This is a genomic window from Legionella dresdenensis, assembly GCF_042649825.1.
In the GTDB taxonomy this organism is placed as follows: domain Bacteria; phylum Pseudomonadota; class Gammaproteobacteria; order Legionellales; family Legionellaceae; genus Legionella_C; species Legionella_C dresdenensis.
In genome coordinates, this window is record NZ_JBHSAB010000002.1 from 56,971 (window position 1) to 107,136 (window position 50,166).

A 50,166-nucleotide genomic window follows, 5' to 3' on the forward strand; every position below is an offset into this window, starting at 1 on the left:
TGGCCCGGATTTTCTATGGCTATCCGCAGGGAAATCCGGCTGATTTTCTGAATTACTGGATACATAAAAAAGGTTATCCATTCCTGGCATTGTCTTATCCCTCTGATAATCAGGTGTTTAACCGGATTTACCCGGCTTTTACTATTTCCCAGTGGGGCGAGCAAATCGCCGCGATTGCGAAAAAAATTATTGATGAAAACAAACTGACTAATAAAATTATTATTGCCGGTTGGAGTATGGGCGGAGCTGTTGAACAGACTGTGAGTCAGGCTGCGCAAAAGCAAGGGTTAGAAATCGAATTGTTTATTGGCCTCTCCGCCGTACCGCCGTTGCCGTATGTGATGCAATCTGGCGCTTTTGATGTCAATACAAAGCGGATTAATAATCTAGCTGATCGCAGTAAACTCTTCCCATTATGTTTTGAAATGTTGACCGAGCAGAGCAAAGATAACGGTCATGCTATTGTGTCTTATGACATTTACCGCAGCCAGTTCACTGGTAACATTCCAGCTGCGTTAGCTGCAGAAGGGTATTGGTTTAAGCAGGGCCAGATTCGTAAAAATATTCCATTGGTGATAGAGGACAGCGGGATTTTTGATTTTGCGACAACACCATGGATTGCTTTGATTGTTGACGATTCGCCAACAACCGCCAAAATCAGTCTGATTGATCCGTATGCCTGGAGTTTTCTGCGTGCTGAAATGATAAATAAAAATTATTTGCAGAAAATCGAACCGTCAAAATTAGCGCCAGCCCAATGGCAACAGTTAAGAACTCTGGTTAACAACCTGCCGGATTATCTGAAAATCACTGTACACGGGAATCACTTTTTCTTCGTAGGCGAAAAAGGGGCGAAAGCAACAGCAGACGCCATTGAAACCCTGTCAGGCAGAGTCCGGGCGGTTAAACAGCAATTGGAGAAATTGTAATGGTTCCAGGTTCGTGTGCTTCTTTAGGTATAAAAGGTTTTAATTTGAACATAAAGATGTTATTATGATCTGGTTGTAATAGATTATGGTATATTAAATGAAAATTGAAAAAATTGAAGTGCCGCGCAAGTGGTTATTTGAAAAGACTTTTATGCAAGCTTATAAAAACCCTGATTTTGCTAATGGACAGGATAAGCGTGTTACCGTAGGTGAGCTTGACATGTTTGCCTTCAATGAAAATTCAAATGAAATGACACCTGTCTTTTTTACCCGTTATAACGATGGCGACAGCAAAACCCACTTTGTTTCATTAGCGCCTGCGATTGAAATGCTCTATATTAGCAGAGAGCAGGACAATACCTTTTATTTCCCTAATGAAGATGAGCTTGCCGCCGCAGATGATGTAATTACTGTTTGGAAATATAGTAACGAAAATGTGAACGAGGACCGGGCCGTATTGTTTGAAACTGAAGAGCAAGCGGTTGAGTTTGATAAAATTTATACTAAAAAACTTAATGATTCCAAGCCAGATGCCGCTCCTGTGGTTGATTCTCAAGAAACGTCTGAACAGGATTCTTTGGATATGTATTTTGAATCAGAACATTATTCAAAACCCATCTCTATTTATATTAGTCAGCAGACCAGGAAAATTTTTAGAAAAGAACGTTCAAATTTCAACCACCCTCAAAAAAAGTTTATAACGTGCGATACGATAGCTTCTGTCCAATCTATCATGAATTTTAGATCGCCGGATCGCACTGACTGGTTGAAAGTAACTTTTCCCAGTGGAATATCTAAAGAGGATATTGATAACTACTTTCCCAAAACATGTCAAACATATGCGATATATATGAATCGGGCTCAGGATGGCTATAAATACCCTCAAAAACCAGATTTTTTCAGCTCATTATTTGGTTGTGCATCCCGCCAGGAAAGAGATGAGCCTGAACAAATAACAGCGGCTAAAATGCAGTCTGGCCAGAGCTCATCTATCTAATAACACTGTAGGTTGGGATGCACTTCGTTTAACCCAACCTACAGCCCAGTCTTTCCAACGCCCGCTTAACCCCTGCGCCATACTCCTTATCGACCTGCTCAAACAATTTCAATTGCCTTTCGATAATAAATTTTGGTACACCAGCCATGCTGGCAGCAATGTTTGAATAGAGTCTTGCTTTTTGATCATCATTAAAAATATGAAATAATTTAGCAGGTTGGCTGAACTCATCATTACCCTGATGACGATCATAGCGATCAGCCTCGCCTTCTAATGGCAATGGCGGTTCGGCAAAAGCTGGATTTTCAACCGGGCCTGAAAAGCTGTTAGGTTCATAATAGGCATCGCTATAAGCAGTATTATTATCATAAAACCGCATGGCGCCGTCTTTGTGATAATGGTGAACCGGGCACTTGGGCGCGTTAACCGGCAGGGCTTCATAATGCGTGCCGATGCGGTAGCGGTGTGCGTCTGCATAGGCAAATATTCTTCCCTGAAGCATTTTATCCGGTGAAAAACCAATACCAGGAATAATATTGGAAGGAGAAAGCGCGAGTTGTTCGATTTCAGCGAAATAATTTTCCGGATTACGGTTAAGTTCCATAATGCCTGCTTCAATCAGCGGGAACTGTGCATGGGGCCAGACCTTAGTCAGATCAAATGGATTGTGCTGGAATGTTTTAGCCTGCTCATTGGTCATTACCTGAATGCAGAAACGCCATTTTGGATAATCGCCGGAAGCAATAGCCTGGAAGAGATCTTCCTGAGTAGATTCACGAGAGCGTCCAATTACCGTTGCAGCCTCTTCATTAGTCCAGTGTTTATGGCCTTGTAAGGTCTTGAAATGAAATTTTACCCAGACGCGCTCATTTTTAGCATTAATCATACTGAAAGTATGTGAGCCGAAGCCATCCATAAAGCGGACAGATTGCGGTAATCCGCGGTCAGAGAACAATATTGTCACCTGATGAAGGCTTTCAGGTGATAAGGACCAGAAATCCCACATGGCAGTCGGCGAGCGGAGATTAGTCTGAGGATGACGTTTTTGCGTATGGATAAAATCAGGAAATTTATAGGGATCGCGCACAAAAAACACCGGCGTATTATTGCCGACAAGATCCCAATTGCCTTCATTAGTATAAAATTTTACTGCAAAGCCGCGTACGTCACGTTCTGCATCAGCCGCACCTGACTCACCGGCTACAGTAGAAAAGCGGGCAATCAATTCAGTTTTCTTACCAACCTGCGTAAACAAATCCGCCTTGGTATAAGCCGTAATATCATGGGTTACAGTCAGAGTGCCATAAGCGCCCCATCCTTTAGCATGTACAACGCGCTCAGGTATGCGCTCGCGGTTTTGGTGAGCCAGTTTTTCGATTAACTGGTAGTCCTGTAGCAGAACAGGCCCTCTGGGGCCGGCAGTTAACGAATTTTGGTTATCGGCAATTGGATTGCCGGCAGTTGTGGTTAATTGCAATTTATCTGCCACAGCTAACTCCTTGTCATTTTATAACAATCTTCCGCCAGCTATGGTAACGGTAAATCAAAAATTAAACAATCAATTCGCCCTACAGCCTGAGCCTATAAAAATCAAATAACAAAATTGGTATATAATTTATTCATAATATACAAATAAAGGTCTTTTTATGGCGAAAAGGAAACCCCGGGCTCTGCAAAAGGGTCATTTGCACATGAAAGGTTCGCTTGGGCCTAAAACTTCTGGTCATGAAGTGGATTTCACTACCTATACCAATGACGGGGATTCCTATACGCCATGGATAACCAAACTAAACAAGCATGAAGGCGAACAAGGCGTTGACGCATCTATTCTGGAAGTCGCTTTCAGCGAAGTTGCCCTGCTTTTTATTAAACCGGGCTTGACGCCGCCGGCACGCATTGTTGTTGATGAGCAAAACGACAATTCAGTTACTGGCGTGGCCTCTGAAAACTTTAATGTCCAAATTAAAAAACAACTGGATCAAGGCCAGAAAGGCTATGCTTTTTCAAACGATTGGGAATATACCCCAATCAAAACCGAAATATCTCAGGCAGATATAGATGCTGAACGCGACAAAATGAATGCAGACGGATCGGTCAGTGATAAGGCGATAGAAGCCAGATTACAGTTAAAAGAAGCCGGAAAGGGCGTGCGGTTCCTGGATGGCCTGCCGGCAGGTTTTTTCGCGGATTTGTTACAAAAACACAATGAGCGGGAAATTCACATCGATATGGAGTCTCTTGCCTCTGTTCTGGCCAGCTCCTATTTTTTGGAAGAGGACGATTTACATAAAGGTAATATTGGGTTTTATGTGACTGAAGATGCAAAAGGGGTAAAGAATTTTACTTTCTTTAAAATCGATCACGATTTGATGTTAACCGACAGTATTATGTCGCAAAAAGACATGAGGCTGGCCAATATTTTTTATAATGACGATTCTTTCAAAATCTCGACTCGTGATTTGGATGGTTTTCCTGATCTGAAAGACTCAGGTAATCACTATTGGCCGACTGAAAAACGTATACTGGTCGCCGGCAGTAAAGCGTATACCAGCAAAGAAGAGCGAGAAGCATTTATCAACCTTAAACACGATCCTGAATTTATCAAGGCTAAATGGCAGAGTTTTTTAAAATGCAGCATCGTACCACTAGATTTGGTTGAAAAATCGCTAGTCTCCCATCTTGATCCTAATGATGATAAAGAAAAAATTAATATGGTACGGAACTCAATCTGGGAAAGGGTTGGGGAGTTAAAAGCGCGCATGTTGGAGTCAGAGCAATTCAAACAGTATCTTGCTACAGATGGGCCGGAGATGTTTAACGCAATTAAAGAAGAAGTCGTGACATATCTTGAGCAGTCCGGGATAGCAAAGGAGCAGCAAGATGAAATTCTTGCCCAGATGGTAGAGGGCTATACTAATATCTTTGAATGCGCCAATACCGAGGATATTACTCCTTTCAAAAAAGCAGTTTTGCTGGATTGTTACCGCTTTTCCAGTGACGGAAAATCCCATTATAAGCCGTCTGATGACGAGGTTTTCTGGATGAAGGAAAAACTGGAACGGGCAAATCAAAAACAGGATGAAAAAAATAGCTATAAATATGCCTGTGTTGTAACTGATATGGCGTCTACTTCAGATAAAAAAATCGATATCAGCCAGGCGCTGGCTATTAAACAAGCGTATTTAAAGCCGGAATCGATTAAAACCCTGAAAGATTTTGAAGCGGCAGCAGATAAAATAAGGGCTACAAATTTACCGCTGAAACAGCAAAAAAATGAAATTATAGCGTTATTAAAACAAGCAAAAGGCAATATGGCTGAACCAGAACTTAAAGCCTTAAAACAACAGCTTCAACAAAAGATGCCAGACTCGCCGTCGCTTAAATTTGTCAATCAACTGCGCAGCGAAATGTGGCTGGTGAGAAAAATTCGCGGAACTTACGGTAAAACGGCCACTGCATCGATGATGATAAAAGAGATTGATAGCCAACTCAGCAAAAACTACGCTGCTTCCGCCAAAAGTATCAAAAATCAGATCACCGAGGGTAGAATACAGGACGAGAAAACTAAGCAGCCCGCAAATACTGAAGAAGTAAAGGTTTCTCCGAAAAGATAGATTGGAATGTAAGTTCCTACCCGTTCGGCCTGAGGAAAATGCGGAGCATTTGTCTCGAAGGCCTGGCACCGTACCACAGGCTTCGAGACAGCGCTAAAGCGTTTCCTCAGCTCGAACGTTTAGTGAAAGTTAATTAAGCAACACGCCTTAAGCTGCCCGGCGTATTTTATTGGTAAGGTAAGCCTGTTTTTGAGCATCATCAAGCGATTTTAATTCTTTAATTTTTAAAGTAATTTCATGCCTGATGGTGTCGCGGTACTCTTCCAGATCGCTGTCGCTTAATTCGATAGCACTAAGTTTTGGCAAATTGAATGCATAATTAATATTTTTAACCAAATCGCGGTATTGCTCTGGAATCTGATAGTAACCTTGTGGGTTTAATACTTCTTTCAGGGTACTTTGGGCGGTTTCAAAATCTTTTGCTCTGGCAATTTTCAAATTTCCCAGGACAATACGTATTAGAGTGAGGCTATCTTGGCGGACGCTTGCTGGAATTGACATAGTGTTTTCTCCCGTGGTTTCGTATACAGCATAGATAAGAAAACCGGGATTTGCAAATAAATTGACCAAATTGCTTAAAATATTTCTAATTGTGCTGTGCTGACTGTACTTGATCAAAGCACGGATTAGCCGCCAGGGTCGGCATGATTGCCAAGGCATTTTTATAACATATTTTTGCCCGGATATCTTCACTGATATCAGCTTTATCTATCCAGTTAGCGGCATATACGCAATCCTCATAGGGATAATCAGCGGAAAACAGCACATGATTATCACCCAGGCTTTGCAGAGAGCACTTCAACGGCGCATCGTCGCACTGACCAGAGGTTGTGATATAGAGATTGCGTTTCAGGTAATCCGAGGGCTGCATTTTCAGCGGCCGTTTCCCGCAGATTAATTGGGAACGGCTATCAAGCCGCCACAGTTCAAATGGCAGCATTTCGCCCATATGGCCAAGAATAATCTTTAATTGCGGGAAGCGGTCAAAAACACCGGCGTAGATCAGACGCAAAAAATGAGAAGACGTTTCGCAATTCCACTCCCACGTTGCCTTTAATAATTCATCGCAACCCTCAAAGACATGGGGTTTGATATAAGCATCAGTCGGATGAAGGTACAACGGAACATTCAATGCCTGCATCCGCTCCCAAAACATATCATATTGCGGGGCATCCAGATAAACGCCATTGGTATGACCGTTTACCATTGCACCGGCAAAGCCGAGTTCAGTGACCGTGCGCTCCAATTCATCAGCGGCGGCTTCTGCAGATTGCATGGCCAAATGGGCAAATCCCCCGAAGCGGTCAGGGTTTCTTGCAATCTCGCCTGCCAGAATATCATTTGACTCCTGGGCCAGCCGAATAGCGGTTTTAGTATCGGCTTCTGCTTGCACGCCCGGCCCTGATAAACCAAGAACAGCAAAATCTATCCCTGATTCATCCATTATTGCCAGCCGTAATTGATGAAAATCGCTAAGCCGCGATACCAGCTCTTTTCGCTTTTGATCGGAAACTTTGGGCATATACCTGATACAGTAATCCAGTAAGCCGGGATTCACAAAATGCTCTTCAAGTGCGATTTTCATGGAATTATTTTTTTAGCGTTTTTATATGATTTAGCACAAGTTTCTCTGATTTGCCAGTAAGTAAGGCGTGTTGGGTAAACCCAACACTCAACTAAATAAATAGAGAGTAGCCTTGATGCAGCGAAGCGTAATCAAGGTTTCTATCACGTGTTTAGCGCCTATGCCTTGTAAGTTCAGAGCGGGTAATCCCTTTCCTTTAAAGGCTTTTTGCAAACACGCATGAAGTCATCCTGACGCTCCCAGATACCATCCCTGGCATCTGAGGGACCTTGATTACGCTACGCTGCATCAAGGCTACATCCTGGATAGTATCAATTTATGCTTTTACTTGCTCCAGCCAGGCCGCAATTTGCCCCCGTAATATCGCTAAACTGACAATGCCATTTTTCAAAACCTGATTATGAAACTGGCGGATATCGAAGCGCTCGCCTAATTGGTCTTTTGCTGTCTGGCGTAATTTTTGTATTTCATTTTTACCCAGCAAATACGCAGTGGCCTGGCCAGGCATCATAATATAGCGATCCACCTCGCCTTGAATAATATTGTCATCAAGTGCCGTATGCAGCTTTAAATACTCTACCGCCTGATCCCGGCTCCAGTGAAACGCATGAATACCTGTGTCAACCACTAAACGGGCTGCCCTTAACGATTCATTGGATAGCATCCCCAGACGGGAAATATCATCTTGATATAATTCCATTTCATCAGCCAGACGCTCGACATACAAAGCCCAACCTTCGCCAAATCCTGCATTAAACAAATAGCGATTGATCGTCGGGAGGGATTTGTTTTCATAAACCAGAGCAATCTGGAAATGGTGTCCTGGTATTAATTCATGGAATAAAGTCGCCTCCTGATCAATACGGCTTTTACTAGCCGGCTCATAAGTATTGATATAAAAAATACCTGGCTCAGTGCCTTCGTCATTGGGCGGATGATACTCACCAGATGCGCCTGTTCTGGCCCGATAGGCTGGATAGGCTCTAATTGTTCCTTCGGTTTTTGGCATGATATCAAACCAGTCGTGAATTTTGGCCTTGGCCCTTTCCAGGGCGGCAAAATTATAATCCAGAATATCCTGTTCAGTTGAAAAATAATTCTGTGATTCATTGTTTGCCCGTTTAAAGATCGTTGTTATCTCAGCAGTGCCATATTTTCTCAGGCCAATTTCTGCAATTTCCGCAGAGAGTTTTTGTATTGCCTGCAAGCCCAGCTCATGAATTTCACGGGCTGTAAAATCCAGGGTAGTCTGCTGCTTTAATTGAGCCTGATAGCATTTTGTACCGGCTGGTATGGCCGAAACGCCTATCTCTTCCCGGGCATGAACAAGATAGTCATTTTTAAGATAATCAGTATATTTTTTCAGAGAAGGGTTAATAACAGTGTTGATTAAATCTGTAACTTCCGCCTTAAATTGTTCATCGCCATCGCGGCGGGCAAAATCAAAATAGGGCGACTCTTCAACCGGACTGCCTAAGATTATTGTAATTTGCTTTAAGACGCGTTCAACCGCAGGTTTAGGCGCAGTATACCCACGCTTGACGCCTGATTTTAAATTATTAATTTGATTATCAACATAGTTACCGAAAGTCCGCCAGCGCGTTAACGCCATCTTCCGATATTCCGGCGTTCCAACCGGTTGTTTTTCAGCGACGCCGGCCATTTGATTATGCCAGCCAAATGCCGGATTAATATCCCATAATTCCACATGACAAATCCGGCTCGCTTTTTGCGCTTCCAGCGTTTCTTTTAACAGTAAGTAGGTAGTATATTGCGGCGTATCTTTTAATTCCTTTTCATCCAGCGCATTGAGCTGCATCAAAAAATTATCTTCCTGTTGCAACCAGCGGGCATGTCCTTCCAGGGATACATCCGTAAATCGATCTTGCGCCACATCCGATTTTCCCCAAAAAAGTCCCAATTCGGGGGAATAATCAAACAAGCTTTGTTCATAAGCATTGGCCAGCTCAGAAAATGACAACATATTTTTCTCTCTATCAGGGAGGTTAGTTGAACCAAACAACTTTAAGTTGAATAGCAGAATTACAGCACCGCATGAAACGGTTAGAAATTTTCTTTTCGAATACATAAGCAGTCTCCCGAATGACCGAATACTTAACTTAATGACAGTGAGGCTACGCTGCTTATTTTAATTTAGCAATAGGTTTACAATAAGGTACTATAGGCATGTTGCGTTTTAATACAGGCAGAATATGAATCTCTTGGACAAAGTAGTTAAATTGGAAAACGAAGCGGCAGCTTTTGGCTTTTGCTGGGAAAATGCAGAACAAATCATGGCGCAAATCCAAAGTGAGTTTTTTGAGATAAAAGAACACATCGACCAACCAATACCTCAAATTAATCAGGAAGAATTGCAAGCGGAAATAGGCGACTTGCTGCATGCCGTCTTTTCATTATGCGTTTTTTGCAAATTTAGCCCTTCAGAGACTTTATCCCAGACGCTTAATAAATTTGAACGCCGCTTGAATGCAGTCAAGGCCATTGCCCAGGAGCAAGGATACACCGATTTAAATGGCCATCCTTTTGAGAAGCTAATGGTGGTGTGGGATCAGGCTAAAACCAGAGTCGGATAGCGGCTCGGAAGTAAATAGCTTAAAAAAATGCAGGTTGGGTCGTTCTGACTCAACATTTCCTTATTTTTAGTGTATAATATATGTCCATTTTAAAGCCCATGACAAAAATTTATTATGCCCAAAAGCTTTCAAAACTTTCAAAACTACCAGATTACGTTTGTTAATAATCCTGAGACAGGTCCTGAATTCATAGTTAAAGAGTTATTTGGTCAGGAAATTTCTACACCCTATTTTATTCTTGACTCGTTTGCAAAGGATAGCCTCGATGAAATTTCAAATCTGGATAGCAATGAGCAGGTTATTTATCTTAACACTTATATTGAAGAACAATTTGCTCAAATAACCCGCTATGGTGTTCAGGTAGAAAAAGTATCGGGAATTACTATTGTCAGATTTGGTCAATACGGTCTTGCTGGCGGCTCGCCAAGGGCAATTAGCTTCGTTTTATCTGCAATCGGGTTGGGAGCGGGTATATATCTTAGCTCTATAGGATTTGTTCCTGTCGGAGGTGGACTTATAAGCGGTGCGTTAGCTGGTTTTATGAAGGCGTGGGAGCAAAAGAAGGAATCCTTTGATGCAACATTGTGTGCAAAAAAAGCGTTAGTAGGGTTTATTGGCAATTTTTTATCTGGCGGTATCTTCTCTTATGTTGATGATGGCCTGATAGGCGCAATGCTCGCTGGCGCAATCAGCCGTGCCAGTACACTGGTGTTAGACGCTGCAATCACGAAAGAAAAAATGCCTACAATACAGAAGGTTGTAGAAAAAGCGTTATATGGTGCGATATTCGGCGGAATGAGTAGTGTTGCCGCTAATAAGGCGGCTGAATATTCAGAAGCGGTAATTGCGCCATTGATTGAAGAGGGTAAAGGATTAATCGCTAAAGTGCTCAGTCAGGGCGTTACAGGCGCTATCGCCAGTGCGGCCAGCTCTTTGGTAAACACCGTATGTGATAACGCTATCGAAAAACGCCCGCTTACTGATAACCTTGTTTTCAATCTTTTAACCGCTGCAGGGATCGGCGGTTCGATTGCTTCTTTAAAAGCTATATATGCCATTCTTGAAATACTGACCAAATTAGCCCTGCTTGAGATTAAACGCCTTCAAGCGAGTCTGGCGATTAAAGAAGAATTTAATTCAAAAATGGCAACGACAATTGTCATAGATGCACAGAATAAGGCCGGGGAGGGCAATCGCACAGCAATGGCAGATGCACTTACTCACCAAATGGCACGCATGAGATGGGGAGAGGAAGGCGCAACAAGTCCTGAAACTCAAGCGGCTCGTGATCTTATGCATATGACTTTTATGATCGATCAGGGAAGTAAAAATGTAGATGCGCACTATGGCCGCCTTTGCCGCTCGGTTTCAAGATTTATGGAAGAAATCAGGGGAGCGTGGGTTTCCGCAGAGCTTTTGGACAGATTTGAAAATAATGAAAGTCAAACCCCGCGAGTCAAGACGTTATTAAATAGTACGACCAGAGAATCCATTTGGACTCAGGTTTTCATAGAAATAGTGGATAGAAATTTTGCAAAAAACGGATACAAACCACTTACTCCAGCACAACAACAGGCGTTAACGACAGAATTGCATCGTATTGCGCATAATGTGCGCACTAAAAAACAGCCCGAGGAGTTTGTAAAAACGGCCAGGGTAATAACCAAGGAAAATTACGAGCCGAAGGAAGAGGATAACGCCATTCAGTCTTTTTATGACGCGGCAGCAGAAGCACAAGCACTCGCCGAGGGGCGATTTAAGAATGCATCTCCGAATGAAATCTATGAATTTCCAAGAAATTCTTCTGCATTAACCAAAATGATTAAATCGGTCTGGAATAGCTTAAAAAACATGGGCGCCGGCGTTGGCGCTAATACCAATGGCGAAAGCGCTACGGTTACTGCAGGACCTGCCAAACAACCGGATTTATTTAACGTTTATACCTACAAACCTAACTCACAAAAACCCGCCCCTCGACAGGCTGGAAACAAGGAAAGGCCAGTTCAAACTATACCAATGGAAGTGGAACCGGAAGTTAAAAATCTCTCTGCGCCTGTTGCTGGTGTGGATTATAGTAATATCGCCAGCATATTGACGTCTGCTCAAGGCGAAAAGCCGCAAGCGAGCTCAACACCAGAAGCTGGTTCTATAAGCACCGGAAAAAGAAGAATTTCTACCAAAAAAAGCGTGGTTATCAAGGGCCGCGATGGAAGAAACAGGCACCATGATTCTGAAACTGGGAAGTTTGTTCCAGCTCCCGGCAAGCGTATGCGGACGAGCCAGACTTCGAATACTTTTTCCGGATCTGTTTCAGTACAGGAAAGCGGTCATTCTGTAAGCACCGAGGCTGTGAAGGAATTGATTGCGCCGCGCCCTGTTAGTGGAAAATCTGATATAACAGTGGGCCTTACGCACAAGTCAGAGGCCTCCGCCTCTTTAAAGCAAGAAGGGCTAAAATTTCCTAAATTAACTGCTGGAGCAAGTTCTGAAGTACAAATTTTAAATGGCGAAAATATGAAGGTCAGCGCTTCAACTGCAACTCTGGGGATTGAAGTAAGCCCGAATAACATTTCGGTAGGCGCGCGATTCTCCCTTTTTAGCGCGAGTAAACAATTTGAGCTGGCGCCCAAGTGTGATGAATCCGGGTGTACGCAAACGACTGTTACTGTCACTGGCAATCTTGGCAGCATTGGTTTTAAAGGCGGTATAGGTAAGCAGAATTTAAAAAATGGCGCTACGAAAACACAAATTGAGGCCGGAGCTGGGGGAGGACTATTGGGTGTAACCGCTCATGTCGAAATCACCCATACGGAAGCACAGCCGAAAATTGAACCTCCTGTTATGCCAGTAAAAATGTAGGCTGGGTCGTGACCCAGCATTCTGCCTCTCTAAGTACCTGGCAATTGTTTGTTTTTTAATCAAATTATGATATATTATTTTCATTTGCACAAATTGAGGTAGATATGGTTACAGTTGTACTATCGAGTATTTTGGATCATAAGTTTTTATTACAATTTTCTACAAAAGAGCAAAGGGATCAATTCCAAAAGGAATTGCAACAAAGGCTTCTTGAGAAATTTAAGCAAAGAGAAGTTGTGCATTGTGATAGAGCAGTCTCCGTTTCATGCCTGGATAATCAAGAAAATGAAGTGACAATTTCTGTTAATAACACGGGAATTTTATCACCCATGCGTGTTTTGTGTTTTGTTTTAACTGGTAACGATTGTGCACTCGAAAGGAAAACAACTGGATACAATCAATGGAATGAAGAAAAAGAAATTTTAGTTCAGTTAATTTCAGAGAGCGGAGGCTTATATAAATTTCATTTAACCTTATCATATCCTCCTTATCCTGATGAGGCATTCGTTTGTTTAAATGAAAAATTTGAAAAACAATTAGAAAGGCTATTAGCTGAAAAACCGAATATAGAAGTTGAATTAATAAATTCAAAAATTATTACTCCAAATTTCTTAAGAACTATTTCTAAATTAAAGCAGTTAACAAACACTGTCGCTGAGTTAAATAATGAGCATGAGAAACTTTATCACGAAAATTTAAGTTTGGAGCAGAGAGTTGATGTTCTTTCTGATAAATTAGCTGATACAAGAAGGGAACTGCAAATTTATAAGAAAGCTCAGCCAAATCTTATTAACCTAAGAGCAGCCAGCATAATTCAAAATTTCTTCCAAAAAAATAGCGAGAAAATACAAGCAAGAAAACAAAATAGAATTCTGGAAACAAAAGTAATTTTAGCCCAGTTATTAAGTTTGGATTTGCGGCAAAATAATGGTCAGTGCTTTCATGAGATCACTGCAATTTTGACAAATGCTCAGCAAATAGAATTATTACATTTGCCAAAACTGAAAAATGCACTAAAAGAACTTCAAGAGGGTGCATTAAAATTCGCTAATTTAATGGAGTCTCTTAACCAGGGTAGATATAATTTTTCTTACCAGGATCAAAGTCCCATGCAATTAGGTTAGATAAATGGAGAAATTTTATATCTAACTGATTTCAATTAAAATCGATGAGCCGTTGATGAAGCCTGATCTATTCAGTAACTGATAAGCTTCTTCCGATGTTTGCGGCTTTGTTGAATAAATAGAGGTAGCCTTGATGAAGCGAAGCGTAATCAAGGTATCTATCTCGTTTAAGCATTCATGCCTTGCAAGTTCAGAGCAGGTAAGCCCTTTCCTTTAAAGCCTTTTTGCAAACACGCATGAAGTCATCCTGACGCTCCCAGATGCCATCCCTGGCATCTGAGGGTTTGCAAAAAGGCTTTAAAGGAAAGGGCTTACTGGAGAAATTGGTAATTGTTCTTACTCCGATTATAACGCATGGGTAAAATTTAACCCTTCTTCCCACAGGCTTTGAAAAATAGTGCTTTATTCAACAAAGCCGGTGTTTGCCGAGTGAAAGGCTTTTTGAATTGAGCATAGATTTTTCAATTTCACTTCGATCTGCCCCCTCTCCCGCGATAGGAGCTTTGCTAGTATGGTGATGCCTTTCGTGGGAGAGGGTTGGGGAGAGGGAATGCCACCGATGGTCATTGATGATGAAGCGTGTCATTTTTTGTTCCGTTTTTTTCACTGACAAACATTCCATTAATAGTTAAGAGAACTTACCGGAGAATTACTAACTTCTATCCTGCTTAATTAAACAGCTATTTTTAAGTTTTAATAATAAAAACAATTCTTCACCAAAATTTTCATGAAAACCCTTAACTACACTTTCACGAGTTAGAATATTTTCCGACCATTTTCTTAATTTAGGATAGTTTTCCAACAGATGTACATCATACTGCTGTGAAAGCATATCAAATCTTTTAAATAATGGAGCGTATGCGATATCAACCATACTAAAATCCTTTCCATTGAAGAATGGTTGAAGACTAATTTCATTTTCTAAAATAGCAAGTTTCTTATCAACAATGGTGCGTTGCTGTTCAAAAGAGATATCATCTGTTGCAAGAGTCATTTTATATGCATCGAAAATCAAAGTGCTACCCCATTCAATCCAGGATTTATTATAGGCACGTTTAACAGGATCAGAAGGATATAATTTTGAAGTTGAAATTTCATCCAAAAATTCATTAATAACTGATGATTCAAAGATAAGCGTATCATTAACTTTCAACAGAGGAACTTTACCAAGAGGAGATAATTTCAAAAACCAATCAGGTTTATTGCGTATATCCACATAAATTCGTTCACAAGGAATATTGTTTTCATTTATCACTATATTAGTACGCTCTACAAATGGGCATATACGAAAACTATATAATGTTAGATGCATTTAATACCTTATCGTCAACTGAAACATTTCACGATGGTAAATTTCTCAACATTATAAACGTTACAAGGCTATTTCCAATCTATTTTCCAGTTTTGCTGATAAGCTACGCATTTAATTTGAGATTTTTGGAGCACGAATGGAAACGATTGAATCGATTAAATCAGCACACCTTAAAAAAAGCCTGGCATTAATCAAGGCCGAGAAAGCCAACGTAATTTTTGATATTGTGTTTGGTGTGCCCGCTGCTCAAGTCCTGCTGGTTGCTCATGAACTCAATTTTGGACACTAGAGCAATGTCAATTTTTAATTCGAAAAAGCTATGAATCCTTAAACCCGCAAGGGCGCATACTGATTCATGAAATGTTATTTAATAATACAAAAACCGGCCCTTTGGGAGTGGCTGCTTATAATATTATGATGTTACTTTGGACTCAGGGCGGGCAACAATTTTCCAGAAAAGAATTGACAACTTTATTACAAGACATTGGATTCACCGATGTTCAGGTTTTACCAACTGGTTTTGGTGAATGGAGTTTAATAACGGGTACCAAACCAAGCGCCTGATAGTACGGACATAATCATTTTTCCAAAGAGGTTCCACAGGAGAACAACATCAGATGTTTATTCAGAGCAAAATGGGCTGTTAATGACGCCCATCGATATAATCTTGCCAAAGATCATAAAATACCATTTCTTTTGAAGCTGACTGTTGCAGAGCTTGATTTTAAACGACCCGCTGTAGAAAGGTCCGTGATGTCATCACTGAGATTGGCGCTCCTGATTACAGGATTAATGTTCTGACGCCCTGGTATTTCAATTCTCTTAGCCAGTTACTTGAACCCGAGATCATCACGGATATATACAAGATAGTAAAATTTATAATTTTTGTCAAATATGTTCAATTGATTCCTCTAAAAAACATCACCAGTAAACAACCATCAAAAAATGTATTTTTTGCATTAAATTATTTTAAACCATATAATCACATTTCGTCCATAACTTGAGCACATTGGTAATGCCTGGCGAAAGCGAAATTGATAATTCCTCTTCAGTTCTTTTCCAAATACCACCAGAGACATATGTAGACCATATGCCTTTAGATTTAGAGACTATTCAAAAGTTAACTCTAACTAGTAAGGGGTTTTCCTTTTTTAGAAGAAATCAAGCACATTCTCTAGGAGAAGTATATGCTTTAATGAATTGTTTTGTTACAGGAGATTATGATAGAGCCGAACTCATTGTAAAAGAAATACCTGATGTAATATTTAAGTCAGTGAATTATCTTTTTAGTATCTCTATTAATTTAGCAAACAATGTTAAAGAGGATGATAAAAGCAGCAACGATAAAATACGGCCTTATCCTTGTCACTATACTAGTTGTCAATATACTAGCCCATTAAAATATGCAGTAGAAACCAATAATGCTCGTATGCAGGCTATTTTTCTTAAATATTTTCAAAACAGTCCAGAAAGAAAAGAAATTTTTGAAAATTGTAAGAAAAATTATCAAACATTAGATATCTATCTGTTACTCGAACGAGTAGCTAACGCGGATTACGCGGAAGCAGAAAAATTAGCAAAATTGAACCCTGATTTAATGTTTCAACATGTTCCCTACGACAGAAATAGCCACCAAACTATTGCTTCCTTACCCGAAGAGGTTAATGTCGAACCAGTATATAGTCCTACTTCTCCAGAATACATTAGTCCCTTAAAACTAGCTTTTAAAAACTATGATAGTTACATGTGGGCGATGTTTTTAGAATTGGTTAAAGATCACCCCGATCAATTAGAATTATTTAAACAACAAAAAGAAGAACAGAAAGAACATTACAACATTGAGCCCCTATTAAAAGCCTATGATAACTACTTATCTACTTATAATAAATACAAGGCAAAGTATCACGCTGGTACAGAAATAGAAAAAACAGAAATAAGTAATATGTTTATCTTCTTATTTAATAAAGTAGGCGAAGAGCAAAAGAAAATGCCTCGTCATATGTTATTAGAAATATTTCGTCCTAGTCTTCCAACTCGTAGTTTACCGCCAGCAGATTCCCCCATTATTTTTTCACCAGTATTTGTCTGGGATAAAGAACATGACTTTAGTATAAATAAAGATAATCGTCCGCCGCTTCAATATATAGGTTATCTGGAGGATGAAGAATGTTATGCCGATGTGGAGAGTTATCTTTATTCTCTTGGAAAAGAAACGACTATTGTTCGAGGTGATCACGTACTAGGCGCCAGAATATGTGTCTGGGCGGGCAGCCTGGTAAAAATGGATCGTGATAATTTCTCAAGATTGTACAATACTAGAGTTCAAGAGCTTATAGATCAATTATCATGTGCTCTGGAAAAAAATATGAGCTCGCTTTCCTTGTAACTCGAATGAAAATTAAACCAGAATTATGGATGGGTTCTGGTTTACGCCGCCCTAAACTGTGCGTCCCTCTCTATTGAGACAAAAAACATCAACCAAAGCATTTTTAAAACTCGTTTTTTTCATCAAGGTCATGCCAACCTTTTTTGCAACACGCTTCGAAGCATCGTTTTGATGGTGAATAATCGAAATCAGCGTAGGAATCGCAAGTGTGTTAAAAGCGTAATCCCTGACATAACATTTAGTGAGTCTGCCGGGATTATTTTAATCTGAGATAAATAGTATTAACAAAATTATTTATGTGCTAAATACTATATATCACAGGTTATGCCAGGATGACTAAATGACAAATGAAAATACAATGATGTATGCACAGGTTGTGCGTGCTTTTGGGCCAGCTGCTCAAGCATTTGGGCTGGAGCAGGTGCCTATCCCTAAAGTGAACGAGAAGCAGATGCTCATTCGTGTGCTGGCTTCCAGTGTCAACCCTGTTGATTGCAAGTTACGCAGTGGGATTTACCCTGCTGCAATGCCAGAGATGCCGGCCATTTTACATAGCGATGTGGTTGGCGAGGTAGTACAATGTGGTTCGGCAGTACAGCAGTTTGCTTTAGGTGATATAGTTTATGGTTGTGCCGGCGGTTTTAAAGGCACGCAAGGTGCTATTGCCGAATATATGCTGGTTGATCCGGCATTGATGGCTTTAAAACCTGAAAATCTGACCGTCATTGAAAGCGCTTCTTTGCCTTTGGTTGGCATTACAGCCTGGTTAGCTTTATTCGATAAGGCAAATATTCAGCCGGGGCAGAAGGTACTTATTCATGCCGCATCAGGCGGTGTAGGCTCTATTGCCTTACAATTGGCATTATGGAAAGGAGCACAAACCTACGTGACTGCTTCTGATGAAAAGAAGGCGGCCTTTGCACAGGAAAGAGGGGCTATTATCATTAATTATAAAACCACTTCCGTAGCAGAGTATGTTCAACAACATACCGATGGGAAAGGGTTTGATGTTGTTTTTGATACCGTAGGCGGGAAAAATCTGGATGCCTCCTTAGAAGCACTTAAAGAATCTGGTGTTATTTGTGCCATTGTAGCTTGTGCAGAGGCTGATTTACGGCCATTGCATCGTAAGAGCGGAACCCTGCATTATATATTTATGCCCAATACAATTATGAATTTAGATGCTGCCGAAGCTCGCAAGCATTATGGCGATATTCTTTCTAATATTGCAGAATTGGCTGAACAAGGAGTGATCAAACCTTTAGTAGGGGCAACTGTTCGTTTCAGTGAGGTTGCCAAAGCGCATGAGTTACAGGAACAGCAACAAGTGATCGGTAAAATTGTTTTAGAACAAGATCTGCAAACTGCTGTTCTTGATTAACTCTGCATAGTTTTCTGTAGCACGCTGTTTGATTTGCGGAGCACTTTATTAAAAGCCCAAGTTGCTAATCTTACTTAGAAAATAAGCAACAAAGGGCACTTGTAAGTCCTAATTGGGGAAATTCAAAAACCAGTCATCTTAAGCATACTTATTTAACTGAAAATTCATGGCGAACAGCATGTTCTTTAATCAAATTTTCAAATTCTGTAGTTGCTTTTCCTAATACACCATTTTTCAAAATTTTTAATTCTTCATCAGTAAAGCTAATTTTGGGATTCTCAATAGCAGATAGTAGTTTTTCAGCCGCCATTTTCTTCTGAGCAACAGAATACCCTTTGAATGGTCCAAATTTGCGTAAATAAGCAATATGGCCACGCTCCTCTCCCGTGCGATAAAGAATATATAACTTAACATTTCTTTCTAAATCAGCAATATCATGCGGAGATTCAAATTTAGGCTCTGGAACAAAGCTAAAAGGTTTATGCTGCAGTTCACCAGAAACCTTACCATAACTCCACGAGCGACTAACTATTTTTTTGTCTTCAATACAAACAGGCTGAATTTCAACAATACTCAAATCTTCTGGTTCTTGAAACCAAAAATAACGATCAACATTATAAAAATGAGACCAAGTACGAGATTTCCGCATATCAACACATTTGTAAACTAGATACACTTGAGAAGAGGAACAATTTTTTTCAGCTTCTTCTGCTGCTGTAGTGATTGCGGTTTGCCATCCTTCAAAAGCCGTGGGGAAATGACACATTCTTTCATCTTTAATAAATAAAGGAATTTGCTTTCTATCAGTTAAGGCTTTAGCATTGACAGGATTTTTACTAAGAATATAAATATAATTTAACGGCATTGCATTAACCCAATTTTGATCAAAATATAATCGCATTATATGTTATTTTATCACAAATAGTAAATACAATTTTATTATCAAACATGGTCTCAAAACGTAAAGGCATAAAATCAGATTTGAACCTTCGACCACTAGCACACCATTCTTAAAAAGACCGTTTTCAAACAGTATCACGCCGCTTCAATATATAGGTTATCTGGAGGATAAAGAATGTTATGCCGATGTGGAGAGTTATCTTTATTCTCTTGGAAAAGAGACGACTATTGTTCGAGGTGAGGCTTTAACTCAAACCGCATGTAATGCAATTTATCATTGATAATTTGGCTTGGCAGCACTTTTTCATAAAACGCTTGTGCGACCTTATTTTCCGCAAGAATAAAGAATTCGATTCGGCCACAATTCTCATGTTTTGCAATCTCTTTTAACTTATTAATAAGTAAGGTGGCTCCCTTCTTATGGCGATAAGCTTTCTTAACAAACAAATCATTAAGATAAAGATTTGCAAGCGTATTTGCGGTGAAGTTACGGTGATCAATGGCATAATTTGCAAAGCCAGCTGGCTTGCCATCCATTAAAAGAATTAAAAAAGTTCCTAGTGGTTTTTTACCAAAAACAGCTTGCTTAAAAGCTTCTTTTGAATAGTTGAACCGGTGCAATACTCCCTGTTCTTCCAAGTCTTCCTGGATGGAATCATATATAAAATCAAAATCTTTTATAGTAGCAAAACGAACTTCTTTTTGCATAGAATTTCTCCTTTGGAACATTTATGCTTGATAGAAAATCGGTATATGAAGGCATCGTAATTTTAGCTGCATCAAAATTATCCTTTTCAAGGTCATCTTTTGTTTGGGTGCTTGTCAGCTTGCGTTGTTATATTGATGAACTCTTGTTTAGCCTGTTCTTTTTTTTCTTTTATTTCGAAAGCATTAAAAATAAATTGTTGTAGAAAAACAAATTCTTGTGTTGAAAAATTATCATCAACTTTGCTTTTATCATTCTGTAACATTAAGTGTTCAATATTGGCTGCAATTTGTTTAAACGGTGCTTCAAAACGCTTGCCCATAATAACAGAAAAGACAACCACAATAATAGAATAAAACAGTATGAAAATCGGTAAGCCTAAGAGCAATTGTTTATCAATGGCAGAAAATAAATAGGCCATTAAAAAAAACAGCAAAAAGCTAGACAGTGAAGTGCCAACAGACCATAAAGCCATTCTATTTTTAATAGAGTTTGTCCTGCTAAACCAATCACGAACGACATAGTGTTTATTTCGATAGAGGAGTCTGCTGCCAAATAATATAAAAATTAATCCTAAAAACCACAGTAGCTCGCCATAACTCAATAAAGAGGTTGTTTGTGATAGAAACGAGTAGTTAATAAAGAATTTAATTGGCTCCCTTGGATGGGCTCGAACCGCTTTGTAATCTATAGATATATAAAAGATAAAAACTAGTAGTTATAAAATTAACCCAAGATCTTACCCAAATTTGAGTATGATAACTGAATGCTGATTTAGTAGACGGTTTTGAACCCCCCCTTTGGTCTAGAACTGCTTGTAACAGTACATTGGGTTATTAATCATAATCTAATAAACTCTCAAGATGATGTTATAAAATATACTTACGCTTGGAATGAACGAAAAAAAAACAATTTACACCCACACAAATTAATCTAGCAATTGATGTCTGTCAAACAAAGGTTGGATTAAAACATCTCGCTGGAAAAATTAATTTAAACACCCAGCAATTATTAGCATTTAAAGAATGTTTTTACAGCGTGAATTGAAAAAAAATAGCACAAGCTCCATTTTGGAACATATGGGGGAAAACGTAATTAAGCTTAAAAAAGATAATCCTTAGCTGCCTGAGGTGATCAGCCATAATCTAATCAGTTATAAACAAATGGATAGGTTTTGTCTGATTTAATTAATAATCTTTTGATTCGGCTTATTTTTATAAAGTACACGCAAAATAGTATCAAGTACCATATCAAGCCGTTTACTGACATCTTCGGCAAGAAACCTCAAAACTATATAACCGTGTTCCTGCAATAACAAATCCTTGCGCCTGTCAGTACGATAAGCTTCCTTGGATGAGAGATGTTGAATCCCATCAATTTCAATAGCAACACGAGCATCAGCACAGAGCAGATCAACCTCCAGACCACCCAGCCCATCAAATGGAATCGTTAATACGTGATTTAATTGAAACCGCCCCTTCGTTTCGGGTAATGTCTCCAAGCGACAAAACAAGAAAGCTTCAATGAGACTACGAGCGCGATCAATTTGATCAGATTCTAACATTGCAACATTCGAGAATAATTGCGCTAATGAGTTATCAACCCCATCTAAAACCAAGCGCCTAACGGTACCGCCATAGTCATTTTTCCAAAGAGGCTCCACAGGAAGAACAACATCTGATGGCCATCCTGGGTAAGCACTCGCTGGCTGTATCATTTTATAACCAACAGATTCATAAGCACTCGATCTGCGTTGAAACATACGCTCTAACATGGGAACAGCGAAATCAGCATAATCATATACATGCACTTCTTTTTTTGTATCATGCAATCGATGAAGACGCCCTACATATTGGGCAATAGTCCCTTTCCAAGAAATAGGTAGGGTCAAAAATAAAGTATCTAACCGCGCATCATCAAATCCTTCACCAACAAATCGACCCGTTGCAAGCACAACACGTTCCTCATCTGGAGGAATCGCTGTTAATTGTGATATTGCTTGTTTCATTTCTTTAGCGCCAAGGCCACCTTTAAGCACAATTAAATGATTTACTTCAGGTTTTAATTGTTGATGCAGTATATCCAAATGTTCATTGCGCTCTGTTAAAATAATAGGAGACCGTCCTTTTTTGACGGCATGAATCACATCATTACAAATCATTTGATTACGATAATCATCATGCATTAATTCCTCATATAAATCTTGAAACTGAATACGCAAGTTTTCATGAGTCTGCTTGTAAGGACGAAAACTTGTTGGGCGCACAAAAACATAATGCTCAAAAGGTCTAACAATGGCTTGGGCTTTAGCATCCACACGATGAAGAACAGAACCACAACGCATCATAATAATAGGATGGCGACCATCTTTACGCACCAGAGTGGCTGACAAGCCTGTAATAAATTTGGCTTTGACTTGTCGAATAATATCGTCAAAGCTGATAGATGGAATATGGTGGCATTCATCGACAATGACATACCCATATTGAGAGAGCATACTTTCAATTTCAGCATGCTTGGTGAGGCTTTGAATTAGTGCAATATCAATAAAGCCTGTAATTTTCTTTCGCCCCCCACCAAATCTACCAATTTTTTTAGCAGGAAGACCAAGAAAGGTTTGTAGCCGATCTACCCATTGATCTTGCAGTTGCTTAGTATGAACAATAATCAAGGTGTTGGTTTTTCTTTTAGCAATCATCCAGGCAGCGACTACTGTTTTACCAAATGCCGTCGTAGCAGAAAGTACGCCAATATCTGATTGCATTAACGCATCTACAGCAAGTTGCTGTTCCGGCCTAAGCTCTCCACAAAATTGAATATCTATGGGCTCCCCCGCAAACAATTCTTCTTGGATGGTGTATTTAATTTTTAGCTCACGCAGCAATTTCGTAATATCATCAAAACATCCGCGAGGAAGCCCAATATGGTGTGAGTAATCACGAGCACATCCAATGATACGAGGCTTTTCATAGACTGGTAATCGCATAGCTTGCGCTTTATAGAAATCAGGATTTTGAAAGGCAGCAATACGAATCAGTCTATTTAATAACGGCGATGGCAATGATTCCTTTTCAATAAAAATCTCATTACTGATGACCAAGTGTATTTTTTTTGGTAATGTATCAATTATTGGCAATGGTACTGGTGGTTTCCAAGGCGTTCTATTTTCTTCTTCAGTAATTTCTAATCGGATACCAACAACACGTCCTTTAGTCTCTGCCTCATTTACTAATTGTTCTATTTCAAAACGAGTTATTTTCTTAATACCTGCAAGATAAGCCCACTGATCTTCAATAATTTGTAAGTGTTCATCAATAAATACACTATTACCGGTATGGCGTGCTGCTTTTTGTAGAGGTAAAGCAATTAGGTTGCCAAAACCACCCCGAGGTAATGTATCTTGATTGGGAAAAAATCGATCATATGAATCCAAGCCAACTTCAGGATTAGACTCCATGGCCTCTGTTAAAATTGAAGCACCTAATTTTCTTGCTAGTGCTGCGGGGATTGATTCCTCAAAAAACAGCCAAACATGTGCGCCATTACCAGAGCGAGAACGCTCAAGTACCGCAGGCAAGCTTTTTTGATGACAGGTTTTCAGAAAAGCAACTGAATCCTGCTCCCAGGTTGCTTTGTCAAAATCAGCCGCAAGAAAATAACAGGATTCATCCAATAGCATAGGGTAAATACCCATCACAAAATCCTGGCCTTTATTGTCATATCCTTGCAAATGCCAATATATAACCTCATTGTCTATAGGAATGAATTGTCGATGTTGACAATCCATGCACTTGATGCGCGGTTTTTGGCAGACATTTCTAACCCATTCATTTTTACAAGCAGGCGCATATCCAGATTTATTTGTTTTTCTATTTTGAAACCGGCGAGGATAGACATCAGAACGCCCTCGAAATAGCGATTGATATAATGCGATTTTTTCTGCCGTAGAAGAATGTTGGGTAATCATAAATATCAGCCGGTTGGAAGCTGGTTAAGTATACCTTATAATTGGCACAAAGAATAAAAGTCATCCTTAAAAGAAGAGCCGGTGACATTTTGTTACCAAAGTACGTTCTTTATCGTTTTGCCTCTAATTTTATTCAAATTGAAAATTTATCACCAAAACATTGTTGTTTGTTTTATGCATGCTATAATATTAAAAAGCACTTTTTTATATAAATTATAAAATAAACGTTATATATCATATGGATATAAAATAAACTAAATAATTTTATGTAATGTTTTTTATATAAAATATATTACATGGGCTAATCATGAAATCGACGAGCGACAGCATTTTAAGGCGAATCAGAGCGAAACAACGCGGTTGGGTTTTCACGCCTAAAGATTTTCTTGATATAGCGCCTCGCAATACAGTAGGTGTGACTTTACACAGGCTGGTTGAAAAAGGTGTTATCAGGAAAATTGGGCATGGGATATATGATTTTCCAGTCAAACATTCAAAACTCGGAACTTTATCAGCAAATCCAGATGCAATAGCAAGCGCGATTGCATCAAAAAAGGGAGATACTATTCAACCCGGCGGTGCTCAATTAGCTAATCAGCTTGGTTTTGATGATCAAGTATCGGCAACACCGTCTTATATTGTTTCTGGTGTATCTCGACAAAAAACCATAGCGAACTATCCAATAAAATTTAGTCATTCAAAATTTATGAATAACCTACCTTTAAATCCAAATGTGATTAAGGTACTTAATGCATTAAACCATATTGGAAAGAATCATATTACTGATGATATGGTGCAGAAAAGTAAACAAATATTGTCGCAAAGAGATAAAGCCCAACTTAAAAAAATATTAAATCAGCTACCAGACTGGATGATTTACGTTGTTTTGAAAATCCTAGGAAAATAATAATGCAAGATCTATTGGAATTTAGCCCTAAAGAGCGCCAACAAGCTTTTGAAGAAGCCACCGCTCGTTCCACAACAATTAAGAACCCAATTATAATTGAGAAGGATTTTTGGGTATGCTGGACTCTAGATCATATTTTCTCTAATAAAGACCTATCTCCTCATGTGATTTTTAAAGGAGGGACTTCACTTTCAAAATGTTACAACATCATTGACCGCTTTTCAGAAGATATTGATTTAACGTTCAGCAAAGAATATATGGGCATAGACGATGAAAATGATCCTGCAAGTTGTAATACACGAAAACAGAGAGATAAGCGGCTTGAAGAGTTGAGCAAGACAGTCAAAAACAAAATTAGCGGGGAGATTAAGCCCATATTACAAACTGAATTTAGCAAGAGTCTTTCCGCATATTTTGATGATTCTGAGTGGCGATTGGAGCCAGATGAACATGATGAGCAAAGTCTGATATTTCATTACCCCAATAGCGTTCCTAAAAAAGATAATGAATATATTCAATCAGCCATAAAGCTGGAGTTTGGTGCCCGAGGGGGTATAAGTCCGTGTGAAAATAAAAGTGTTACTTCTTATTGTCATCAGCTACTACCCGAACTTAGAGGCAAAGCGCCAGAAGTTACTGTCCGTACTTTATTAGCTAAACGTACTTACTGGGAAAAGATCACGCTACTACATGCGGAATACCACCGTTCTCCAGAAAAATTACTTCCTTATCGTCTCTTTCGACATTATTACGATATTGTTATGTTAGATAACAAAAATCTAACCCGAGAAGCATTACAGGATATTGCATTGCTAGATGACGTTAGAAAGAATAAATCTATTTATTTTCCTGTAAAATGGGCGAATTATGATAAAGCAGTCATTGGCTCATTGCGTCTATATCCTAATAAACTATTTATGGAGCAATTAAAAGCTGATCATAGCAAGATGGCTGATATGTTTTTTGTTGGTAAAGCCCCCGATTTTGATGAAACCTTAGAACATATAAAACGAATTGAGATAATGATTAACAAAACCGAGTAGTATAAAATAAGAAAGGAATACCTCTAAAAAAGAAGGAAATACCATGAATACTAAAGTTGAACCCATATTCCTCTACAAAGGACTTGGTTTTCCTACTGAATTAGAAAATGTAGAAATGATTAATATTAATAACGAATGGCATCCCCAAATTGATGTCCGCTACGTGGCTGATGAAATAATCAAAAAATTGGCTACCCAAGAAGAAAGATTAACTGGTAATCAAGTTAAATTCATTCGTACTTATTTTTCCATGCCTCTACGTGAGTTTGGTGACACCGTGGTTCATGAACCGCACACCGATGTCAGCGAATGGGAAAAATGTGGGGATGAAATAACCAGTATGAATGAAAATACTGAGCAAGTGTTACGGATTTACATTATCGAACAAACACAGACCAAAACCTAAATTGAACAAAAGAATTTCCATTCAAACTTCAAAAGAAGCCAAATATTTGTGAATACCGAATGCAAAAAGCCCAAGCCGATTCAATTAATTCATTGCGTATAACTGCTCCCCCCCATCTAAATTTATTTAAAATTTATCTTCCATCTCAAAATCAGACAAAGTCTTACCATTTATTTAAATTTGGTAAGACTTTGTCTGATTTTGATTAAATTAAACTGTGACAATTTGTCACAGTTTGAAAATAACTTCATATATATTCAATCAATAACAGGTAGAAAAAACCTTTGACAAATACTCCGATTTAAATAAACATCATCAATAGATGACCATTAAACTAAACTTTCACCACAATTTTTTTAACTCCCCAAATCAATGAGCATAGCTCTGTCCAAAACAAGGCCGACCTTAACCCGACACATCAACCCGGCACAAACCCGACATAGCAAGATCCAATAGTAGCAAGGAGAAAAAACCTGTCGAAATCTAAAAACCAGACAAAGCAAAATTCTCTAGGCCGACCCACCTCATAACTCCAAAATCTGTTTTTTATGTTTTTACGCGCGCGAGGAAAAATTTTTAAACAATTTTGAACAAAAATAACCAATTACCAATGCAAAAACTTCTCAGTAAAAAAAATATAAGGTTCATTTAATATCATTTGCTATCAACCCCATTTCCTCTATTGACACTCTCAATCAATTTCCTAGAATGAATCAAATTTAATGCATCTTGGTTATAACCGCTGCATGAAAGACCTACATGAATTGGGTTTTAAAGTTGGCCATTTAAATGGCCTAAAGTCCAAGCATATCTATGTATTGGTTGAACACTGGAAAAAGCAAGGAAAAAGTCCTGCAACTATCAAAAATTACATGTCCAAATTACGTAAGCTCGCTTATTTTCTTGATAAACCCAAACTGGTAAAAGCAGGCAATGATTCCTATCAAATTGATAAACGCATTAATATTCCTACTCAAAACAAAGCTATTCACCATATCGATTTAAACTTATGTACCGACCCACATATTCGCCTATCACTTGAAGCACAAATGCTTTTTGGTTTACGTAGGGAAGAGCCAATGAAATTTGTACTCAGTGAAGCTTGGCATGGTGATTGTTTGCATATCAAACCCAGTTGGACAAAGGGTGGTATTGGACGATTGCTTAAAATTACTAATGAAGAACAAATGAAATGGCTATCAAAAGTCTGGCAACAAATAAGACGTGGTGAGTCCCTAATTCCTACGGTAAGAACCTATAAGCAGCATTTAGGTCATTATCAACAACATGTTAAGTTAATGGGCGTTTGTAAATTACATGGCCTGCGTCATGCTTATGCTCAACGTAGATATTCCGAATTGACTAAAGAATTTGATTCTTTAAAAATTGGATTAGTCTGCCCGATAGCTGGCGTAAAAGCTACTAAAGAACTCAATAGTAACGAAAAGAAAATTGATAAGCAGGCGCGATCAATTATTAGCCGTGAACTTGGGCATTCTCGTTTGAATATTACTAAAACCTATCTTGGGTAGAAAAAACTAAAGTGAGCTATCTTTCAAAACAGTATTTTTCATACTTAAACGCTATTTTTGAGGTATGCTTATAATAAGAATGAAATATTTCACCCATGTAAACATGCTCTAGAAAAATGATAGAAGATGTAATCTTTTTCGACATAAGCAGGGATGAAGAGCAATTTTTCCTTCCTACTATAAGGAATGATAGTGAAAACCACATGGAAACGTGTAGATAAAGATTGGTATCAACAAACTTTTATTAATGCCCAGGGAAAACCCGTAATCACCTATCACTACAAAAGAAAGTCTGCTCCAGCTATTCCAACACTGTTATTACAAACCAAATTAGCCCAACAACTTTGTGGCTATATACTAATCAAAAAAGATATAACGGATACTTCTTTATTTATTCAAGAACATAATAAGGTTCTACAAACATGTGACGATATAGGAAGCAATGTAATAATAAAAGGACTAACAAGAGCTATTGTTATCACTTACGGTAAATGCTTTACAACAGCTGATGGTAGAAAAATCAAACTGGACAAAAAGATTATTAAAAACGCACACCACCAAGACATCCATGAACTTTTAATGGAAATGAGACACCAATACATCGCACATGCTGGCAAGTCTATTCATGAAAAAATATGCTTGCCACTGCTTTGTCCTCCCCCTAAAGAAGTTAACAAAGTTTTAAGAGGTAAAAATGTAAAAGGAAATATTGTCCTAGGTCAGCATTTATTTCAAACGTCCTCTACTATTGAGTTCAATGATGGCACTGTTTTATCTTTATTGAATGAACTACAATTAAGTCTTGATAAGAAAATTTCTCAATTACAGCAAAAATTGGGACTGGATAACTTGGATCCCGAAAAACTTTGGAATTTAGTCAAAAAAAACAAAACATTTTACATTGATGAAGAAATTCTAGGAAAAATTCAAAATTAGCAAATCGAACTTTATCTATCCAAATCCTTCTGCCTATAGAAGCAAACGTAGACTTGGTGCAGGCTGTGTACGAATACCGTTTCGCTAAACCAAGGCTTACTTTGTTATTAGATTGTTGGGATGCCAACTTGACTCAGATAGTCATATATAGAATCATAAAATTCCGGCAATCTTGTTTCATCACTCTGATCGCCCTTTGGAACAAAAATTACCATTCCCTGTCGGGCCCTGGTAAGCAATACCCTGTAGGTATTTAATAAGTACCTTTTGCGTGTTTCATCATTGATGTTTGACCATTTTGTCCCGCTAAATTTTTTGTAACTCCAACCAGTAGCTGTTTTTCTTAAATTTGCATCCCAAGCAACACAGGTCCAATCGAGCTCTAGGCCTTGAATATCGAATTCGGTAGCGACGTCCTCCAAAAAATTAGATGAACGTACATCATCATGAGGATTTAAAAACCATTGAATTGGATCTATCTCAGACTTAATATGAATTCCATAAGGTTTTAATCTATATGCTCCTGACGAGGCAATGATGCCCATGCTTTCGGAGCCCCTTGCCTTACTTTTAAGCCAATGTTTTGCTGTATTGAGATCTCGTGTTAAAACAATTGGATAGAGTGGATTTAAGTTATCCAGAATTCGTTTGGCATCTTCTAATTGGCAATCTAAAATTGCCTTCACGAACATTGAGAGTTTCTCTGACCGAAAAGACCTCATTGAAACTGCAAGATGAAGTTCATCCCTTATATTGATTTGACCTTCTTGAAAATCTGAGTAAATATTTTGTACATTAGTATACTCAGTATCTGTAAGTTTGTTGGAAACATACACATCCCAATGAGGATAATCTTTTTTTATGGCATGAAACCACTCAGAAAGTCCTGCTTCACCAGTATTGATTTCTTGGCCACCGCCAATTAAGCATATAATAATGGACCAATTTTGGTGGCGATCCATAACACTAATTAAGAACTCAGGTTCTGACATATCAAAATCTGAGATACCTTTTTTTCTTTTCATGAAAAAAGTTGTTTGCTCTAAGGTCCAGGCCCGTTGAGCCTCATCAAATACAGCAACTCGCTCAACAGGAGGAAGGAAATGCTGAAGGGCATCATCTCTAAAATGATGAATATTCTGTATAAATGCCTTAGTTTTAGATTGTGCTTCTTTTTTGGATATTTTACTTTTAGCTCTTTTTCCGTCTGCCACTTCATCGCGTGCAAGTGCCTCTTGAAGCACAGCAACCAACGGACCATTACCAGATAAAAACACTGCATGTTCACCGGCATCTATATCATGTCGTTCGTTTGCAATGTTAAGGCCAGCAAGAGTCTTTCCAGCACCAGGAACCCCTGTAATAAAACAAATTGATTTACGATTGTTTAACTTGGAACTATCAATTATCTCTGAAATTGCTTTAGAAGTGAGACTAAGATTAATTGCACCAGAATCTGAACGGGAAATTTCTGTAACACTATGCCCTTTATAGAGTGCTTGTGCAGCTTCAATAATTGTTGGTGTTGGTTTATATATTGAGTCCATCCATGTTTCTGAAACGAGATTAGCAACTGATATCGACCTCGTAATTTCATTTATGATTGCAAGAAGATTTTCCTTATTTGCCCTAAGCGGTGAATATACTTTGTCATTATATCTATCTATATTGTTATAGAAATTCGGTGCATCAGTAGCTACTAAAATTGGCACTATATAACGAGAATGGCTTTGTTCGTGAAAATTTTTCAAATCTAAAGCGTAATCTAGCGCCTGGGTTAAGGCGCTATTTGTGTATTGTTTATCCCCTACTTTAAACTCTAAAACAAAGATGATTCCTTTGTGAAGAAGGATAACATCCACTCTTTTCCCCATTCTTGGAATAGAGAATTCAAATGCAATATAGGAACTCGCTAAGGCTGATCCAATGGTTTTACAGATCTCGATCTGTTTTAGCCAAGCGTTGCGCTGTAACTCATCAAGAGAAAAGGAATGGAAGGTAGATAACTCGCCAAGAATGTAACTTGGGGAGTCTTTGATAAATTGTTCGATGTCAGAAGCATAGTAAGCACGAGACATTGTATTAAGTTTGCTATCCCAATTATTGTTGTTTAAAGGTCTATCACTTAGGAATTATAGGTCATTTAACTATCAATATTTAATGATGAGTTATTTTGATTTAATAATTTCTAAAAAACAAAAGTACACCTAGCAGAATTTTTGATTTTTAAAGGATTTAACTAAGAAGATGCAACTTACTGATTTTAAAAGGCAATTTATGGTCGGGACGGAAGGATTTGAACCTTCGACCACTAGCACCCCATGCTAGTACGCTACCAGGCTGCGCTACGCCCCGATTTGGAATGTGCATGATAGCTGGTCTTGATGTAAATGACAATAGCATTTTTTTGTAACCGGCAATTCTGCGGTTTTCTTCAATCTTGCAGTAAGGGTTCCGGGTTAAAGCGCTTTCGCAAACCCTCAGATGCCATGGATGGCATCTGGGAGCGTCAGGATGACTTTATGCGTGTTTGTGAAAGCGCTTTAACCCGGAACCCTTACCCGCACTGCACTACAAACGACAGACGTTATCCAAACGCATTGATCCCGGTAATATGCCGTCCCAAAACCAACGTATGCACGTTATCCGTACCTTCATAAGTAAATACCGACTCCAGGTTTAACATATGGCGAATCACATGATACTCCAGGCTGATGCCATTGCCGCCCAGCAGATTACGGCAATCGCGCGCTATCTTTATGGCTTCGCGGCAGGCGTTTCCTTTTGCAAGGGAAATCATGACAGGTGTCTCACGGCCGGCATCTTTTAAACGGCCTATTTGCAGATTCATACACTGTGCTTTAATAATTTCAGTGTACATATTAGCCAAGTCTCTCTGAATTAATTGGAATGATGCCAAAGGCTTGTCAAATTGTTTACGATCCAGCAGGTAATCGCGAGTGATGTCAAAGCAGGCCATCGCGGCACCAATAGCGCCCCAGGCAATGCCATAGCGTGCCTGACTCAAACAGCTCAGCGCCGAGCCTAAACCTTTGGTTTCGGGCAGCAGGTTTGCATCGGGTACAAAAACATCTTCAAACACCAACTCGCCGGTAATTGAAGCGCGTAATGACATTTTTAATTCGATTTCATTACGGTGAAAACCGCTAAACTCTTTTTCAACGATAAAACCGCGGATGCCTTCATCGGTTTTGGCCCATACAATGGCGATATCTGCGATCGGCGCATTGGTAATCCACATTTTAGCGCCATTTAATTTCCAGCCGCCAGCAACTTTTTTCGCCGTAGTGCGCATGCTGGCCGGATCTGAGCCTGAATCAGGTTCAGTCAAGCCGAAGCAGCCGATAATTTCACCGGCTGCCATCGCGGGCAAGAAGCGCATACGTTGCTCTTCATTGCCGAAACGGAAGATTGGGTACATACATAACGAGCTTTGTACTGATACAAAACTGCGCAGACCACTATCGCCGCGCTCAAGCTCCTGACATACAAGACCATAAGCAACATAAGAGGCTTCGGCGCCGCCATATTGCGCCGGTAATGTTAAGCCCAGCAGGCCCAGATCAGCCGATTTTTTAATCAATTGCTTCGGGAATTCCGCATGTTCAAATGATTCGGCCATTAACGGTATGACATCATTGCTGACAAAACGCGCGACACTGTCGCGAATCATGCGCTCATCATCGTGTAATTGTTCATCAAGAAACAGCAAATCGTCCACGATCCTTCTCCCTTTGTTCAGAATGTAATGCCAAAACAGCATCAATAATTGTTTCACGGCTTGGCAACAGATATTGCCAGGCTGTGCCTAGTGGAATAAAACAGTCTTCGCCAGTCAGGCGCTTGACTCGTAACGCAGGCGGGGCCTGCTCAACCAGTAACGTAATCAGTCCTTCGCTGATTGAAGCGCTGCGGCGTCCTTCATCGACAATCAATACCCGTTTTGCCTTGGCAATTTCTTTTAAAATAGCCTCAGCGGGTAAAGGATTTAACCAGCGTATATCAATGATTTTAACCGAAATACCATGCTGTTCAGCCAATATTTTTTCAGCCTGGCGCGAGAGGTAATAGCCATTACCGTAAGTCAAAATAACCGTATCGCTATCCTCACCATACACTCCTAACTCATTCTGGGCAATCACCTGATCTGGGGCAGGGTAGTCAAAAAGCCATTGATTATCGCCTGCCTCATGTAAATCTTTGGTCATATATAAAGCAATAGGCTCGAGGAAAACGACAACCCGGCCTTCTTCATGCGCCAGCCGCAAACAGGTTCTCAGCATCTTGGCCGCGTCCGGCCCGCTGGAAGGGCAGGCGACAATGACGCCAGGCAAATCGCGTAATACCGCAATTGAATTATCATTATGAAAATGACCGCCAAAGCCTTTCTGATAAGCCAATGAAGCAATCCGAATTACCATCGGATTCTGGTATTGGCCATTAGAAAAAAACGACAATGTCGCGGCTTCACCCCGTAACTGATCTTCAGCATTATGCAAATAGGCCAGGAACTGAATCTCGGGTACAGGAATAAATCCATTATGCGCAAGGCCAATAGCGGTACCTAAAATAGTCGTTTCATCCAGAATGGTGTCGAATACCCGCCGTTGACTGAATTTACTTTGCAAATCGGCTGTAACTCGATAAACGCCGCCTTTCTTGCCGACATCTTCTCCAAAAATCAGCATATTGGGGTACTGCAGCATTAAATCGGTGAGAGCAAAGTTAATTTGCTGACACAGATTACGTTTCAGGGAAAGCTGGCTATAAGTACTGCCCCAGATTTTTTGCCGATATTTTTCATCAATCACTGGGTTAACCGGTTTGTTCCGGGTTTGGGGAATAATAGAGGACATTACTTCCTGAGCGCTGCCCATTCGCGGCAAACGAATGGCTTCAACCGCTTTGGCTTCAATCAGGGCGCGGTTATTAAGGTATAAATCAGCAATGGCATCAGTCGTCAACCAGCCGGCTTCTGCGATAATCCTTGCCGTATGAAGCAAAGGATCTTCACCCTCAATCCGTTCAATTTCCGCTTGAATCCTGTATTGCGACTCAATATCAGAACCGGCATGCCCAAGCAGGCGCACACATTTCATATGCAGAAAGACCGGTTGTTTTTTTGTCCGGGCAATGTATTCGGCTTGTTGAGCGGCCGCGAAAATATCGCTGATATTTAAACCGTCACAGGATAAATAATGAATGCCGGGGCGGTTTTTTATCGAATATTCAATCCAGTTGCCAGGCGTAGGTACTGAAATGCCAATCCCGTTATCCTCACAGATAAATACCAATGGCAGAGGATAATTCTGGCTCGCCAGCCATGAACACGCATTCAAGGTTGCCTGAGTTGAGGCATGATTGGTTGATGCATCGCCAAAAGAGCATAAAATGACCGAATCTGACGCCAACTTGCTGGGAATTGCCAGTTCTTTAGCGCGGGTAATCGACAATGCCGTGCCTAATGCTTTTGGTAAGTGCGAGGCAATTGTTGAAGTCTGTGGCGGAATATTAAGCGGAACGCTGCCAAAAACCTTATGTCGCCCGCCGGCAATGGGATCAGCGGCTGCTGCTACCAGTGATAATAAAACATCGCGTACGCCATCGCAGCTGGCCAGTTGTTTTGAGCGTTGGATGAAAAAAGCCCCGCTGCGGTAGTGTAAAAAAGCCATGTCCGTGTGACGGAATACCTGCCCAAAAACCGCGTTGCCTTCATGTCCGCTGCTGCCTATGGTATAAAAGGATAATCCTTTCTCTTTTAATTCTCTGGCTACAATATCCAGCAGACGCGATTTGATTTGAGAATCAAACAGTTCAATGGCAATTTTTTTATCAATAGCGATTAAAGGACTGCGGGCGGGCGGGAAATTGGCTGCTTTGACCCGTTGTATGAACTGCTCATCAACTATACTGGCTCTATCTAACATAATAACACCCTGTAATAATAAAATAGCTCCCTTTGAGAGCATAAAATCCTTTTTTACAGCCAGGCCAGAAAATTTAGTCAAGCATTTCATTTTATGGCCGATAATAAGGACATCAGTATAGTGAAATGCATTTGGAGATGACAAGTAAGAAATGACAATTTTCCAATAATGACCAATACATTCAGGTATGCCTTTACATACCTGAATTAATCCTTCAAGGAATTTGAGCATGGTAATTGATATTTCAGGCCTTCAGGGAATAAGCCGCATCAATCCTCGTGAAGAGATATTGCTCACCAAAGTCTCGACGGAGCTGACTCTCGGGCAAGAACTAAGGGCGGTTGTAGTAAAATCTATGCCCAATAATGAAGTATTGCTTAATATTGCCGGTAGAAATCTGGCAGCTAAAACCAATTACGATTTTCCCGCTGGCCAGGTACTGAATGTTAAAGTCATGCAAGGTGAGAATGAGCTGATATTAAAAGTCATGCCAGAGCCTGCAAGGCCTAATGAAAATCCTATTCAGGCCGCGCTTATGCAATCCTTGCCCAAACAGGCGCCGGCAACGAATCTGTTAGCTACCTTAAGTAACCCTGAAAATATTGCGAAATTGCCTGAGCCAGTCAGGCAGCAGGTTCAACAATTGTTGTCAACCTTGACCCCGTTATCGCAGTTGCCACAGCAAATTATAAAAACTGTGCAGCAAAGTGGTTATTTCCTTGAATCGAACTTGTTTAATCTGGCTGTCAATGGCAATCAACCGGCTCCGGTACAACCCTTGCCAACGCCAGTACCGACAGTGCCATTGCCGCCTCTGCCTGATGCTGCCGCCCCTCCATTGCCGCAACAGCAGACTCTTACCAGCCAGAGTCTGATACAAAATGATTTTAAAGCCATGAGTCTGCGCCTGTTGGCGATGATCGATGCGGAGGGGACGGTAAACAAGCATAGCCTGCCGACAAATGAGGCGCCTGTTTCCATGCGCCATGAATCAATCCAGTTGCCAGGCGCCGTTCCTCAACCCCTGCACAAGATCAATATCCCGGTCTTGAAGGATTTGCCAATAGCGGATGTGCTTGGCGTGTTGCATGAGCAAACCGAACAGGCATTGGCACGGATTAATTCAGGCCAGATTAATTATATGAAGGGTAATGATCAGATGCCGTTTACTTTGATGCTGGATGTACCAGTCCGCACTGAAAACGGGCCTGAAGTCATTCCAATGAAAATCGAGGAAAACCGTCCTACTCAGGAGGGCGGCCAGTCAAGTTGGTCGCTTTCCTTCGCCGCCAGTTTAAACGAACTTGGCGATATCCAGGGCAAAGTAACTTTGCACGATAACATCATTGATGTTCAGGTGAATGTCGAAAAGAGCTCAACAATTGATTTACTTTATGCCAATCAACAGGCCTTTGCCGATTTGATCGCCGACACAGGCTTGACCCTGGAAAGTTGGGCGATAAGGCAAGGGCTTGAAGAAAATCATATTGATGCCAGTCAAATGCAATTATTGGATATAAAAATATGACAGATGAAAGCAAACCGGAAATGAAACAGGCGGTAGCGCTCCACTATGATGGTAAGTCAGCGCCGCGTGTGACTGCGAAAGGAAGCGGGCTTGTTGCTGAGCGGATTATTGATATTGCAAATCAAAATGGTATTCCGCTACAGCAAGATCCCGAACTGACCGGCTTATTGTCAAAGGTTAAACTTAACCATGAAATCCCGCCCAAATTATATGTCGCAGTCGCTCAGTTATTAACGTTCATTTATTACCTCAATGGTAAAAAATCTGATGATTATCATAAACCCGACGAGCAAAAATAGTTAGTCAGGCTGATCTTTGTCCGGTATAAATCAGAGCAATGGCGAAATTTGTTTATTTAATCTACACTTATAATGACAGCCTTGATGGAGCTAATTATGACCAAATGGATTATTTTACTACCCGCTATTGTTCTTTTAACTGCTTGCGGTTGCTGCGTTAATAAAAAAGCAATTGGCTATCGTGAAGTAGTTGTTACCCAGCCTTATCAAGCCGTTACCGTAGTCAATACAGTGCCAGTCGATGTAGTCAACTGTAACACCTGCGTTGCCAGTGATTATTACTATTAGGCCTGACCATATCAGCTACATTTGTGATGTTAAATGGTTAGTTGCGTTGTTCGTTGTATTGTTATTCTGGATTGGGGTGAAAAATCGCGGGCAATGGGGCAGGTCAATGCGTTGAATCTGTGCGCCGAGCGCTGTTAATTTACGGATTAAATCCTCGTAGCCCCGTTCTATCAAATGAATGCCGCTGATTTGGGTGGTTCCCTGGGCTGCCAATCCTGCACACACCAAGGCTGCGCCTGAGCGTAAATCCGTTGCTTTGACCCTAGCTGCTTTTAATTGTTGAACTCCCGTAATGCGCGCGGTATTTTCCTCTATCGTAATTTTTGCTCCCATTTTCAGTAATTCCTCAACGATTTGGAATCTGCTCTCAAACAGCGTTTCACATAAGACGGATTGCCCATCGGCAATAGTAGCCAAACTTAGGCATAGTGATTGCAAGTCGGTAGGGAAGCCCGGGAAGGGTTGGGTAACAATATTGAATGCTGCACTTTTTACATGTTGCATGTTTATCTTAATGGAATCAGTACCACATTGGATCTCGGCGCCTGCTTCCAGCAGCAGCTTAAGTATGGTTGTCAGATGTTGGGGATTTACATCTTTGATAGTGATGCATCCCTGAGTTATGGCAGCAGCGATTAAAAAAGTGCCTGCTTCAATCCGATCCGGGATAATCGGGTATTGGCTGCAACCATTTAGTTTTTCTACCCCAATGATTGTAATCGCATCGGTTCCTGCTCCCTTAATATTGGCGCCGAGTTGGTTTAAAAAATCAGCTAAGGCAACAACTTCTGGTTCTCGGGCAGCATTTTGAATACAAGTTTCCCCATCAGCCAGGGATGCGGCCATGATTGCATTTTCAGTGCCTGTTACGGTTTTTTCTTTAAAGTGGATGGTATTTCCCTTCAGCCTGCCAGTCTGGCGTGTACATATTAAATAATTGCCTTCTTCAATAATGTCTGCTCCCAATGCCTTTAAGGCCATAATATGGAGATCAACAGGCCGTTTGCCAATGGCGCAACCTCCAGGTAAAGGTAAAATCACTTTGGGACAGCGTGCCAAGAGAGGCCCTAACAAAACAATGGAGCCACGGATTTTGGAAGCGAACTCAGCTGGGATGTGTGGTTCAAGAAGCGGTTTATGCGTTATCTGAACTGAATTATCTCCGATATAAACCCATTGCTTACCAATTGCTTTAAGACAATTTAACAGAAGGCTAATATCAGTAATTGCAGGCAGATTATCCAACTGTATTGGCTGATCAGCTAGTAATGTTGCCGCTAATAGAGGCAAGGCTGCATTTTTTGAACCGCTAATTCGAACTTCGCCATGCAAGGCAATGCCACCGGTTATCTCATATACCGAGTCAGTTTCTGTTATGCTCAGCCTGGTATCATCTGTTTTCCAGTTGGTATTGGTTGAATGGCGGGTTTTTTGCATTTTAAACTTGTTTTATTAAATTCATAATGGCTTAATAATTTTCATATTGTACTATATTTGTAGTATCAGATCAATTAACTTCTTGCACAGAGCCATTTTTGTGGATACACATTCTTAATGTTTTCTTAAGAAATACACTATATTATATTGAGCCTCCAATGGTTAATAAATGATGATTTTGTAAATGCCTAACACATTACATACTGACCGTACCTCAGTGCCAGTACTTGCTGCAACTCCAGGCGATTTAACCAACGAAACTGAGGTAGAAGTTAAAAGCGGCTTATTTGTATCAGCTACTCCTCCGCCAGTAGAACCGTTGCTTAGCCCAAATCGAATAGATGTTGGGGGCAATAATCCTATGGAATTAAGCGATGCTCCAAAGCAAGAAATCAGTGAAATGTCGCCAGCACTTGAATCCATGCCGATTGAGGGGCTAACAAACTCAGCTGAAAATAATAACGTACAAGAAAAATATGCTCTTTTAATGAGTGGATTAGCCAATATGACGGCTAATTTAAACCTCGGAAAACTTAATCCTGTTAAGCGAACATTAGCTGAGAAATTGCCAGAGCCTAAACCTGTGCGTAGTAGATCAGATTTTGCTCGTGCACAAACAGGATATACTAAAGAGCAAAAAAAAGCGCATAGAAAACAACAAGCAGAAGCACTGAAAAAGACAAAACTTCAAGAAAAAGAAAAAAAATTGTTAGACACACTATTAATGAAGGTAAGAGTAGATCCTGATACAAGTTTACAATACCAGAATTTTATTAATAAATTAGATGAAGCGCTTAATCAATTAGAGTCAAAATCTTATAACGTACTCGGTGCCTTTTCATCTTCTGCCGAATATTATTTTGATTCTAGTAAGGAAAGCGATCAAAACTGTTTCGAGTTTATGCAAACGCTATTAAGTTATCCTGGATCTGATGAAATTATTAAGAATTCGCTCATAAAAAAATACCTGGAGACTGGTAAAACGGCTGAACCAATTAGTCCAAATAATATTTCTTTCGTGAATATAACAATAGGAAAAGCAGAAGATAAATATTGCTTAGTGGCTATTTCCAGTTATGAAAAATGTACTGAAGAATTTAAGTATTTAATAGAACAAACTCTTCTGCGGTTGAGTATATCAAGCTCAGGTCATACGTTTATTATGTTAGAGGGGGATCCTGACCGCATTAGTCTGATTATTGAACGAAGTCGGCAGCAAATACCCGGAGCTAAGTCTGTAAGACACACGATGAGGCCATGCTCAGAAAAATTCTTTGTTCACTTTCTTGTAAAATTATTTGGACTTGTAAGTCAGGAATTGAAAGTGGAGGGTATTACAAACTCTTTATTCTACGGTTATAGCGATGAAATAGACTATGGGGTTAAGAAAGCGCCATTTCCTGATGAAGCGCAAAGTAAGATTACCATTCAAAATATAGAAGAATATATGTCAAAACCCTTTAGTAAAGGTAATCGAAGAGAAAGACTATTAATTGGAAATAGACAAGTTTCACTAGAGTTGATACCTTGTTGTGTGAATTGTCAGGCTAATAAGCCATCCGTTGCCAATATTTTGATGACGGCGTATGGTTTTAACCGTTTTGAAAACAATCCTTATCGCGATCAACCTACTTCACCACTTGCTAATAGCATAGCTCAATTTTCACGGCCGCAATTTAGTAAGTATCTGTCCTTAGAGGCAGAAGACGTACCACTTCTGGTTGCTGTTAGTGCAATGGAAGCGGTTGATAACCTGCAACCGTCTTATTCTCCAGCGTTCTATCCAAAGAGTTTAGCAACTACAACAACCACTTCTCATAAGCGGCAAAAACCTGAAGATGATAGTGGTCAAAAAATGACTGAATCAGATGAAAAAAGAGCAAAAATATAGTATTATTTTTATGAAAGTTTTTTTAGGAAAAAAACCGTATGCCGTTAAATGACGAAGATTTTGATATAAAACTCTACCTGGAAAAAATGGCTGGTAATGGTGTAATTCACGATTACATATTACAACAGAACGTTTTATCTCCTGAGGACATGCTGTATTTTATTAATCTATTGGCAGAGAATAACGAGAGCGCCATTCCTAAACCTTCTGTCTGGGCAAAAAAGTACAATACCTATCCAGAAGTGTTATTTAGTACAGGAAAGATTGCAGTTCCCAATACCCACACAGAAGGCTATGATAAAATAACGGAAGCGTTATCTACCTATAAAAAATCTTTTAAAAAAGAAAAAGATAATTTTCAGAAATTCATGATTTATGAAGCGGGGGGGCATTTAGAGGGTTTTTACGATAATTTTGATGAAAGTAAACCTGGAGTTGTTTATTCGTTTGAAGATGATGAATTCATCGACTTTATCTTTTTAAAACTGACTACAGATTTTACTCAAATTTCTGTAAAAACAGATAATTCTAAATTATTAGACTATAGTACGGCCTTTAAAAAAGGTGATAAACAATATTCATATTCAGTAACTAAAAATAATGAGGGTGAAAGTCATCCACAATTAGAGTTTATATTTTCTTGTGAAGATGCGAAAGTTTATAATATAGAACTCGTTGTTACAAAAAAATTGCTAGTTACACGTGATGGTAAAGAATATTATCAATTTAATTTAAGTTTTAATTCTTACAGTGAAAACTCTAAAAACTCAAGTGGTTTACTGCTTGGGGATTTCCATAGATTTTTAAGAAAAATCCCATTAATAATGGGTTTTTTTGCCAGAAATAACATCTTTGCTCCTTTTCCCGGTATGCACTTGAGTTATTTTTTGGTCAACAAACAATTTGATGCTGCAGTTAAATATTGGGCTCTCCTGCTTTCACTAGATGCCGCGAATGATACATGCCTGCTTGATGAAGAAAGTATATTTGATATTAGCAGACAATTATTTTATTTTAAAGAAAGAAATATACAAAAAAAAGACAATACAGCCGCTATTGATTACTGGATAAAATTACTTGACATTCAGAATTTCAAACCCCCTTTTTACGCTCACAATATTACCTATACCCACTTTAAAGTACTTAATCTGTTACTCACTGCTCATATTGAAGCTCTAAGTGCCGGGACATATGACGGGGAGCTTGAGCTTATAAAAAATTTAATTTCTTCAGGAGCTATGTTATTTGAGAATAATCATAGCATTTCGGCGCCTTTTGTTCAGTTTAATCGTATAAAAAAAGAGGATTTCAAAGAGCTTGTTGCCCAACAACTGGAACTTTATAAAAATACTTTTGCAAGTTTATATAAAGAAGTTTTACCAGCGGATGAATTTGAAAGTCTTGAGAATAATTGCGAGCTAATGCTTAAACAAAAAGAGAGCCTGTTTGAGCTAACAGCTCCGGATGACACGGTTACTAGCGATAGTGAATCTGAGTCCAATAATTATGAGAATTCTGATGACATTAGTTCTTATTCTGAAGATAAGGAAGATACAGATGATGTGGTGATGGAAGACCTATCAGAAAAGACATTGGAAGACTTCAACCAGCTATTAGAAAATGAGCAAGAAGGAACAATTGAATATTATCAGCGCAAATACGAACGGGCAGTTTACTACAGTAAAGCAGAGTCTTTTAAAGAAGCTCGCCAGGATCTGCTTGAAAATATCAATGGCTTAAGGCAATTACTTAATGATCCGGAATTTGTTGCTCTGCATGGCAATATCTATAGCGATATGGTTATTAATCTTCACTTACTGGGTCAAAATTATTTTGAACATGATGCTTTAGCAAAACTGGATATTGATGAAGAGCATGAGGTTGAGTTAGCGCAAAAAATCATAAGAACGATGCTGGTTACTGGGGTAGCTAATCAAGATAACCAGGATTTGCACGATCTTGGTATAAATAATGAGGTGAGTAATTTATTGGTTATGGCTTGCCAGGATGACGCGTTTTTTACACCTGCAGAATCTATAGCTTATTTGAAAAAAGCTCAAGCGCTACAAAATAATATGGAAGTCATTTTGACGTTAGCTAACGCATATTTAGCTGATGGAAATCCTCAAGAAGCAATCGTTGAAATAAATGAGGGCTTAAAACTATTTAAATCAGATGATTCAACCTTGGCTGAAGTTTATTATGTATTAGGAAAGTGTAATTATTTAATAAAAAATTACTCTGCAGCTCATCATAATTTTTTAACTGCTCAAGACTATTATGGGCAGAACATTAGTGAAAAAAGTTTAACTAATTTAATTTACTTATATGCATTAACAAAAAATAATCCTATGCAGGGAAGAAGCAGGGAATATTCTCGTAAGATCAGGCTGACATTTAATTCTTTATACCAGCAATATGGGGCTGAACAATCCGGGCAGTTCCTCCGTATTCTTTTTACCACCGCTTTTCCAGCTGAAAAGGTATTTGAAAACCTCCATGAAAAAATTGTTAAGCATTTAAATGTCTTAAATACTACATTGATTGATTTTACAGCTGAAAGTAATGATGAAGAAGCATTTGAAATCAACTCGGAAAATGCTTTGGAGGATCTCAATAAGCGATTAGAAAATGCAGGAAAAGGAACCATTGGCTATTGTCAGCTTAAATATCAGCGGGCGTCTTACTACAGTAAGTTAAGGTCTTTTAAAGAAGCTCGGCAAGATCTGCTTGAAAATATCAATGACTTGACGCAATTAGTTAATAATCCAGACTGCGCTCATTGGCACAGCAATATTTATGTCGATTTAATCATTAACCTTCATCTTCTGGTGCAAAATTATTTTGAGCATGACCTTTTAGCCTTATGTGAGGTTGAAGAGGCAGACGAAATAGAAGCGGTTGGCAACGTCATTAAATTTATGTTAGTTAATTTGGTGATTCCACAAGACAATAACCGATTGCAAAACTTAGGTTTAGCCCGATATGTAAATAACTTATTGATTATGGCTTGTAAAGATGGAGAATTTTTTACCCCGGACGAAACAATTACTTATTTGCAAAAAGCTCAAAATCTAGAAGATAGCATTGAAATTACATTGGCTTTGGCTAACGCGTATTTAGCTGTTAATAACCCCCAAAAAGCAATGGCTGAAATAAAGGAGGGTTTAAAATTATTTAAACCGGATAATCCAATCTTGGCTGAAGTTTATTATGTGTTAGGGAAATGTAATTTTTTAACACAAAAATACCGTGTAGCTTATCGAAATTTCTTAACTGCCCAAGCCCATTATGAGAAAGAGCCGAGTGAAGATAACTTACCAAATTTAATCTATTTATATGCGTTAACTTTAATTTCTGATAATAAAATCCAATTAGATAGCAGTCTTCGTAAACAAATGGTTTTAACCTTGGAGACAGTTTATGAGAAAAATAGTTTTGAACGCACTATTTCATTGATTAATACATTATTTGAAAAATACCTCCCTAACCATACAGTATTTGCTGAGATACATACTAGAATAAAGAATACAATAACTAAGCTTAAACAGCAGAGTGACAGTAATTTTACTTTTAAAAATAGGGGTATACCTCATCCTGTATTTGTTATGCCTGAAAGCAAGACAGCTTCATTGCCTGATAGTCATGAGGATCAAAAGCACACTTTAGAATGATGGGGTCTAATTGATTTGTACACTCCATAGGACCGTAATCCGGGTTTCATTTTGTTGCACTACTCTCAAAAGTAAAAGCAAACAAACGGATCCCCGGTGATTGAGCCTTGATAGTGACATCAGCATCAACCATGTTTGAATTACTGACAATTTCATACAACCTGTTTTCAGTTATGGTTAATTCCTTTTCTTTACCACTAACCAACACCGTTATTTTCCCGGGCGTCGGCTTTCCGTTGGCAATGACCAGAAAGACCTTTTGAGCCTGATAATGCAAAGTGATCGCAGCGCCGGCAGACTTTGCTTCAATATATTGTGGTTTTGCCAGCCATGAGCCTTGTAAAGCCCAATGGTGTAAAGGAGGCAGTAACGCGGACGATTGATTTTGCGCCCGCGCTGTACCCAGATAGGTTTCAGGTGTTTGTTCACGCGAAATAGGCGGTTCGGCTGCGTTAAGATTGTTTTGTGGGCTGAGGTTTAATAAATAACGGATATTATTTTCAGTAATATCGTACTCGCCTTCCCCAAAATGGATATAAACAACCTGACCATTACGGTCTATCAGATAATGAGCCGGCCAGTAGTGATTGGTATAATTGCGCCAGGTGGCAAACTGATTATCCAGCGCTACAGGATAAGTGATGCCAAATTTTTTTACTGCCTGCTTTACATTATCCAGATCTTGTTCAAACACAAATTCAGGTGAATGTACCCCAATTACAACCAGGCCATTGTCCTTATATTTCTGATACCAGGATTTGATATAGGGCAAGGTGCGGATGCAATTGATACAAGAATAAGTCCAGAAATCAACCAGCACAACCTTTCCTTTCAGCTTCTCAATAGTAAGCGGCGGCGAATTAATCCAGTTGCTAATTCCGCTGATCTCGGGCGCGGGGTAAGAAAGGGTTAAACCATTAAGTAATTTATCCTGACTTACAATTTGTTCAGTAGCCTGATTTCGAGTTGCTACCCATTCGCCGACATTAAAACCCGAAAGGCCAAACAATGCGAAAATAATGATTAAGACCCCCATGCTGCGCCGAATGGCGGTGGTGTGCCTGGTCAGTTTTGTCAATTGCTGACTGAATATTCGACCAAAATAACCGGCGGTCAGCATCGGAATGCCTGCGCCAATACCAAATGCCAAGATAATACCGATCGCCTGCCAGTTCGTTTGAGCCTGAATGACCTGTAACAGGGCTATGGCGAGAATAGGACCGGAGCAGGGCGTCCAGACTATCCCAATTAATGCACCCACTAACAGCGCGCCTCCGGTCTGCTCGGAAAAGCGATTTTTACTCGCCTGTTGCGCTTTATTAGCAATAGAGTTGGTCATTGCGGCAAATTTTGCTTCAAGAAGCGGGATTATCATTACCAGGCCGAATACCAGCAGAAAAAAATAGGCCGCAGACTGAATCTGATCAAGCCGCAAACCAGTGGCTATCAGCAATTGCCGTGAAATCAGGGAAAAGAATGTAAAACTTAAGATAAAGCCAATAATAATCTGTAACGGCCGCCATCGTCCGCCAACCGCTGATGCTGCGAAAATCAATGGCAGCACTGGCAAGATACACGGCGAGAAGGCAAGACCTAACCCCTCGCCAAAGGCGAGTAGGGTTTGGGTAAGATTAATCATAATCAATCCCGTTTTAGTTAAGATAACAGTATAGGTCGATAAACCTTAAAACGAAATGCAACTCACCACCCTTTTATAGTGTATACTTTGCAATTTTACACGAGAGTCCATTATGTCTTCTTTACCCCGATGCCCCCAATGTAACTCATCATATACCTACGAAGATAACGCCATGTTGGTTTGTCCTGAATGCGGCCATGAATGGTCAATGACCGATATTGCAAATGATTCTGACGACAGCATAGTTACTGATGCGCACGGTAATGTATTGAACGATGGCGACAGTGTGACTGTAATCAAGGATCTGAAAGTTAAAGGCTCTTCATTGGTGGTTAAAGTCGGTACTAAAGTAAAAAATATTCGACTGGTCACCGGTGATCATAATATCGATTGTAAAATAGAGGGTATCGGGCCAATGAAATTAAAATCAGAGTTTGTGAAGAAAGTGTAACAATTGTTCCTATCCAAAAACTGAAACCAGGGTTCCGGTCCTGCGGATCTGCCTTTTGTGCCGGACAATTTTTGTAGGATGGGTTGTTTTGACCCAACAAATTTTATTATAAAGCACTCCAGATATGAAAAGTGATTGAAGATTGGTAATGTTGGGTCGGAACGACCCAACCTACACGTAATACAAAAAATTGTCCGGCACAAAGCGGCTGCACCCAGAGTAGATTTGATCATAAACCTTCAGGCAGTTTCTGCCGGCAAAACCAGACTTGAGACCCCTATCGTTGCTCTTTGCATGATTAACCCGTGTTAGCCCAATAACAATAACCATTAATTAACAATCAGTTAACTTTTATTTTGATTGTATAAAGATCAATATGCTCCTTTATGGCATGTCATTTGCTAATAAAAATCAGTATTTCCAAAATTAAATCAATGTATTAAGAGTAACACTATATGGGGGAACACTTAACCACTATTAACTAAAATCGCTTCTACTTAACGCATGTTTGTGATGGACAGGGAATAACTCACAAGGAGAATTAAGTGAAACCTCAGATCTCGCGCTTTATATTTATGGGCGATAGTTTAAGTGATCGCGGAACATTGGCTAAACGTTATATCCTCGGCTGTATTCCGATGGATAAACTAGCGGGATTAAGAGGATATTCGCCTCTTGGACGGTTCACAAATGGACTTGCCTGGAGTGATCATATAGCCGCAACGATTATTAATAAATTTATCATTGAAGACGCCCATGCCCGTGGCTTAACAGATTGTTGCGATATTGCCGATGCCGTCATTAATGATGATCAGAGAATAAGAAAATTACGGAAATTCAGTTATTCACTGGATGATAACCTCTATGTAAAATACAAAGATCGCGATTTTGTCAGAAACTATAACCAGGGTGGTTTAACCGCGCATGATTATAGCTGGCTTCCCAGCACGAGCGTTACCCGTTTTTTTACCCGATTAATTGTTGCGACTCTTGAAGAAATGCGGCAACAACTTTTCGCTTATGATCGTGCCCAGAAGATTTCTAAAGAATATAAAGCGGAAACGCTGGTTATCGAATGGTCAGGGGCGAATGACCTGATCACAGTCAATGATCATCCGTCAAAAAGAGTAGTCGATAAGGCCATTGCTGCCAGGCGAGAAAACATGGAGCAATTGGTCAAGCATGATTACCGTCATTTTGTGCTGTTTAACCTGCCTGATTTATCCTTGGCGCCGCGCTACCAGGCGCTTAGTGAAACAGAAAGGGCGAATGCTCATCGCTGGTCAATGTATTTTAATCAACAACTTCAAGCTCTGCTTGAAGATTTAACGATTATGTACCCACACTGCTCATTCCATTTATTTGATGTCTGTACTTTATTTACTGAAATCTATAATAATCCGGAGCGTTATGGATTTGAGCGGGCGAAGCTTACTGTACCCTATAAAGGTTCGGCTGATTTTCATATTAATCCAGATTCAACTTCAGCTGCTAGCGGATATATGTTTTGGGATGATGTCCATCCGGCCGCCGATGGTCATTCACTTCTGGCCGCAGGCTTTTATGATTTGTTGGAGCTTCTTTATAATTTTTCAACACCTGCGCCACAACCAGCGCCATTATTACCGTTGGTAATCAGTGAAGACAAGCTGAATAATGCTTATGTTCGGCGGTATCAGGACAAGGTTGGGCAGTCGCCGCATGGTTTTTTCAGCAAAACGCGGGCAAGGACGCCAAGAAGAACCCCGCAGGATGAGCCGCTCATGGTGATGCATAACATACTGACAGAGTCTGATAGCAGAGAGCAGAGTGAAACGGATTTACAGTTGCTCGATGACTGCCTGGTGAAAGCCAGGCAAGGCCGGGCGCCTAATATGGCATAGTGAGCAGAGGCCTGCAATCGGTGCAGGCCTCTGAATATACGGAGAGCAGGCTGGCTGGCGAGTTATTTTTTTAATTTATAGGTCGGGTATTCCGGCACCCAGATGTGCTCTTTAAGACATTGCTCAATTTGCTCATCGCTACGGAAATCGGCCAGACCAGATTTCACGGCCTCTTTAGCTACGGCAAGCGCCACCTGGTAAGAGACTTCGCGCACGTCTGTCAGCGGCGGTAACAAATTGGCTTTCGGATCGTGACGGGCAGGAGAGCAGCTGGCGAGCGCTTTTGCTGCAACCATAAACATTTTATCGGTGACGCGTCGGGCCTGAATTGCAATTAAACCAAGGCCCATACCGGGGAAAATATAGACATTATTGGTTTGATCGACTCTGAATGGCTGGCCATTTTTAGTGATATTGCCAAATGGACTTCCGGTACCGATAACTGCGCGATTATCTGTCCAGGCCATTAAATCATCTGGTATGGCTTCACTGTGGGTAATGGGGTTTGATAACGGCATAATAATAGGTTGCTTAACATGGGATGCCATTTCCCGAATCAAGTGCTCGTTAAATAATCCGGCTTGTCCTGAAACACCGAGCAAGGCATTAGGATGAAGGTTTTTAATCACTTCGGCAAGGCTGATATTGCTTTTATCTGCGCATTCCCAATGAGCAAGGCTTTGTTGTGATTTTAATAGTTTTTGCTGAAACGGCAATAAACCGGTCATGCCTTCCTGCAGCAGGCCATACCGATCAACCATGTAAATCTGGTCACGCGCTTTTTGTTCGCTGATGCCGTCTTCCATCATGGCATGGACTATGAGATCGGCAATTCCGCAGCCAGCAGTTCCCGCTCCAACAATAACAATTTTCTGTTCATGTAAAGGGATGCCGGTAACCTGAACGGCTGAAAGCAGCGTGCCAGTGGCAATGGCTGCGGTTCCCTGAACGTCATCATTAAACGTACATAATTGGTCACGGTATTTATCCAATAACCGGGTTGCATTTTGCAGAGCAAAATCTTCCCATTGCAGTAATATATTGGGGAAACGTTTTTTTACCGCCGTAATAAAGGCTTCGATAAAATCATCATAATCCTGGCCGCGGACGCGTTCATGACGCCAGCCGATATATAACGGATCGTTAATTAAATTGGTATTATTGGTTCCTGTATCAAGCAGTATGGGCAGAGTTTGAGACGGATGTATGCCAGAGCAGGCGCAATATAAAGCCAGTTTTCCGATGGGAATGCCCATCCCGCCCGCGCCTTGGTCGCCCAATCCCAGAATGCGCTCGCCATCAGAAACGACAATCGCTTTAACGTTGTCAAAGCGAGGATTTGCCAGGATCTCATCAATGCGGTCTTTATTGGGATAAGAGATAAAAACCCCACGCGGACGGCGATATATATGGCTAAATGTCTGACAGGCCTCACCGACAGTAGGCGTGTAAACGATGGGCATGATTTCGGTGATGTGCTCATCCACCAGGCTGTAATAAAGAGTTTCATTAGAATCTTGCAGATCACGTAAATACATATATTTTTCAAGATCGGTTTTTTTGTTGGTAAATGCTTCGTATGATCGCGCCCGTTGCTGAGTAATCGTGCTTTCTTCTGGCGGCAATAAACCGTGCAGTTTTAGTTCAGATCGCTCTTCGCCGCTGAATGCTGTACCTTTGTTAAGAAGGGGGTTAAGAATTACTGCGTAATCAGTGACATTGATTTCCTTGATATTTTTAGCCATTTGCCGCCGCTCCATATGCGATTTGCATGTTTTAACAATAGTAGTATTTGGCGGATTTGACAAGAAGGAAGAGGGCGGAATTTATATAACTCAAGAAGGTTGGGCTGTAAAGCCCATGGCCGTCAAGCTAAGCCAGGTACACAGGAAATTAGAATAGTAAATGTACAAAATTCCTTAACTGCCTGCTATGGGTTTTACAGCACAT

Annotated in this window: 36 protein-coding genes, 1 tRNA gene and 2 pseudogenes (1 of these 39 only partly in view); 22 read left to right on the top strand and 17 right to left on the bottom strand. The window is 39.9% G+C overall.

Annotated features, from left to right (window positions below; all coding sequences use genetic code 11):
- Positions 1-929: the 3' portion of a hypothetical protein gene (locus ACFORL_RS03000; RefSeq protein WP_382340972.1), read on the top strand. It extends 172 nt beyond the left edge of the window; 929 of the gene's 1,101 nt are visible here — the last part of the coding sequence; the start codon falls outside the window, past its left edge; the stop codon is at positions 927-929.
- Positions 930-1,026: 97 nt separating this feature from the next.
- On the top strand, positions 1,027-1,926 hold the full coding sequence (locus tag ACFORL_RS03005; protein WP_382340974.1) for a hypothetical protein: 900 nt from the start codon (positions 1,027-1,029) through the stop codon (positions 1,924-1,926).
- 28 nt (positions 1,927-1,954) lie between these two features.
- Here ACFORL_RS03005 and ACFORL_RS03010 read toward each other — a convergent pair whose 3' ends face one another.
- A complete protein-coding gene (locus ACFORL_RS03010) occupies positions 1,955-3,415 on the bottom strand; it encodes a catalase (RefSeq protein WP_382340976.1) in 1,461 nt (486 codons plus the stop codon).
- A gap of 202 nt (positions 3,416-3,617) precedes the next feature.
- Here ACFORL_RS03010 and ACFORL_RS03015 point away from each other — a divergent pair, with 202 nt between their 5' ends.
- Positions 3,618-5,540, top strand: coding sequence for a hypothetical protein (locus ACFORL_RS03015; RefSeq protein ID WP_382340979.1), 1,923 nt, complete (start codon positions 3,618-3,620; stop codon positions 5,538-5,540).
- A 147-nt stretch (positions 5,541-5,687) separates the two neighbouring features.
- Here the strand turns inward: ACFORL_RS03015 and ACFORL_RS03020 are convergent, their stop codons facing one another.
- The 3 genes from ACFORL_RS03020 to ACFORL_RS03030 form a co-directional block, all read right to left on the bottom strand.
- Positions 5,688-6,041 carry a hypothetical protein gene (locus tag ACFORL_RS03020; protein WP_382340981.1) on the bottom strand — a complete coding sequence of 118 codons (354 nt, stop codon included), beginning with the start codon at positions 6,039-6,041 and terminating at the stop codon, positions 5,688-5,690.
- A gap of 85 nt (positions 6,042-6,126) precedes the next feature.
- Complete coding sequence (locus tag ACFORL_RS03025) at positions 6,127-7,125, bottom strand: amidohydrolase family protein (RefSeq protein WP_382340982.1); 999 nt, start codon at positions 7,123-7,125, stop codon at positions 6,127-6,129.
- A gap of 316 nt (positions 7,126-7,441) precedes the next feature.
- On the bottom strand, positions 7,442-9,214 hold the full coding sequence (locus ACFORL_RS03030; protein WP_382340984.1) for a DUF885 domain-containing protein: 1,773 nt from the start codon (positions 9,212-9,214) through the stop codon (positions 7,442-7,444).
- Between the two features lie 124 nt (positions 9,215-9,338).
- Between ACFORL_RS03030 and ACFORL_RS03035 the strand changes: the two genes are divergently transcribed.
- From ACFORL_RS03035 to ACFORL_RS03045, 3 genes are all read left to right on the top strand, one after another.
- Positions 9,339-9,719 carry a MazG nucleotide pyrophosphohydrolase domain-containing protein gene (locus tag ACFORL_RS03035; RefSeq protein WP_382340986.1) on the top strand — a complete coding sequence of 127 codons (381 nt, stop codon included), beginning with the start codon at positions 9,339-9,341 and terminating at the stop codon, positions 9,717-9,719.
- 114 nt (positions 9,720-9,833) lie between these two features.
- Positions 9,834-12,578: a hypothetical protein gene (locus ACFORL_RS03040; RefSeq protein ID WP_382340987.1), complete on the top strand. Its 2,745-nt coding sequence runs from the start codon at positions 9,834-9,836 to the stop codon at positions 12,576-12,578.
- Positions 12,579-12,682: 104 nt separating this feature from the next.
- Complete coding sequence (locus ACFORL_RS03045; protein ID WP_382340989.1) at positions 12,683-13,702, top strand: hypothetical protein; 1,020 nt, start codon at positions 12,683-12,685, stop codon at positions 13,700-13,702.
- Positions 13,703-14,354: 652 nt separating this feature from the next.
- On the opposite strand, the gene ACFORL_RS03050 is transcribed toward ACFORL_RS03045, so the two are convergent.
- On the bottom strand, positions 14,355-15,014 hold the full coding sequence (locus tag ACFORL_RS03050; RefSeq protein ID WP_382340992.1) for a glutathione S-transferase family protein: 660 nt from the start codon (positions 15,012-15,014) through the stop codon (positions 14,355-14,357).
- A gap of 136 nt (positions 15,015-15,150) precedes the next feature.
- Here ACFORL_RS03050 and ACFORL_RS03055 point away from each other — a divergent pair, with 136 nt between their 5' ends.
- From ACFORL_RS03055 to ACFORL_RS03065, 3 genes are all read left to right on the top strand, one after another.
- Entirely contained in the window at positions 15,151-15,303 is a 153-nt protein-coding gene (locus ACFORL_RS03055; RefSeq protein ID WP_382340994.1) for a hypothetical protein, read from the top strand.
- Positions 15,304-15,320: 17 nt separating this feature from the next.
- On the top strand, positions 15,321-15,578 hold the full coding sequence (locus tag ACFORL_RS03060; RefSeq protein WP_382341118.1) for a methyltransferase: 258 nt from the start codon (positions 15,321-15,323) through the stop codon (positions 15,576-15,578).
- A gap of 451 nt (positions 15,579-16,029) precedes the next feature.
- Positions 16,030-17,400 carry a hypothetical protein gene (locus ACFORL_RS03065; protein WP_382340996.1) on the top strand — a complete coding sequence of 457 codons (1,371 nt, stop codon included), beginning with the start codon at positions 16,030-16,032 and terminating at the stop codon, positions 17,398-17,400.
- A 51-nt stretch (positions 17,401-17,451) separates the two neighbouring features.
- On the opposite strand, the pseudogene ACFORL_RS03070 reads toward ACFORL_RS03065, so the two are convergent.
- Positions 17,452-17,619: pseudogene (locus tag ACFORL_RS03070) on the bottom strand (GNAT family N-acetyltransferase); the annotation flags it as partial.
- A gap of 121 nt (positions 17,620-17,740) precedes the next feature.
- On the opposite strand from ACFORL_RS03070, the gene ACFORL_RS03075 reads away from it, so the two are divergent.
- A complete protein-coding gene (locus tag ACFORL_RS03075) occupies positions 17,741-18,781 on the top strand; it encodes a zinc-dependent alcohol dehydrogenase family protein (protein ID WP_382340997.1) in 1,041 nt (346 codons plus the stop codon).
- 148 nt (positions 18,782-18,929) lie between these two features.
- Here ACFORL_RS03075 and ACFORL_RS03080 read toward each other — a convergent pair whose 3' ends face one another.
- The 4 genes from ACFORL_RS03080 to ACFORL_RS03095 form a co-directional block, all read right to left on the bottom strand.
- On the bottom strand, positions 18,930-19,646 hold the full coding sequence (locus ACFORL_RS03080) for a hypothetical protein (protein WP_382340999.1): 717 nt from the start codon (positions 19,644-19,646) through the stop codon (positions 18,930-18,932).
- A 260-nt stretch (positions 19,647-19,906) separates the two neighbouring features.
- Positions 19,907-20,389, bottom strand: a complete 483-nt coding sequence (locus tag ACFORL_RS03085) for a GNAT family N-acetyltransferase (RefSeq protein ID WP_382341001.1) — start codon at positions 20,387-20,389, stop codon at positions 19,907-19,909.
- A gap of 92 nt (positions 20,390-20,481) precedes the next feature.
- Positions 20,482-20,862, bottom strand: coding sequence for a hypothetical protein (locus tag ACFORL_RS03090; RefSeq protein WP_382341003.1), 381 nt, complete (start codon positions 20,860-20,862; stop codon positions 20,482-20,484).
- A gap of 708 nt (positions 20,863-21,570) precedes the next feature.
- A complete protein-coding gene (locus tag ACFORL_RS03095) occupies positions 21,571-24,354 on the bottom strand; it encodes a TOTE conflict system archaeo-eukaryotic primase domain-containing protein (protein WP_382341005.1) in 2,784 nt (927 codons plus the stop codon).
- 307 nt (positions 24,355-24,661) lie between these two features.
- On the opposite strand from ACFORL_RS03095, the gene ACFORL_RS03100 reads away from it, so the two are divergent.
- The 5 genes and pseudogenes from ACFORL_RS03100 to ACFORL_RS03120 all read left to right on the top strand — a co-directional run bounded on the left by ACFORL_RS03100 (position 24,662) and on the right by ACFORL_RS03120 (position 29,178).
- Entirely contained in the window at positions 24,662-25,261 is a 600-nt protein-coding gene (locus ACFORL_RS03100; protein WP_382341007.1) for a DUF6088 family protein, read from the top strand.
- Between the two features lie 2 nt (positions 25,262-25,263).
- The gene (locus tag ACFORL_RS03105; RefSeq protein WP_382341009.1) at positions 25,264-26,304 is read left to right on the top strand and encodes a nucleotidyl transferase AbiEii/AbiGii toxin family protein; all 1,041 of its coding nucleotides are present in this window, start codon (positions 25,264-25,266) and stop codon (positions 26,302-26,304) included.
- Positions 26,305-26,347: 43 nt separating this feature from the next.
- Positions 26,348-26,710, top strand: coding sequence for a hypothetical protein (locus ACFORL_RS03110; protein ID WP_382341011.1), 363 nt, complete (start codon positions 26,348-26,350; stop codon positions 26,708-26,710).
- A 734-nt stretch (positions 26,711-27,444) separates the two neighbouring features.
- Positions 27,445-28,242, top strand: a pseudogene (locus tag ACFORL_RS03115) (integrase domain-containing protein); the annotation flags it as partial.
- Positions 28,243-28,434: 192 nt separating this feature from the next.
- On the top strand, positions 28,435-29,178 hold the full coding sequence (locus ACFORL_RS03120; RefSeq protein WP_382341013.1) for a hypothetical protein: 744 nt from the start codon (positions 28,435-28,437) through the stop codon (positions 29,176-29,178).
- A 107-nt stretch (positions 29,179-29,285) separates the two neighbouring features.
- On the opposite strand, the gene ACFORL_RS03125 is transcribed toward ACFORL_RS03120, so the two are convergent.
- From ACFORL_RS03125 to ACFORL_RS03140, 4 genes are all read right to left on the bottom strand, one after another.
- Positions 29,286-31,256 carry a DUF2075 domain-containing protein gene (locus ACFORL_RS03125; protein WP_382341015.1) on the bottom strand — a complete coding sequence of 657 codons (1,971 nt, stop codon included), beginning with the start codon at positions 31,254-31,256 and terminating at the stop codon, positions 29,286-29,288.
- Between the two features lie 200 nt (positions 31,257-31,456).
- Positions 31,457-31,533: transfer RNA gene (locus ACFORL_RS03130), tRNA-Pro, on the bottom strand.
- A gap of 232 nt (positions 31,534-31,765) precedes the next feature.
- Positions 31,766-32,920 carry an acyl-CoA dehydrogenase family protein gene (locus ACFORL_RS03135; RefSeq protein ID WP_382341017.1) on the bottom strand — a complete coding sequence of 385 codons (1,155 nt, stop codon included), beginning with the start codon at positions 32,918-32,920 and terminating at the stop codon, positions 31,766-31,768.
- Complete coding sequence (locus ACFORL_RS03140) at positions 32,898-35,126, bottom strand: dehydrogenase E1 component subunit alpha/beta (protein ID WP_382341119.1); 2,229 nt, start codon at positions 35,124-35,126, stop codon at positions 32,898-32,900. Before ACFORL_RS03140 ends, ACFORL_RS03135 begins: the two co-directional genes overlap by 23 nt.
- Positions 35,127-35,355: 229 nt before the next feature.
- On the opposite strand from ACFORL_RS03140, the gene fliK reads away from it, so the two are divergent.
- The 3 genes from fliK to ACFORL_RS03155 all read left to right on the top strand — a co-directional run bounded on the left by fliK (position 35,356) and on the right by ACFORL_RS03155 (position 37,241).
- Complete coding sequence (fliK, locus tag ACFORL_RS03145) at positions 35,356-36,654, top strand: flagellar hook-length control protein FliK (protein WP_382341019.1); 1,299 nt, start codon at positions 35,356-35,358, stop codon at positions 36,652-36,654.
- On the top strand, positions 36,651-36,953 hold the full coding sequence (locus ACFORL_RS03150; protein WP_382341021.1) for an EscU/YscU/HrcU family type III secretion system export apparatus switch protein: 303 nt from the start codon (positions 36,651-36,653) through the stop codon (positions 36,951-36,953). The genes fliK and ACFORL_RS03150 overlap by 4 nt, the downstream gene beginning before the upstream one ends.
- A 96-nt stretch (positions 36,954-37,049) precedes the next feature.
- Positions 37,050-37,241 carry a hypothetical protein gene (locus ACFORL_RS03155; protein WP_382341023.1) on the top strand — a complete coding sequence of 64 codons (192 nt, stop codon included), beginning with the start codon at positions 37,050-37,052 and terminating at the stop codon, positions 37,239-37,241.
- A gap of 15 nt (positions 37,242-37,256) precedes the next feature.
- Here ACFORL_RS03155 and murA read toward each other — a convergent pair whose 3' ends face one another.
- The gene (gene murA / locus ACFORL_RS03160; protein ID WP_382341025.1) at positions 37,257-38,678 is read right to left on the bottom strand and encodes a UDP-N-acetylglucosamine 1-carboxyvinyltransferase; all 1,422 of its coding nucleotides are present in this window, start codon (positions 38,676-38,678) and stop codon (positions 37,257-37,259) included.
- 184 nt (positions 38,679-38,862) lie between these two features.
- Between murA and ACFORL_RS03165 the strand changes: the two genes are divergently transcribed.
- Positions 38,863-40,569: a hypothetical protein gene (locus tag ACFORL_RS03165; RefSeq protein ID WP_382341027.1), complete on the top strand. Its 1,707-nt coding sequence runs from the start codon at positions 38,863-38,865 to the stop codon at positions 40,567-40,569.
- Between the two features lie 38 nt (positions 40,570-40,607).
- Positions 40,608-44,243, top strand: a complete 3,636-nt coding sequence (locus ACFORL_RS03170; protein ID WP_382341029.1) for a hypothetical protein — start codon at positions 40,608-40,610, stop codon at positions 44,241-44,243.
- A gap of 46 nt (positions 44,244-44,289) precedes the next feature.
- Here the strand turns inward: ACFORL_RS03170 and ACFORL_RS03175 are convergent, their stop codons facing one another.
- On the bottom strand, positions 44,290-45,882 hold the full coding sequence (locus tag ACFORL_RS03175) for a cytochrome c biogenesis protein DipZ (protein ID WP_382341031.1): 1,593 nt from the start codon (positions 45,880-45,882) through the stop codon (positions 44,290-44,292).
- Positions 45,883-45,994: 112 nt separating this feature from the next.
- Here ACFORL_RS03175 and ACFORL_RS03180 point away from each other — a divergent pair, with 112 nt between their 5' ends.
- Together ACFORL_RS03180 and ACFORL_RS03185 are read left to right on the top strand one after the other, a co-directional pair.
- Positions 45,995-46,333: a zinc ribbon domain-containing protein YjdM gene (locus ACFORL_RS03180; protein ID WP_382341033.1), complete on the top strand. Its 339-nt coding sequence runs from the start codon at positions 45,995-45,997 to the stop codon at positions 46,331-46,333.
- Between the two features lie 545 nt (positions 46,334-46,878).
- Complete coding sequence (locus ACFORL_RS03185) at positions 46,879-48,216, top strand: SGNH/GDSL hydrolase family protein (RefSeq protein ID WP_382341034.1); 1,338 nt, start codon at positions 46,879-46,881, stop codon at positions 48,214-48,216.
- A 62-nt stretch (positions 48,217-48,278) separates the two neighbouring features.
- Here ACFORL_RS03185 and ACFORL_RS03190 read toward each other — a convergent pair whose 3' ends face one another.
- Positions 48,279-49,961, bottom strand: a complete 1,683-nt coding sequence (locus ACFORL_RS03190) for an NAD-dependent malic enzyme (protein WP_382341036.1) — start codon at positions 49,959-49,961, stop codon at positions 48,279-48,281.
- Between the last annotated feature and the right edge of the window lie 205 nt (positions 49,962-50,166).

What these genes read in the sequence shown, in the direction of transcription:
- fliK (WP_382341019.1), top strand. Translation starts at nt 35,356, where the DNA reads ATGGTAATTGATATTTCAGGCCTTCAGGGAATAAGCCGCATCAATCCT.
- ACFORL_RS03165 (WP_382341027.1), top strand. Translation starts at nt 38,863, where the DNA reads ATGCCTAACACATTACATACTGACCGTACCTCAGTGCCAGTACTTGCT.
- ACFORL_RS03020 (WP_382340981.1), bottom strand. Translation starts at nt 6,041, where the DNA reads ATGTCAATTCCAGCAAGCGTCCGCCAAGATAGCCTCACTCTAATACGT.
- ACFORL_RS03110 (WP_382341011.1), top strand. Translation starts at nt 26,348, where the DNA reads ATGAATACTAAAGTTGAACCCATATTCCTCTACAAAGGACTTGGTTTT.
- ACFORL_RS03040 (WP_382340987.1), top strand. Translation starts at nt 9,834, where the DNA reads ATGCCCAAAAGCTTTCAAAACTTTCAAAACTACCAGATTACGTTTGTT.
- ACFORL_RS03050 (WP_382340992.1), bottom strand. Translation starts at nt 15,014, where the DNA reads ATGCATCTAACATTATATAGTTTTCGTATATGCCCATTTGTAGAGCGT.
- ACFORL_RS03095 (WP_382341005.1), bottom strand. Translation starts at nt 24,354, where the DNA reads ATGATTACCCAACATTCTTCTACGGCAGAAAAAATCGCATTATATCAA.
- ACFORL_RS03045 (WP_382340989.1), top strand. Translation starts at nt 12,683, where the DNA reads ATGGTTACAGTTGTACTATCGAGTATTTTGGATCATAAGTTTTTATTA.
- murA (WP_382341025.1), bottom strand. Translation starts at nt 38,678, where the DNA reads ATGCAAAAAACCCGCCATTCAACCAATACCAACTGGAAAACAGATGAT.
- ACFORL_RS03085 (WP_382341001.1), bottom strand. Translation starts at nt 20,389, where the DNA reads ATGCAAAAAGAAGTTCGTTTTGCTACTATAAAAGATTTTGATTTTATA.
- ACFORL_RS03150 (WP_382341021.1), top strand. Translation starts at nt 36,651, where the DNA reads ATGACAGATGAAAGCAAACCGGAAATGAAACAGGCGGTAGCGCTCCAC.
- ACFORL_RS03170 (WP_382341029.1), top strand. Translation starts at nt 40,608, where the DNA reads ATGCCGTTAAATGACGAAGATTTTGATATAAAACTCTACCTGGAAAAA.
- ACFORL_RS03080 (WP_382340999.1), bottom strand. Translation starts at nt 19,646, where the DNA reads ATGCCGTTAAATTATATTTATATTCTTAGTAAAAATCCTGTCAATGCT.
- ACFORL_RS03155 (WP_382341023.1), top strand. Translation starts at nt 37,050, where the DNA reads ATGACCAAATGGATTATTTTACTACCCGCTATTGTTCTTTTAACTGCT.
- ACFORL_RS03025 (WP_382340982.1), bottom strand. Translation starts at nt 7,125, where the DNA reads ATGAAAATCGCACTTGAAGAGCATTTTGTGAATCCCGGCTTACTGGAT.
- ACFORL_RS03140 (WP_382341119.1), bottom strand. Translation starts at nt 35,126, where the DNA reads ATGTTAGATAGAGCCAGTATAGTTGATGAGCAGTTCATACAACGGGTC.
- ACFORL_RS03075 (WP_382340997.1), top strand. Translation starts at nt 17,741, where the DNA reads ATGACAAATGAAAATACAATGATGTATGCACAGGTTGTGCGTGCTTTT.
- ACFORL_RS03180 (WP_382341033.1), top strand. Translation starts at nt 45,995, where the DNA reads ATGTCTTCTTTACCCCGATGCCCCCAATGTAACTCATCATATACCTAC.
- ACFORL_RS03100 (WP_382341007.1), top strand. Translation starts at nt 24,662, where the DNA reads ATGAAATCGACGAGCGACAGCATTTTAAGGCGAATCAGAGCGAAACAA.
- ACFORL_RS03090 (WP_382341003.1), bottom strand. Translation starts at nt 20,862, where the DNA reads ATGGCTTTATGGTCTGTTGGCACTTCACTGTCTAGCTTTTTGCTGTTT.
- ACFORL_RS03005 (WP_382340974.1), top strand. Translation starts at nt 1,027, where the DNA reads ATGAAAATTGAAAAAATTGAAGTGCCGCGCAAGTGGTTATTTGAAAAG.
- ACFORL_RS03030 (WP_382340984.1), bottom strand. Translation starts at nt 9,214, where the DNA reads ATGTATTCGAAAAGAAAATTTCTAACCGTTTCATGCGGTGCTGTAATT.
- ACFORL_RS03175 (WP_382341031.1), bottom strand. Translation starts at nt 45,882, where the DNA reads ATGATTAATCTTACCCAAACCCTACTCGCCTTTGGCGAGGGGTTAGGT.
- ACFORL_RS03055 (WP_382340994.1), top strand. Translation starts at nt 15,151, where the DNA reads ATGGAAACGATTGAATCGATTAAATCAGCACACCTTAAAAAAAGCCTG.
- ACFORL_RS03125 (WP_382341015.1), bottom strand. Translation starts at nt 31,256, where the DNA reads ATGTCTCGTGCTTACTATGCTTCTGACATCGAACAATTTATCAAAGAC.
- ACFORL_RS03065 (WP_382340996.1), top strand. Translation starts at nt 16,030, where the DNA reads ATGCCTGGCGAAAGCGAAATTGATAATTCCTCTTCAGTTCTTTTCCAA.
- ACFORL_RS03035 (WP_382340986.1), top strand. Translation starts at nt 9,339, where the DNA reads ATGAATCTCTTGGACAAAGTAGTTAAATTGGAAAACGAAGCGGCAGCT.
- ACFORL_RS03015 (WP_382340979.1), top strand. Translation starts at nt 3,618, where the DNA reads ATGAAAGGTTCGCTTGGGCCTAAAACTTCTGGTCATGAAGTGGATTTC.
- ACFORL_RS03105 (WP_382341009.1), top strand. Translation starts at nt 25,264, where the DNA reads ATGCAAGATCTATTGGAATTTAGCCCTAAAGAGCGCCAACAAGCTTTT.
- ACFORL_RS03190 (WP_382341036.1), bottom strand. Translation starts at nt 49,961, where the DNA reads ATGGCTAAAAATATCAAGGAAATCAATGTCACTGATTACGCAGTAATT.